Source organism: Roseococcus sp. GW821-FHT12F05 (genome assembly GCF_058806835.1).
On sequence record NZ_JBXAQB010000003.1, the window covers coordinates 338266 to 393239 of the forward strand.

Sequence of the window (54974 nt, forward strand, 5' to 3'; positions counted from 1 at the left end):
CGCCCCGGACACGCCGGCCCAGCCGCTGATCGACCGCCTCTATGCCGTCTGGCGCGCCTTGGGCGCGGGCGACCCCGCGGCGGCGGCCGCGTCGCTGCCGGTGACGCTGATCCCACCGGGCGGGCAGGGGGCGCTCGCCAAGCTGGCCGCGCTGCCGCCTCTGCCGCAGACGGCGCAGGCCGCCAGCGCCGCCGCCCGCGTCCAGTCCGAGGGCAACCTGCCCCTGGGCCGTCGCCGGCTGTGAAGGCGCGGCTCCTCGCCGGCCTGCTCACACTGTCCGCCTGTGCGGAGTTGACGCGCCCCCTGCCGCCGGAACCGCCGACCGAGCTCTCGGGCGGGCTGGTGGCGCAGCCGCTCTTCGCGATCCTGGATCGCGCCACGGCCGATTTCGACCGGGGTGGCATGGCGCTCGAGGGCCATCCCGCCCGGACCGCGCTGGCCGTCGCGCGGCTGGAATGGCTGGGCGGCGAGGCCCGGCCGGGCGGCCGGCTCTCGACCCTGCCGGATTCCTACCTCTTCGGCCTGCAGCGCGCCGTGCAGGAGGGGCGGCTGGCCCTGGCCATTGCCCCGGATGCGACGCCCGCGACCACCGTGCCGGCGCTGCTCGCCGCCTCCCGCGCGCTGGCGCGCAACGACACGGCCGCAGCCCGGGCGGACCTGACTGGTCCGGATTTCCGCGAAACGGACCGGCCGGTGCTCAACCGCCTGCGCGAGCCGGGGCCTTTCCCCGACGCGGCCCTCGCGCTGCCGGTCCTCCGCGACGAGGTCTCGCGCCTGCAGGCCGAGGGTCGGACCAGCCGGCGCGTCGCCTCCGAGTTCATCGATGCCGCCATCACCACCCCCAGCCTGGGCGGCGGGGCGGGCCGTCAGGACCGCTGAAGGGGCCGATCGGCCCCTTCAGTCCATCTCAGTCCATCGCCATCACGCGGACATAGCTGCCGGGCGCGTCCTCGATCGGCGTGAGCTTGCCGTCGCCGGGCTGGCGGGCGGGCACCTCGGCCTTATCGATGGCGCAGACCCAGCGGTGCCAGTCGGGCCACCAGCTCCCGGCCAGCTCGGTCGCGCCGGCGAACCAGTCGTCCGGGTTCGGCGGCAGCTCCGCGTTGATCCAGTGGCTGTATTTCCCGGAGTCCGGCGGGTTCACGACGCCGGCGATATGGCCGGAGGCCGCCAGCACGAAGCGCACCGGGCCTGAGAAGATCTGCGTCGCGCGATAGGTGCTCTTCCAGGGCGCGATATGGTCCTCGCGCGTCGAGATCATGTAGCTCGGCACCTTGATCTTCCGAAGGTCGATCTTGGTGCCCAGCAGCTCGATCCCGCCGGGCTTCACCAGGTCGTTCTCCTGGTACATCCGGCGCAGGTAGAAGCTGTGCATCTTCGCGGGCATGCGGGTGCTGTCGTCGTTCCAGTAGAGCAGGTCGAAGGGGAAGGGGTCCTGCCCCAGCAGGTAGTTGTTCACCACGAAGGACCAGATGAGGTCGTTGGCGCGCAGCATGTTGAAGGTCGTCGCCATCTCGCGGCCGTCGAGGTAACCGTGCTTGCTCATCCGCTCCTCGAGCGACTTGAGCTGCTCCTCGTCGATGAAGACGCCGAGCTCCCCGGCCTCCTCGAAGTCGGTCATGGTCACGAAATAGGTGGCCGACTTGATGCGGGTGTCGCGCCTGGCGGCCATGTAGGCCAGCGTGGTCGCGAGCAGGGTGCCGCCCAGGCAGTAGCCGATCGCGTTCACCTGGCGCTCGCCGGTCGCGGCCTCGATGGCGTCGAGGGCGGCCAGCACGCCCTCCTTCATGTAGTCGTCGAAGCCCTTCTCCGCGAGTGTCTCGTCCGGGTTGACCCAGGAGGCGACGAAGACCGTGTGGCCCTGGTCCACCGCCCAGCGGATGAAGCTGTTCTTCGGCCGGAGGTCGAGGATGTAGAACTTGTTGATCCAGGGCGGGAAGATCACCAGCGGGCGCTTCAGCACCTTGGCCGTGGTCGGATTGTACTGGATGAGCTGCATCAGCGGCGTCTGGAAGATCACCTTGCCAGGGGTGACCGCGATGTTCTCGCCGACCTTGAACTTGCTGTCGTCCGTCATGCGGATGCGCAGCTTGCCCTTCCCCCGCTCCAGGTCGGACAGCAGGTTCGACAGTCCCTTGAGGAGATTCGTTCCACCGGTCTCCGCGGTCCGGCGCAGGACCTCGGGGTTGGTCATCACGAAGTTCGCGGGGCTCATCGCGTCCACGAACTGCCGCGTGTAGAAATCGACCTTCTGGGCCGTCTTGGCGTCGAGCCCGTCGGCTGAGTTCACAGCGTTCGTGAAGTAGCGGGCCGAGAGCAGGTAGGACTGGCGGATGAAGTCGAAGACCTCATTCTCCCGCCAAAGATCGTCCTTGAAGCGCCTGTCTCCCTTGGCTTCCTCGATCACGGCGTCGACATGCGGCTCGCCCAGCATGCGCCGCGCGGTGTTCGACCAGAGGGTGAGATAGTCCTGCCAGAAGCCGAGCTGCACCTGCACCAGCCCGGCCGGATTGGCCATGAGCTTCGTCGTCATCTCCAGGAAGGCGGCGCCGATGTTGAGGGGATCGGGATTCCCGTCCGCATCCACCTGGCGCTTCAGGAAATCCTGCACGATGCGCTGCCCGCGCTCGGCCACCTCCGCCATGGTGCGCGAGACCAGCGCCGGGTCGGGCAGGTGGAACTCCGGCGGCGGCTTGCCGCCCGGTGCCCCGGTCATGGAAACTGGCTCATTCTGCTGCGTCCCGCCCTTCGACGACCATACTCTCTTCGCGCTCACGTCTGGCGGGGTTATCAATCACCGACGCCTCGAGGACGCCGCGTGACGCTTCACACCAGGGAAATGGCCCGAACCGTTCGGGGCGAGGGTAGAGACCGCCCCGCTGCGGATCAAGCGCGGCCGCGGGCGTTCGCCTGGTGCCTCCTGCTCGCCCTGCCCTTGGGGGCCTGCGCGGTTCCCGGCCAGATCGACCCCCGGGCCCTGGGGCGCGACATCTCCGGCGCCTCGGTGGATGCGCGGCTGCCGCCGCCGGGCCTGGACAAGCCCACGCCGAACCTCGCCTCCGTGCCGCCCATTCCCGAGCGCCCCGATTCCGCGACGCGCGAGGCGCTGACCCGTCGGCTGGAGGCGGAGCGGGACGCCTCGACCACGGAGGTCCCGGTCCGCCGGGCGGCCGACCCGCTGACGGAGCCCGACGCGCCGGGCCAGCCGCCGATCCCCGCGCGCCCGCCGGCCCCGCCCGTGCTGGCCCGGGCGCCGGCGATCCCCTGGAGCGCGGCGCCGCGCCCTGCGCAGCCGGCTCCGGCCGCGGCCGGCTCGACCGCGCGCCCGCCGGATCTTCTGGCGCCCGAGCACATCGCCCCCGGCGCGGTGCCGGCGCTGCCGACGCCCGATCTGCTCGCGCCGGCCGCGCCGCCGCGCAGCCCCTCCGTCGAGCAGCTCGCGCCCTCGGAGGTGCCGGCGCTACCTTCGCCGGACCTGCTGGCTCCCGCGCCGCCGCGTTAGGCGCAGCCCTGGCTGACCCGCGCCGCCGCGCTTTGCGCGGCCATGGCTGATCTGCGCAGCCGCGCTTTGCGCGGCCACGACGAAGTGATCTACAACGCCGGACTTTCGTTTCGTCCCGGGAGGGCCATCATGGCCGAAGAGTTCCACCGCATCCGTCGCCTGCCGCCCTATGTCTTCGCCGAGGTGAACACGGCCAAGGCCAAGGCGCGCGCGAATGCGGAGGACATCGTGGACCTGGGCATGGGCAATCCCGACAGCCCCACGCCGCCGCATATCGTCGCCAAGATGATCGAGGCCGTGCAGGATCCGCGCACGCACCGGTATTCGATGTCCAAGGGCATTCCCGGCCTGCGCCGCGCGCTCGCCGGCTACTATGCCAACCGCTTCGGCGTGAAGCTCGACCCGGAGACCGAGGTGGTCGCGACCCTGGGTTCCAAGGAGGGGTTGGCGAACCTCGCCCAGGCGATCAGCAGCCCCGGCGACACCATCCTGGTGCCCAACCCGTCCTATCCGATCCACCAGTTCGGCTTCATCATCGCCGGCGCCTCGGCGCGCTTCATCCCCTACACGCCCGACGACGCCATGCTCGAGGCGATCGTGCGAGCGGTGAAGCATTCGGTGCCCAAGCCTACGGCGCTCATCGTCAACTTCCCGTCCAACCCGACGGCGCTGCTGGCGAGCCGCGAGTTCTATAAGGAACTGGTGAAGATCGCGCTCCAGCACGAGCTCATGATCCTCAGCGACCTCGCCTATGCGGAGTTGTATTTCGGCACGATCCCGCCGCCCTCCGTGCTGGAGATTCCCGGCGCGATGGACTGCACGGTCGAGTTCACCAGCCTGTCCAAGACCTACAACATGCCCGGTTGGCGCATGGGCTTCGCGGCCGGCAACCCGCGGATGATCTCGGCGCTCGCTCGGGTGAAGTCCTACCTCGACTACGGCGCCTTCACGCCCATCCAGGTGGCCGCCGCCGCCGCGCTCAACGGCCCGCAGGACTGCGTGGCCGAGATGCGCGAGCTCTACCGCGACCGCCGCGAGGTCCTGGTGAAGGGCCTGCAGCAGGCCGGCTGGGATGTGCCGTCTCCGGAGGCCTCGATGTTCCTCTGGGCGCCGATCCCCGAGAAGTTCCGCCATCTCGGCTCGGTCGGCTTCTCCAAGCTGCTGCTGGAGAAGGCCAAGGTCGCGGTCGCGCCGGGCATCGGCTTCGGCGAGCACGGCGACGGCCATGTCCGCATCGCCATGGTCGAGAACAACCACCGCATCCGCCAGGCGCTGCGGGGGATCCGCACCTTCCTGCAGGGCGACAACGTGGCGCCGGTCGAGGAAGTCCATTCCGCATGAAAGAGCCTCTCAAGCTGGGCGTGGCCGGCCTTGGCACGGTCGGAGCCGGACTGCTGACCCTGTTGCGCGACAATGCCGCGCTCATCGCCGCCCGTGCGGGACGCCCCATCGAGGTGGTCGCCGTCTCGGCGCGCGACCGAAAGCGCGACCGCGGCCTCGCCCTCTCCGGCCTCACCTGGCACGACGACGCGGTGGCGCTGGCCGCCGATCCGAATGTCGGCATCGTGGTCGAGCTCATGGGCGGCTCCGAAGGGCCGGCCCGCGCGCTGGTCGAGGCGGCGCTGTCAGCCGGCAAGCCGGTCGTCACCGCCAACAAGGCGCTGCTGGCCACCCATGGCGGGGCGCTGGCTAAGCTCGCCGAGGCCAAGGGCGTCGCGCTCTCCTACGAAGCGGCGGTGGCCGGCGGCATCCCCGCCATCAAGGCGCTGCGCGAGGGGCTGGCGGGCAACCGCATCGGCCGCGTCGCCGGCATCCTGAACGGCACCTGCAACTACATCCTCACGGAGATGCGGCTGAAGGGCCTGCCCTTCGCCGAGGTGCTCGCGGAGGCGCAGCGCCTCGGCTACGCCGAGGCCGACCCCGCCTTCGACATCGACGGCGTGGACGCGGCCCACAAGCTGGCCATCCTGGCCGCGCTCGCCTTTGGCCATGAGGTGGATCTGGGCGCGCTGCACATCGAGGGCATCCGCAACGTCTCCGCGCTCGACATCGCCCTGGCCGGCGAGCTCGGCTACCGGATCAAGCTGCTGGGCATCGCGAGCCGGGAGGAGGGGGGCGTCGCCGCCCGCGTCCATCCCTGCATGGTGCCGGTGAGCAACCCGATCGCCAATGTGGATGGCGTCTTCAACGCGGTGCTGGCCGAGGGCGACGCGGTGGGCCGCGTCGTCCTCCAGGGCCGAGGCGCCGGCGCGGGGCCGACGGCCAGCGCCGTGGTAGCCGACCTGATCGACATCGCCCGCGGTTGCCATTCCCCGGTCTGGGGCGTGGGCACGGCGGCGCTCGACCGCGCGCCCGGCCTGCCGATGGAGCGGCATCGCGGCGCCTACTACCTGCGGCTCATGGTGCTGGACCAGCCGGGCGTCATCGCCGATGTCACGGGCGTGCTGCGCGACATGGAGATCAGCCTCGAGTCCATGCTCCAGCGCGGCCGCGCCCCGGGCGAGGCGGTGCCGGTCGTGCTCGTCACCCATGAGTGCGAGGAGGCGCAGATGCAGTCGGCCCTGGCCCGCATCGCCGCCCTGCCGAGCGTGGTCGAGAAGCCCGCGATGATCCGCATCGAGCTTCTCTGAGCTATACAGATCCCCACCCGACTCCAGAGGAAGCCCGACCGATGAGCGAGACCGAGAACAGGCCCCGCAACGTGGACCGCAACCTGGCCCTGGAGCTGGTGCGCGTGACCGAGGCCGCGGCCCTCGCCGCGAGCTCCTGGGTCGGCAAGGGCGACAAGAACGCGGCCGACGGCGCCGCCGTCGAGGCCATGCGCCGCGCCTTCGACTCGGTCGCCATCCACGGCACCGTCGTCATCGGCGAGGGCGAGATGGACGAGGCGCCGATGCTCTACATCGGCGAGAAGGTCGGCCTCTACGCCAAGACCGGCGGTGGCCTGCTGGCCGACATCGCCGTGGACCCGCTGGAGGGCACGACGCTCACGGCCAAGGGCGGCCCCAACGCCATGGCCGTGGTGGCGCTCGCCAGCCGCGGCGGATTTCTCCACGCGCCCGACTGCTACATGGACAAGATCGCGATCGGGCCGGGCCATGCGCCGGGGATCGTGGATCTCGACCGCTCGCCCGCGGAGAACCTCGCGGCGCTGGCCAAGTCCAAGGGTGTCTCGATCGGCGAGCTGACCGTCTGCGTGCTCGACCGCGATCGCCACAAGGACATCATCAAGGGCTGCCGGGCCGCCGGCGCGCGCCTCATGCTCATCCCGGACGGCGACGTCTTCGGCGTGGTGGCCTGCGCCCAGCCCGAGACCGGCGTGGACATGTATCTCGGCTGGGGCGGCGCGCCCGAGGGCGTGCTGGCGGCGGCGGCGCTGCGCTGCACCGGCGGCCAGATGCAGGGCCGGCTCGTCTTCGAGGAGGACGCGCAGCTCGTGCGCGCCAAGGAGATGGGCATCGACGATCCCCAGAAGAAATACGAGATGGAGGACCTGGCCTCGGGCGACGTGATGTTCGCCGCCACCGGCGTCACCACCGGCCCCATGCTGCGCGGCGTCCGTCTGATCCCGGGCGGGGCGATCACGCATTCCATCGTGATGCGCAGCAAGTCGGGCACGGTCCGCTACGTCGAGGCCCACCACAACTTCCAGGTGAAGCCCATCTGATGGAAACTGCGCTCGGCGTCGAGCGCAGCCTGACGGGGCGCCGCTGGGTCTGGCGCCAGGCAGACCCGCGCCGGGCGGCAGCGCTGTCGCAGCAGCTTGGCCTGCCGGAGCTGGTGGGGCGGCTGCTGGCGGCCCGGGGCGTGGAGGTGGACGCCGCCGCGCAGTTCCTCGAGCCCACCTTGCGCGCCCTGCTGCCCGACCCCTCGCTGCTGCTGGACATGGACGGCGCGGCGTCGCGGCTGGCCGATGCCGTGCAGCGCGCCGAGACGGTCGCGGTCTTCGCCGATTACGACGTGGACGGCGCCTGCTCCGGCGCGCTCATGGTCCAGGCGCTGCAGGCGCTGGGCTGCCGCGCCATCCCCTACGTGCCGGACCGGCTGGCCGAGGGCTACGGGCCGAACGGGCCGGCGATCACCGGGCTGATCGGGCAGGGGGCCACGCTCGTCGTCTGCGTGGATTGCGGGATCGCGGCGCATGACGCGCTGGCCGTGGCCGCCGGCCTCGCCGACATCGTTGTGCTGGACCACCACAAGGCCGAGGGGCCGCCGCCGCGCATCGTGGCCGCGGTGAACCCCAACCGGCTGGACTGCACCTCCGGCCTGCGCCAGCTCTGCGCGGCGGGGGTGGCCTTCCTGGCCGCCATCGCCATGCAGCGCGAGCTGCGTCGCCGCGGGTATTTTGCCTCCCGGCCCGAGCCGGACCTGCGGGAGCTGCTGGACATCGTCGCGCTGGCCACGGTCTGCGACGTGGTGCCGCTGATCGGCGTGAACCGGGCGCTGGTGACGAACGGGCTGCGCGTGATGGCGCGGCGGGGACGGGCGGGGCTGGCGGCGCTGATGGAGCTCTCCGCCGTGCGCGACGAGCCCTCGGCCCACACGCTGGGCTTCGTGCTGGGACCGCGGATCAATGCGGGCGGGCGGATCGCGGCGCCGGACCTCGGGCTGCGGCTGCTGCTGGAGACGGATCCGGTCGAGGCGCGGGCCATGGCCGAGCGGCTCGACGCCGTGAACCGCAAGCGGCAGGAGGTGGAGGCGGGCGTGCTCGCCTCCGCCATGCGCCAGGCCGAGGCGCAGATCGAGCAGGGCCATGCCGTGCTGCTGCTGCAGGACGAGGGCTGGCACCCGGGCGTGGTCGGCATCGTGGCGGGGCGCGTGCGCGAGCGCTTCAACCGCCCGGCCTGCGTGGCCGGCTTCGAGGCGGGGCTGGGCAAGGGCTCGGGCCGCTCCGTGCCTGGGCTGGACCTGGGGGCCGCGATCATCGCGGCGCGGCAGTCGGGACTGCTGATCGCTGGCGGCGGGCACGCCATGGCGGCGGGCTTCACCATCGAGGCGGCGCGGCTGCCCGAGCTGCACGCGCATCTCGACGAGCGCCTGGCCGCCGCGCGCGAACTGCCGGGCGCGGCGGAGCTGGTGGTCGAGGGCGCGCTCACCGTGCGCGGTGCGACCACGGAGCTGGCGCAGGGCGTGGCCCGGCTCGCGCCCTTCGGCGCCGGCAACGAGGAGCCCTGCTTCGCGATCTCGCGGGCCCGCGTGGTGAAGTCGGGGCGGGTGGGGAAGGAGGGCGCCACCATCCGCGCCTTCCTGGAGGGCGAGGACGGTGGCCGGCTCAAGGCCATCTGCTTCCGCGCCAAGGAAGGCCCGCTCGCCGAGGCGCTGCTCGCCCAGGGCGGAGCGCCGATGTTGCTGAGCGGCCATCTGCGCGCGGAGGTCTGGAACGAGCAGACCAGCGCAGGCTTCTTCGTGACGGACGCGGCGCGACTGTAGGGGCAGGCCTCTGGCCGACGTCTAATTTTTAAGTCGAAATGAACAGAATCTATGCTTCTCCATCGGCGAGATGGCAGGAGCGATTAGGATTTCGATAACCTATGCACAGCATTCCTTCCCATTCCCTCCCGAGATCCGGGCTGTCCTGGGACGTTAATCTTCCATATGACATGAGGAATATGCCATATTTTGTTCAAAAATAAGGAAAAATCTGCACCTACCCCCATGGGCAATATATGAAATTCCTAGAAGTTCAAGTGAAATCGGAGAAAAAGCCTATTAACGCTTGCTCTCTCGGAAGGTTGCGTCATTATTCCCTCATAGGTTGTGTTTCTTCCCAGGAGGACTGGTCATGGTTGCAAATTCAGGGCGCTCGCTCGGCGCTCAGCTGGATCAGCTCGTGCGGCGCACCCTCGGCCAATGGCCGCAGCGTCCTCCCGGTCTCGAGCCCTCCGCGAAGCAGCCGGGCACCTGGCTGCGCGCGCGGCCGGACCCGGAGCGCAAGGTGACCCAGCCCTACCTCAAGATCCCCGGCGCGCATCGCCTCCGGACGCTGCCGGACGGGCTCTACCTGCATTTCAGCACCCGCGCCGAGGAGCCCTATGTGGACGTCCTCTGCATCGAGGCCTGCAGCACCTATCAGAACCTGCTGGACAAGCGCTCCCGCTTCGCGCCCAGCACTGGCTCTCTGCTCGCCGTCTGTCCCGTGGAGTGGCTGCTGGAGCCCGGCATCCCCGGCAACAACATCCCGCGCTGGCGCCTCATCCGGATGGTGAAGAAGGAGCCGAAGGCGCCGCTGATCCTTCCCGTCCGGGATGCGCGCGTGCTCTTCGCCCTGCAGGACCGGCACTATCGCGGCTTCATGTCGAGCCAGACCGCCCAGGCGCACGAGTTCTTCTGCCCGATGGATGTCCTCACGGACATGGAGGGGGCGAAGAACCCGGCCCTGCGCGCGCTGATCGCCCGCGCCGCGGCCGCCTCGAACTTCATGGACATGCCGGAGACGCCGGCGGGGCTGCGCTAGGAACCTCGCGTCGGACGCGAGGATTGCCGCATATCCCTCAGGCCAACAAGGAATAAAACATCCGGATGCTGGTGATGGCGAGGAACACCGCGAAGGCCTTCTTCAGCAGCTCCGGCCGGATGCTGTGCGCCAGCGCGACGCCCCAGGGGGTGGCGATGATCGAGCCCGGCACGATCAGCGCGAAGCCCACGAGGTTCACCCAGCCGAGCGAGTAGGGCGGCAGCCCCTCGGCGCCGATCCCGGCCCAGATCAGCCCGATCGTCGCGGGGATGGAGATCACGATGCCGAAGGTCGAGGCCGTCGCCACCGCGGAGCGGATCGGCGTGCCGAACATGCCCAGCACCGGCACGCCCACCGTGCCGCCGCCGATCCCCATGATGGCGCTGATCACGCCGATGCCGCCGCCGATGACCTGCCGGGCCCAGCCCAGCGGCATGCTGTCGCGCAGCCGGAAGGCCACGCCCGTGAAGCCCATGTTGGCGGCCACCAGCAGCGCCACGCAGGCGAAGACGAAGGTCATTCCCGGGCCCTTCAGCACCGCCGTCAGGTAGGTGCCGACCAGCACGCCAACGAACATCGCGGGCGTCAGGCTCCTCAGCAGCGGCATGTCGATCGCCCCCTTCGCCCAGTGCTTGCGCGCCGAGACGATCGAGGTCGGGATGATCGTGGCCAGCGAGGTCGCGACCGCGACCTTCATCTGCGTCGCCGCCGGCACGTCGAAGAGCGGCAGGATATAGAAGAGCACCGGCACGATCACGATGCCGCCGCCCACGCCGAAGAGGCCCGCCAGCAGGCCGGAGAACAGGCCGGTCGCGCCCATCGCCAGGGCCAGCAGCCCGAGCCACACCCAATGATCCATCAGAATTCAGGCCTTCCAGACGATTCGGACGGCCTCGGATGGTGGTCGTTCCGCTTGCAGTGCCATAGCTTCGCAACTGCGAACTGTCATCCCCGCGAGGCGACTTGCTCATCACCGATCCCTGGTTCTACGCGCTGGCCATTCCGGCCTTCCTCCTCACGGGCATCAGCAAGGGCGGCTTCGCCTCGGGGGCGGGCAACACGGGCGTGCCGATGATGTCGCTGGTGATGCCGGCCTCGCAGGCCGCGGGCATCGCCCTGCCGGTGCTCTGCGCGATGGACATCGCGGCGCTCCGCGCCTGGTGGGGCCGGTGGGACAGGGCGCAGCTGCGCATCATGCTGCCCGGCGCGATCATCGGGATCGTCCTCGGCACCTTCGTCTTCGGTGCGCTCTCGGATGCCGTCGTGAAGATCTTCATCGGCACGATCACGCTCGTCTTCCTGGCGCGCAGCCTCTGGCTGGAGCGCGGCAACCGCGTGGTCCCCGCCGCGGCGCCATCGAGGATCAAGGGCGGCTTCTGGGCCGCCTGCGCCGGCTTCACGAGCTTCCTGGCCCATGCGGGCGGCCCGCCGGCGGCGGTCTACCTCTACCCGCTGAAGCTGGACCGGGCGCGGCTCACCGCCACCACCGTCGCCCTCTTCTCGACGGTGAACTACCTGAAGCTGATCCCCTACTTCTTCCTGGGCGCGCTTTCGGTGCAGAACCTGCTGACGAGCCTCGTCCTGCTGCCGCTGGCACCCATCGGCGTCCGGATGGGAGTCTGGCTGCAGGGCCGCATGAGCGACCGGGTCTTCTACCGCATCATCTACGTGCTCCTGGCCGCGACCGGCTTCGAGCTCGTCTACGAAGGTCTCTTCCGATGAGGATGCTGGGTGTCCTGGGCGGCATGGGGCCGCTCGCCTCCGCGGAGTTCATGCGCCAGCTCACCCTGCTGACGCCGGCCGAGCGCGACCAGGATCACATCCCCACGGTCCTCTGGTCCGACCCGCGCGTGCCCGACCGCACCGAGGCCCGCGTGCATGGCGGCGAGGACCCGCTGCCCGCGCTGGTGAACGGCATCCGCGGGCTGGAGGCGGCCGGCTGCGGCGCCATCGTGATCCCCTGCAACACCGCCCATGGCTGGTTCGACGGCATGCGCGGCGCCACGACGCTGCCCATCCTGCACATCGTGGACGCCGCGGCGGACGAGCTGCGCCGCCAGGGCGTGACCGAAGGCCCGATCGGGCTGATGGGCACCACCGGCACGCTGGCCATGCGCCTCTACCAGGACCGGCTCGGCATCGAGTGCCTGACCCCGGAGCCGGAGGTGCAGGAGGCGCTGGTGATGCCGGCCGTCGGCCTGGTGAAGGCGAACCGTGTCGAGGAGGCCTATGCGCCGCTCGCGCTGGTCGCGCGCGGGCTGCGCGCCCGCGGCGCCACGGCCGTGGTGCTCGGCTGCACCGAGATCCCGCTCGGCATCGCCGCCGGCCCGGCGCTCGAATTTCCCGTGATCGACACGATCGCGGCCCTCGCCCGCGCCGCAATCGGCTGGGCGAAGGGCTGAATTCCCGTTAGGATCGCCGCAACAGGGGAGGCGCTGGTGAGCCAGGCCGAGGAATTCCACAACATCCACGACGAGAGTCGTGGCCTCGCGCGCGAGCTCGGGCCGGGCGTTACGACGCGCATCTTCCCGGGCGAGCAGGCCATGCTCTCCGTCGTCACCATCGCGCCGCACGGCGCCGGCACGATGCACAGCCATCCCGAGGAGCAATGGGGCATGCTGCTCGAGGGCAGCGCGGTCCGCATCCAGGGCGGCGAGGAGATCGCCGTCAGCCAGGGCGATTTCTGGCGCACGCCCGGCGGCATCGAGCACACGATGCGGGCCGGCCCGGAGGGCTGCAAGGTCCTCGATATCTTTGCCCCGCCGCGCGAGGCCTACCGCAAGGCCGGAAAGGGCTTCGCCTCCGCCACCTGATTCCGAGAGGAACCGTCCGATGCCGCCTTCGCTCACACGTCGTGCCGCATTGCTGGCGGGAGCCGGCGGCCTATCGGCCTGCGCCCTCCCGGTCCGGGAGCCTGCCGTGCCGCGCGGCCAGGCCTCGCGCGCCACCGTCCTGGGCGTGCCCAACGAGCGGTTCTTCACCGGCGAGGGTTATGCCGCCATCACCCGGGAATACCTTGCCGCGGCGGAGCGCCGGCGCGTCTTCCTGGGTCTCCCTCCGGGCGCTCAGCTCCCGGCCATGGACCTGCTGGCCGTTTCGGGTGGCGGCGAGGACGGGGCCTTCGGCGCGGGGCTGCTGAACGGCTGGACGCTGGAGGGCTCGCGCCCGGTCTTCAGCCTCGTGACCGGCGTCAGCACGGGCGCGCTGACCGCGCCCTTCGCCTTCATCGGCCCCATGGCGGATGCCCCGCTGAAGAACGTCTACACCGGGGTCACGCTGGCCGATATCGCGACGGCGCGCGGCATGATGGCCGCCCTCTTCGACGATGCCATGTCCGACACGACGCCGCTCTTCGGCACCATCTCGCGCGAGCTGGACGACAGGCTGCTGGCCGCCATCGCGCAAGGCTACCGCGAGGGACGCCTGCTGCTGATCGGCACGACGGACCTGGACACCCAGCTTCCCGTCGTCTGGAACATCGGCGCCATCGCCAACAGCGGCGATCCGCGCGCGCCCACCGTCATCCGGCGCATCCTGCTGGCCTCGGCGGCGATCCCCGGCGTCTTCCCGCCGGTGCTCTTCGACGTGGAGGTGGACGGCCGCAAGTACCAGGAGCTGCACGTGGACGGCGGCGCGGTGGCCCAGGCCTTCCTCTATCCGACGGCGGTCGCCGCGCAGCGCCGCGCGAATCTCCAGGCCCGCCGGCCGGTGCCGGTCATCCGGGCCTGGATGATCCGCAACGCCAGGATGGACGCCAACTGGGCTTCCACCAATCGCCGGACGCTGAGCATCGCCCAGCGCGCCGTCGCCACGATGACGGCCGCGAGCGGCTACAACGACGCGGTGCGGATCTGGCTGAACGCGGAGCGCGACGGAGTCCAGTTCCGGATGGCCTATATCGGGCCGGACTTCGCGGTGGCCTACGACCAGCCCTTCGATCAGACCTACATGACGCCGCTCTTCAACTACGGCTTCGAGAAGGCCCGCGCGGGATATCCCTGGTCCCGCCAGCCGCCCTTCACCTCTTAGGCTCCGGTCAGGGAGCGCTTCGCCACGCCGGCCAGCCAGCCCGAGGCCACAGGCAGGATGGCGTCGTTGAAGTCGTAACCGGGGTTGTGCAGCTCGCGGCCGGGCTCGGCTGGGCCATTGCCGATCCAGGCCATCGCGCCCGGCACCCGCTCCAGCATCGCCGCGAAATCCTCGCCGCCGGCCGTCGGCGGGATGTCGCGCCGCACCGCGTAGCCCGCCGCCTCGGCCGCCGCGACGCCGAGCTCCGTCTCCGCCCTGGCATTCACCGTCACCGATCCGCCCACGCCCGCCTCCAGCGTCACCGTCGCGCCGAAGGCCGCGCCGATGCCGTCGCAGATGCGCTGGATGTCCGCGATGATCTCCGCCCGCTGGCCCGGCCGGAAGGACCGCACCGTGCCCTGCATCACCACGGATTCCGGGATCTGGTTGCTCACCGAGCCGCCATGGATCGAGCCGATCGTCAGCACCGCCGGCTCGATCGGGTCCACGTTGCGCGACACCACGGTCTGCAGCGCCGTGATCAGCGCCGCCGCCGCCACGATCGGGTCGCGCGCCAGGTTCGGCTTCGCGGCATGCCCCGCATGGCCCTTCACGGTGATGGAGATGCCGCCGCCCTGCGCCATGATCGGCCCCTCGCGCAGCGCGACCGTCCCGGCCTCCAGCCCGGGCCAGTTGTGGTAGGCGAAGACCTGGTCCATCGGGAACCGCTCGAAGAGCCCGTCGGCGATCATCGCCCGCGCGCCGGCGCTCCGCTCCTCCGCCGGCTGGAAGATGAGCTGCACCGTGCCCGTCCAGGACTTGTCCTCCAGCAGCAGCGCCGCCGCGCCGAGCAGCGAGACCGTGTGCCCGTCATGCCCGCAGGCGTGCATCACGCCCGGATTCCGCGAGGCGTAGGGCAGGCCGGTCGTCTCCTCGATCGGCAGCGCGTCCATGTCCGCGCGCAGGCCCACGCTGCGGTTGGAGCCGCCGCGCTGCAGCGTCGCGACGATCCCGTGCCCGCCCACGCCGGCGACGAAGGGGATACCAAGTTCGGAAAGCTTCTCCTGCACGAAGCTCGCCGTCTCCGCCTCCTGCTGCGAGAGCTCCGGATGCATGTGCAGGTGGCGGCGCCACGCGGTCAGCCTCTCGGCGAGGTCCTGGTCCATGATCGAATCTCCGTTCCGGTGGCGACTCCATCGCGTCCGCTGCCGGATGAAAAGGCCCGCTGTCCCGATCGGGCGATTTCGATAAGCTCGCCCCTCCGCTGCACGGAGAGCCCCATGGACAATCCCCTGATGACGCCGCAGGCCGCGAGCCCCGGAGTGGCCTGGAGCGGCGGCACCTTCATCCCGGCCGGCGAGGCCAGCATCTCGCCCTTCGACCTCGGCTTCACCCGCAGCGACGTCACCTACGACGTGGTGCATGTCTGGGACGGCGCCTTCTTCCGGCTGGAGCATCACCTCGACCGCTTCCTCGCCTCGGTCGCCGCCCTGCGGATGAAGCTCCCGGTGGACCGAGACGGGCTGCGGGACATCCTGATGGGCTGCGTCGCTCGATCCGGCCTGCGCGACGCCTATGTCGGCATGGTCTGCACGCGCGGCCGCCCGCCGCAGGGAAGCCGCGACCTGCGGCTCTGCGAGAACCGGCTGCTGGCCTATGCGCTGCCCTTCGGCTGGATCGTGGAGCCCGCGGCGCAGATGAAGGGCACGCACGCCATCATCAGCTCCATCCCGCGGATTCCGCCGGAATGCGTGGACCCGACGGTGAAGAACTACCATTGGCTCGACATGGAGCGCAGCCTCTTCGAGGCGTATGACCGCAACGCGGAGACCGTGATCCTGCTGGGGCTGGACGGCAACGTCACGGAGGGGCCGGGTTTCAACGTCTTCGCGGTCGTGGACGGCACGGTGGTGACGCCCGATCGCGGCGTGCTGGAGGGGATCACGCGGCAGACGGTGATCGATATCTGCCGCGAGCGCGGCACGCCCATCGAGGTGCGTCCCGTCTCGCGCGAAGAGTTTCTGGAGGCCGACGAGATCTTCCTCAGCAGCACGGCAGGCGGGTTGATGCCGGTGACGCGGCTCGAGGATCGCATCCTTGGCAACGGCGCGCCGGGCGCGGTGACGATGGCGCTGCGCGCGGCCTATTGGGCGCGGCACCGCGATATCAGGGACTGCACGCCAGTGAGCTATGGCGAGGAGGAGATGCCGTCCAACGCGCTCGCCCGCCAGAAGGAGCTCATCCCGGCAGGCTGAACGAAAAAGGGCGGCCCGAAGGCCGCCCTCTCATATCGAACGAGCCGTGAGGCTGGTTCAGCCGGCCTTGAGGTTGACCGCGGACGTCTTGCCGCGCTCTTCCGTCAGGTCGAAGGAGACCTGCTGGCCGTCATTGAGGCCCTGCAGGCCCGCAGCCTGGACGGCCGTGATGTGCACGAACACATCGGAGCCGCCGCCGGCGGGGGAAATGAAGCCGTAACCCTTGGTGGCGTTGAACCACTTAACCGTACCTGAAGCCATCTTAGTTCTCCTTGATCGCACACCGCGGGAATTTCCGCGGCATGGCCAACACACGCCGGACAATCGGTACGCATCCAGCTGGTCTTTGGAGAGCTTCTGGGATCGGCACGGCCAGACGAGGCAAGGAGCAAAGGCGCAGATCGGAGCCCACAAGTCAAACGCCATCGGCCGCGCGTGCGAAATGGTCACATCGCACGCCGCGAACCATCCGATCGTTCCGTGCGCTGCCCCGGCCGGGACCTATTCCTTCAGCGCCAGCCCAGCGCCGGCGCGACCTGCGTCAGGATTCCCTCGACGACATGGGCGCAGTAGTCGACGCCCAGCTGGTTCGGGATGGTAAGCAGCAGCGTGTCCGCTTCGGCGATGCCCTCGTCGGCGCGGAGCTGCCCGATGAGCGCCTCCGGCTCGGCCGCGTAGCCGCGGCCGAAGATGGCGCGGGTCTTCTCGTCGATGAAGCCGACCGAGTCCTGCTCCTTGCCGCCCTGGCCGAAATAGGCGCGGTCGCGGTCGTCGAGCAGGGGGAAGATGCTGCGGCTGACCGAGACCCGCGGCGTTCGGGCATGGCCGGCCTCCTTCCAGGCCTCGCGATAGGCGCGGATCTGGCGGGCCTGCTGGATGTGGAAAGGCTCGCCGGTCTCATCGTCCTTCAGCGTGGAGCTCTGCAGGTTCATCCCCTGCTTCGCCGCCCAAACAGCCGTCGCGTTGGAGCCGGAGCCCCACCAGATGCGCTCGCGCAGCCCCTCCGAATGCGGCTCCAGCCGCAGCAGGCCGGGCGGGTTGGGGAACATCGGGCGCGGGTTGGGCTGGGCGAAGCCCTGGCCCTTCAGCACCTCGAGAAAGACCTCGGCGTGGCGGCGGCCCATCTCGGCATCGGTCTCGCCCTCGGCCGGGCCGTAGCCGAAATGACGCCAGCCATCGATCACCTGCTCGGGCGAGCCGCGGCTGAGGCCGAGCTGGAGACGGCCGCCGCTGATGAGGTCGGCGGCGCCGGCATCCTCGGCCATGTAGAGCGGGTTCTCGTAGCGCATGTCGATGACGGCGGTGCCGAGCTCGATCGTCTTCGTCTTCGCGCCCATGGCGGCGAGCAGCGGGAAGGGCGAGGCGAGCTGGCGCGCGAAATGGTGCACGCGGATATAGGCGCCGTCCGCGCCCAGCTCCTCCGCCGCGACGGCGAGGTCGATGGACTGGAGGAGGGCATCGGCCGCGGAGCGCGTGGCGGATTGCGGCGAGGGCGTCCAATGGCCGAAGGAGAGGAAGCCGATCTTTTTCATGGAGGTCTGGTCCGGATGGGCGGAGCTGGGCCCGCCGTGGATGGGGTCTTGCCGGCGAATATGGGAGGTGGGGCGCATCCGGTCCCATCACCGCGGTCGATGATGGTCATGGATGACAAGCGGCATCGCCGGCCCCGCCATTCCCGGCATGCGCGCCACCGGAGGTTTACGACCGGCCTGCCGATCCGGTGGCTCAGCCCCTCTCAAGATGATCGAGATAGGCGCAGAACATGTCCGCCATGGCTTCGGCATAGGCCTCGATCTCCGATGGAGTCCGGGGAGCCTCCGAGAAGCGCTTGCCCAGCAGACTTAGTGTCGCCGTGATCAGGTCGCTGGCGATGGCACGGGTCGCCTCGGCCGTCCGGGGCAGGGCCTCGCACAGGAAGCGATGGATGATCCGGTCCCCCGACGCCCTAGCCTCCCGTGCCTCGGGCGCATCGCGATAGAGCGGCGCGGCGTCGCTGAGGGCCACGCGCACAGCAGCCTCCTCGCATTCCGAGCGGAGAAAGGCGTGGACCAGCCGGCGCAGCCGCTCCGCCGGCGGCCGCGGCTGATCCTCCAGGATGTCGCGTAGCAAGGCCGTCGTTTCCCGCCATTCGTCGGCCTGCAGCCGAAAGAGGATCGCCGCCTTGTTCGGAAAGTACTGGTACAGCGAGCCGACGCTGACGCCGGCCTTCTCGGCCACCCGTGCCGTGGTGAAGCGATGCGCGCCCTCCTTCGCCAGAACCTGAGCGGCGGCGGTCAGGACCGCGGCCACAAGGTCGGCGGAGCGGGCCTGCTTCGGCTGCTTTCGCGAGGAAATCCGGGCGTTTCGGCGATCGGTCATGGGGCGGCGCGGCAATGCGAATAGGAAACCTGACGAATTATTCGTATTTTCAATCCGACACAAGAACGCCCTACGGACTGGATCCCATGACCATGACCATGACCACGACCCTGACCACCGCCCCGCTGGCGCCGCTGCTCGACCGCCTGTTCACGGAGGCCGAGGCGGCAACGAGCCCTGCCATGTCTGGCCTTCCGCAGGAGGAGCGCGAGCGGCTGATGCGCAGCAAGACCGAGTATCTCGATTTCTACGGCCGCCTGAAGGATCTCTGGCTTCCCGTCTCGCGCGAGACCGGCACGCTGCTCTACATGCTCGCGCGTACCTCGTGCGCGCGGAGCATCGTCGAGTTCGGCATGTCCTTCGGCATCTCGACGCTGCACCTCGCCGCGGCCCTGCGGGACAATGGCGGCGGCCGGCTGATCACGAGCGAGTTCGAGCCCTCCAAGGTCGCGCGCGCCCGCCGGCACCTGACGGAGGCCGGCCTCATCGACCTCGTGGAGATCCGCGAGGGCGACGCCCTGCGGACGCTCGGCGCCGATCTCCCCGAGAGCATCGACCTGCTCCTGCTGGACGGCGCGAAGGGCCTCTATCCCGAGGTGCTGGCCCTGGTGGAGAGCCGCCTGCGCCCCGGCGCGCTGATCGTCGCGGACAATGCCGATGAGAGCCCCGAATACCTCGCGCGCATGCGCGCCACAGGCGGCGGCTACATGTCGATGCCCTTCGACGAGGACGTCGAGCTCTCCCTCCGGGTGGGCTAGGCGGCCCGGCTCCGCCTGGCGCGCGCCAGGTGGAGCCGCCTCACCGCCGCTTCAGCGCCAGCCGCTTCGGCGCCTCCGATGTCGCGGCCGCGGCGAACTTCGCCAGCACGTCCTCCGGCCAGGGCGTCACCTTCCGCTTCGTCAGGTCCACGCAGAGGTACAGCACCTCGTGCTCCGAGGCCGTCCAGCCCTCGGAGAAATGGAACATCCGGTGGCGGCAGAGCAGCCGCTTCTCGTCGAAGGAGAGCACCATGCTGGAGCTGCCGATGGGCATGCCCTCCAGCATCTCGCGCTGGTAGTCGAGCCAGGCCTCGGCGGCGAAGGTGCCGAGGCCGGCGTCGCGCAACGGGCGCCCCAGGCCGATCTCCGGCCAGAGGCGGTCCGTCTGCAGGTCATAGGCGACGAGGTAGTTGCCCATGTTCATGTGGCGGTAGTGGTCCACCCATTCCGGGCGGACGGTGGTCAGGGGCTGGTCCCAATGGAACCAGCCCACCTCATGGCGAACGGCCACGCGTCAGTGGATGTCGGCGGACTTGGCCAGCGCCTCGCGCAGCTTGGCGATGTCGAAATCGGGGCGCTTCGCCATCTCCAGGATCACGGCCTCCTTGCGCGTCAGCAGGTCGATCGCGGCGGGGACGCCCTTCACCGCATCGGCCGGGATCACCACCGCGCCGTGGCGGTCGGCATGGATCACGTCGTCATGGTTCACGGCCATGCCGTGCACCGTCACCGGACGGCCCCAGTCCACCACATGCACGTAGGCGTGGCTCGGGTTGATGATGCCGAGCAGCTGGAACTCCGGCGCCACCATGTCGAGGTCGCGGATCGAGCCGTTGGTCACGCAGCCCAGCGACTTGAGGCCCTTGTGGACGTTGGTGTTCACCTCGCCCCAGAAGGCGCCGGTGCCGGGTACGTCGTCGAGGTCCTGCAGCACGACCACGGTCGGCATGTCGGTGTTGGCGACGTATTCGTACCAGCCGATGCGCGAGGCGCGGTCGGCCTCGGCCGTGCGGCCGTGCGGATGCGCGGCGCGGATCGTGCCGACGCGGGCCGGGCCGCAGATCGGCTTCATCGTGGGATGCGCGCAGTCGAAGGTGCGGACGGTGAAGCCGTAGCCGCGGCGCGCCGGCACCACGACCTCGAGCGCGTTGCAGATGGTGGGCGTGTCCCACTCGCACAGGGCGTCGAGATCGGCTTGGGTATAGGGGCGCTGAGTCATGATTTCCTCCGGATGGAGGCCGCAGCTTCATGGCATGCGGGCCCCGCGTCAAACCGGCGCGTCAAACCTGGCGGGCGGCCGCGCGTTCCGGTCCTGCTCCCGCGCCGTGAAGGATTTGTGTCGTGCTTGCCGTTTCTCTTTGGGCAGTCTAGCGGGCGAACATGCGCTTCCTCGCGATCCTGACCGCACTCCTGTTGCCCGGCCTCGCAGCGGCGCAGACCGGCCGCTACGGCTCGGTCGGCACGCCGAACATCGGCCCGCCCGAGGACGCGCTGATCCCCTCGCTCGCCGCCAAGCAGGACCGGTTGGAGGAGCAGGGCTGGATGATCCGCGGCCAGGCCACCTTCATCCTGCAGGGGCAGGCCGGCTTCCGTTCGCCCTATCGCGGCGAGGCGAGCCTCCAGCCCGCGGCCCAGGCGCGCAACACCTTCTCGACCGACCTCATCCTGGGACGGCGGCTGTGGCAGGGCGCCGACTTCATCGTGGATGCCTCGGTGACGCGTGGCTTCGGCCTCTCGAATTCCGTCGGCGTCGCGGCCTATCCGAACGGCGAGGCCTTTCGCCTCGGCACGACGGACCCGACCTTCTTCGTCCCCCGCGTCTTCTTCCGCCAGACCATCGGCCTCTCCGGCGACATGGTGCCGAGCGACGACGACCCGCTGCGCTTCAGCGAGCCCATGGCGCGCGAGCGCATCACCATCACGGTGGGCCAATTCGCGGTCTGGGACATCTTCGACGACAACCGCTACGCGCATGACGGGCGCACGCAGTTCATGAACTGGGCGCTCATCGGCGGCGCCGCCTTCGACTACGCGGCGGATGCGCGCGGCTTCACCCAGGGCGCCGCGGTGGAGTGGGAGAACGGCAGCTGGGCCGTGCGCGGCGGCGTCTTCCGCGTGGCGCGGCGGGCCAACGGGCTGTTTCTCGACCCCTCGGTCACGCGCGGCTTCCAGGCGCTGGCCTCGGTCGAGCGCTTCTGGCGGATCGGCGAGCGCGAGGGCGCGGTGCGCGTGATCTACGGCGCCTCGCGCACGCGGCAGTCGCGCTGGGTCGACATCGACCCGATGGATCCCGTCACCTTCGAGCTGAGCCCGAACCGCTACACGCTCAAGCACAACGTCACGATCTCGGCCGACCAGCAGATCACCGAGGATTTCGGCGTCTTCGGCCGCCTCTCCTGGAACGACGGCCAGACGCAGAACTGGATGTTCACCGAGATGGACCGCGCGGTGAGCTTCGGCGGGGTGCTCACGGGCCAGCGCTGGAACCGGCCGAGTGACACGGTGGGGCTCGGCACCAATGTCGGCTGGATCAGCCCGGGCCGGCAGCGCTATCTGGAGGCGGGCGGCATCGGCTTCATCGTGGGCGACGGGCGGCTCAACTACCGGCCGGAATGGATCACCGAGCTCTACTACGATGCGCGCGTGGCGCCGGGCGTGAATGCGGCGCTCGGCTACCAGCTGGTGGTGAACCCGGCCTACAATGCGGATCGTGGCCCCGTCAGCATCTTCTCCTTCCGCCTCCGCACAGCGTTCTGACCTGCCGGCTTCCGAGCGCGAGCAGCTCTTCGCGGCCGAGCCGCGCTTCGCCGGCATCGAGGAGCGGGCGGGGCCGCTGCCCTGGCGCACGCGGCCGCGCGGCTTTCCGGGCATCCTGCGCACCATCTGCGGGCAGCAGATCAGCAACCAGGCCGCGGGCGCGATCTGGCGGCGGCTGTCGGCCATCCCCGGCGCGCTGACGCCCGAGGGGCTGCTGGAGCTGGACGATGCGACGCTTTGCGGGGTCGCGGGGCTCTCGCGGCCCAAGGCGGCGCATGCGCGCTCGCTGGCCGCGGCCTGCCTGGACGGGCGGCTCGACTTCGACCGGCTCTCGACGCTGCCGGATGCCGAGGCGGTCGCCGTCCTGAGCGCGGTGAAGGGGCTGGGCCCCTGGACCTCGGAGGTTCACCTGCTCTTCGCGGAGAAGCGGACGGACATCTTTCCAAGCGGCGACATCGCGCTGGCCAATTCGGCGCATCACCTGTTCCAGCTGAACGAGCGGCCGAAGCCGCTGACGCTCGCCCGGATGGCCCTGGCCTGGTCGCCGCAGCGGTCGCTGGCGGCGCGGCTGCTCTGGCACCACTGGCGCCACCAGACCGGGCGGACGCTGATCGAGGATCCCTGAGTAGAGGCAATTCCACCTCTCGCGTTCATGGTCATAGATGCGAGCGGATTAGGGACTTCTACGTATGCTTCTGATAATTGCTAATCAGATAACTTCAGCCATGGCAAATAGCAGGATGGTCGGCTGCGATGCCGATCACAGGGTTCGGGAGAAACGAGGTGCCAACAATATTGGCGGGTTTAGATAGGCTTATTCGCGACGGTGACCTTACCATCGTGGAAGAGGTCAATTTGCCGGCGCGCGCCGAACGTCGGTTACCGCTGCCGGAAGAATTCCAAACCGGTCGCGTCGGAAGGTGGTTGAAATCAGGACCAGGGGCGGACGGGGCGCTCTGGCGCCACCAGTCCATGGCTTTGCACGCCGCCGCCAATGGCCGGAGCATCGTTGTGGCGACAGGCACAGCTTCTGGTAAATCCTTGATATTCCAGGCTGCCGCGTTGCGTATCTTGGAAGACGATCCCGATGCTCGCATCCTCGTCTTTTACCCATTGAAGGCACTGGCGACCGACCAACTCATGAGCTGGAAAGAGGCCGTGAAAGCGACGGGATTCGAACCCGACGTGGTCGCTGAAGTCCACGGATCGGTGCTGATGGATGAAAGGCTGAAGGCCATCCGTACAGCCCGCATCTTGGTGATGACGCCCGATGTGTGCCAAGCGTGGCTCATGCGGAACGTCAGTATGCCAGATGTCCGGCGATTTCTCGCCGGGCTCCGCTTGCTCGTGCTGGATGAAGCGCATGTATTAGAGGCGGTGTTTGGAAGCCATGTCGCCTTCTTGCTGCGGCGCCTCCAGGCGGCTCGCAGCTTGGCACGGCGGACAGGCGAGGCAACACAGCAACTCAAAATCATAGCGGCGAGCGCCACTATTGCTAACGCTGCGGAACACCTAGAGGCCTTGACCGGAATCCGCTGCGACGTCGTGGGTGAGGAAGACGACGGTTCCCCCCGTTATCCTCGTCGTCTTCTCCACGCCGCAACCGGCGGCGACAGCCAGGGGACTGCGGCCCAGATCCTTCGCGATCTGCTAGAGCGGTCTGATCAAGATAGCTTCATCGCATTTGCTGACTCGCGCCAAGGCGTGGAGCGGATCGCTCATAGCCTAGCTCATGATGGAGTGCGACCTTACCGCTCAGGATACGAAGCAGCAGATCGCCGCGCCATTGAGACCGCGCTTCGTGCGGCAGAACTGCGTGGAGTCGTGAGCACGTCAGCGCTCGAACTCGGCATTAACATTCCCCATTTTGTGTTTGGGTTGAACCTGGAGGTGCCTTCATCCCGGAAGGCCTTTCGCCAGCGTGTTGGCCGGGTTGGCCGTGCTCAGTCCGGCGCTTTCGCCGTGCTTGCAGACCCCCTGGCATTTCGTCGCCTCGGGAGCACTTTCAATGAGTATTGGGACGGTTCAGTGGAACCATCCCACCTCTATCTGGGCAACCGCTTTATGCAGTTCGCCCATGCAAGATGCTTGGCGGAGGAACTCGAGAGTTTGGGGATCGCGCGCCCCGTACCTCCCGCTAACGTTGCGTGGCCTACAGGCTTCTCGGAGGTCTTTGCTTTTGCACGCACTGGGGGAGCCCGTCCGCAGGAATTCGATCCGATTCACCAGATCGGTGGCGACGAGCCTCACATAAATTATCCTCTGAGGAATGTTGGGGAGCCGAGCTTCACGATAACACCAAGCAGTGGGGCCGATCGCATCGGAACAGTGAGCTTGCAGCAGGCTATCCGAGAAGCTTATCCGGGCGCTGTCTACTTACATATGGCTCGCGGCTATCGCGTTTTCGAGTGGCGGAACACAGCCTTCGATAGAACGATCAAGGTCGGTCCGACGTCTGCGCCGGGCATCACAAAGCCTATCATCAGGACGTTTGTGAACGCTGCTGTCGACCGCGGTGGGGTCGTGGCCGGACACCACCGCGCAAGCGACGACGGCTTTCTGGCGGAGTGTCAACTGCAGATTACGGAGCGGGTGGAGGGCTACGAGGAACGGGGCCAGAAAAAACTTTACAAGGATCTCCGACAAGAGAATCCTGCGATGACAACCAAGATGCGGGATTTCCGGACGACGGGGGTAATCCTTCGTGTGACAGCGGATTGGCTCAAGGCGGCTGGCGTGAAACAGCAGCTTGCCGCGGCTCTAAAGAGTTTGATTTTTCGAGAATATTCGATTGCCCCGCAGGATGTAGGCGTCGTGGCGACCAACATTGCTCTTATCAATGGGGGGCAGCGTGTAGCGGTACATGATGCAGTTGTCGTATTCGACGCAACTTACGGAAGTCTTCGCCTGACTGAACCTGTGTTCACGGATCTGTCCGAATTACTGGACCGATTATCGCGGGCTGCTGAGCTGGTTGGCGAACAGGAAGACGCACCTGTGCCGATCGAAGTTCTCGATCGGCTGCGTGAGTGGCTGGCGAAGCTCTCATCCTTGTCGACGCCAAGCGAGCACGCCGTTGTAATTCCTGAAGATGGCTGGCTGCGTGTTCTTAAGCCGGGAAGCCGGGTTGCGTTGAGGGGCCGGGCCGGTGCTCTCAGCGACATTGAGATTATGGGTCCGATTATCATGAGCGCCCTTGAGGATGAGCCGGCCACACTCCACTACCAGCATCGTCCGGCTGATGCTCCAACCGGCCTAGTTGGAGCCCGCTTCGCGCCCGAAACCAAAATTGAGCGTATTGGCGACGATTGGTCGGAAACGCTTTGGAATCCCACTACAGGGGAATACCGAGAGGAGGAGGGCGAGGAACTTGCAGCCTGATGCGGCGACATTTCACGTCATTGTTATAGAGCTTCTGACTGAACTTGCTCTCCGTTCCGGATACCGGTCCGGCTCATGTCCGATCCCGCTTCGCACCCGTCATGCCCGGCGCGCCGAGCTCATAGGGGCTGCTAATGCTGGACGACGTGACGCCCTGCGGTGGCGCAGGGCTCTCACGGCCCGAGGCGGCGACTTGTTCGCCGCTGCGCTCGCTGGCGGCACCAGACCGAGCAGACGCTGATCGAGAATCCCCGAGGGCCCTCGGCGCTGCTCACTCCCGCTCGGGAACAGGGACGTTGAAGCCGTTGAGCGTCGTCGCCACCATGCAATAGAGGCCGATCAGGAAGATCAGCTCGTTGGTTCCTTCCTGTCCGAAGGTCCGGACGGCCAGGCGATAGGCCGGCTCCGGCAGGACGCCGCCATTGACCAGGGCGAAGGTGACGTCATTGGCGACGGCCTCCTCGGCGGTGAGATCGGCCGGGCGCGAGCCGGTGATCAGCGTCGCGAGGCGCGCCTCGCTCTGGCCCTGCCGCTCGGCGACGGCGATATGCGCATAGATCTCGTAGGCGGCGTCGAAATGCGCGCCGGTCACGAGGATCGCGATCTCGCGCACCTTGGGCGGCAGGGTCGCGCCCATCGACATGGCCTTGGTGAGCTCCCAGATCGGGCCGCCGAGCCGCGGCGTCTGGAGCCAGGGGTTCCAGGGACCCATCAGCGCGCCGGGTTTGGGGTCGCCCTCCGGCGCGATGGCGATGAAGGCGTTGAAGTTGGACGAGATGCCCTTCTTCATGTCCTCGTAGAGCGGCTTCTGCTCGGCGGTGAGTTCGGATGGGGCGATCAGGGGAACGCGCATGTGGCTCGGGCCTCCGGCTTCGCATCGGAGGTGATGCTGCCGGATCGGATGTGCTCGGCCCGAGCGGCCCTGCAACCCCGGGCAAAGTTAAAGTGCCGGAAGGACAACCTCCGCGATCTCCGCCATCGCCTCCTCGGGCGGGCGGCCGTCGGGCGTGAGGTTCAGCATGACATGGTGCACGCCACTGTCGCGCATCTCCTCGATCACCGCGCGCAGGCCGAGCACGCCCGTGCGGTAGCCGAGCTCCAGTGGCTCGGCCGGCGCGGCTCGGTCGCGCGCGAGGTCCACGCGCAGCGAGGAGCTGAAGCTGCGGAACTCGCCCGGCACCGTGCGCTCCACCGCGCGGCGCCAGAGCGCGTAGCGGTCGTGCTGCACCTCGGGTGGACGGTGATAGGTCGCCCATCCCATGGAATGCCGCGCGATCCACTCCAGCGACTGGCCGCCGGAGCCGACGGCCAGCAGCGGGACGGGGGCCCGGGCCGCAGGCCGCAGCTCGAAGCTGTCGCCGGGGATGTCCGGGATTATCAGCGGCGGGATTTCCAGCGCCGCGGCGAGGCGTTCCCAGTGGTCGCGGAAAAGGTCGCGGCGATCGCCGGTGGATTGGCCGAAGGCGGCAAACTCCTCGCGCCGGTCGCCCGAGCCGAGGCCGAGGACGAAGCGTCGGCCGGAGAGGATGTCGAGCGAGACCGCCGCCTTCGCGATGTGCAGCGGGTGCCGCAGGGTCAGCACCGTCGCCGCGGTGCCGAGCGCGATGCGCGAGGTCCGCGCCGCGATGGCCGACAGCATCACCATCGGGTCGAGATGGCCGAATTCCTCCGGATACCAGGGGCCGTTCAGCGGCACGTCGCGCACCCAGATCGCGGCGAAGCCCAGTTGCTCGGCGAGGGCCGCCAGCTCGATCTGCTGCGCGAAATCCACCTCGGGTCCGGCCTGCGCGCGCAGCGGCAGGACGAAGCCGAGGGACAGCCGCCCCTCGCGGAACACGGGTTCGGGAAGGGGCATGGGGTCTCCGAGGTGTGGCCCTCCTATTGTGAGGCCGGCCCGCCCGCTTCCAAGGCTTGGGCCGCGATGCCAGTTTGCCTGTCATGCCCCGCTTCGCACCGACCATTCTCGACACCGCCGAGCCCGCCATCCCCGCCGCCCGCGCCTGGGCCTCGCGCTACCGGGGCCAGCACGGGCCGGCGCTGGACCTGACCCAGGCGGTGCCGGGCTATCCGCCGCATCCGGAGCTGCTGGCGCGGCTCGCCGAGGCGGCCGGCTCGCGCGCCGCGGCCGGCTATGGCCCCATCGCCGGCGACCCGGCGCTGCGCGAGGCGCTGGCCGAGGACGCCGCGCTCTTCTACGGTGCGGACATCGCGGCGACGCAGGTCTCCATCACCGCCGGCTGCAACCTGGCCTTCGCGATGGTGATGAAGGTGGTCGCTTCGCCCGGCGACAACCTGCTCGTCCCCACGCCCTGGTACTTCAACCACCAGATGGCGCTGAGCATGTCCGGCATCGAGGCGCGGCCGCTGCCTTGCCGCGCGGAAGACAGCTTCGTGCCGGACCCGGCGCGCGCCGCCGCGCTCATCGACGATCGCACGCGGGCCATCCTGCTGGTGACGCCGAACAACCCGACGGGCGCGGTCTATCCGCCGGAGGTCATCCACGCCTTCGCCGGGCTGGCGCGGCGGCACGGCATCTGGCTCATCCTCGACGAGACCTATCGCGACTTCCTCACCGAGGCGGAAAGCCCGCCCCATCGGTTGTTCCGCGATCCCGAATGGCCGGACGGGCTGGTGCATCTCTACAGCTTCTCCAAGGCCTACTGCATCCCGGGGCACCGGCTGGGCGCCGTCATCGCGGGAGAGGCGTTTCAGCGGCAGCTCGCCAAGGCGATCGACACCCTGCAGATCTGCCCGCCGCGAACGGGCCAGCAGGCGGTGACCTGGGCGATCCCGGCGCTGCGCGACTGGCGGGCCGGCAACCGTGCCATCATGGCGGCCCGCGCCGCTGCCTGCCGGGCCGCGCTGAACGAGGGCTGGATCGACGCGATGGGCAGCTACTTCGCCTATCTGCGCCTGCCCGACGGCGCGCCGGACGCGATGCAGGCGGCGGCGTTCCTGGCGGCGGAGAAGGGCCTGCTCTGCCTGCCGGGCCCCTTCTTCGGGCCGGGGCAGGAGCGGCACCTGCGGCTGGCCTTCGCCAATGCCGAGGCCGAGCGGCTGGCGGAACTGCCCGCGCGGCTGGCAGGCTTGGGCTGACACGTCCAACCCCGGAGGAAGCGGATCATGATCCTGGCCAGAAGCCTGCTCGTCGCCGGAGCCCTGGCCGTCTCGTCGGGGGCGGAGGCCCAGAACATCCGGCAGGAGCGCGTGCGCTTCGCGCCGGGCGCGAGCAGTACCACGATCAGCGGCAATCTCGCGGGCTACAGGATGGTGGACTACGCGCTGGGCGTCCGCGCCGGCCAGACGTTGTCGGTGACCATGCGCAGCGACAACGGGACCAGCGCTTTCAACGTGACGGCGCCCGGCGCGCGCCAGGCGCTCTTCGCCGGCGCATCCTCCGGGTCGAGCTTCCGGCGGACGTTGTCCACCGGCGGAACCTATGTGATCCGGGTTTTCCAGATGCGGCAGGCCGCGCGGCGGCACACGGAGACGGCCTACACGCTCGAGATCAGCCTGGAAGGAGCGGGGCGATAGGGGCCCCGCGCGACGCGGTCAGTCGCAGTCGCAGCCCGGGGTCGGCGCCATGCTCTCGCGCATCACGTGATGGTCCACCCACTCGGCGACGAGGCGGCGCGCCTCGGTGACCGAGGATTCCGGGTGGTGCACGCGATACAGCGTCGTGCAGGCCTGGAAGGCGGCCAGGTCCGGCGTCCCCACGTCGCGCAGCTCGCGATAGGCGGTGACGACGGCCCGCTCGCAGCGGCGGGCGATATGGCTGAAGTCTCGACCCATCAATCTCTCCAATTGCGAATCATTCGCAATGTCATACCACCTTAGCCATATCTGAACGGCTGTTCAAGTATCGCCCGGCCGTTCCCCCGCGAAAAGCTTCGTCCTGTGACTATCGCGCAGAGGCGCCGAGCCGGCGCATCGAAGCGAGCCATGCCTCCGCGCGGCGCGCCGAAAGCCCGCCGACGCCGCCGATCACCGTCTCGCGCACGGGGCCCATTCCCACGAAATTCAGGATGTTCCAGCGCAGGGCCCGCAGGCTGGCCGAGAGGAACCAGCTGCGGAAGACGAAGCCCGGCATGCCCATCGTGACCACGATCCGCGCTGACCGGCCCTTCAGCAACCCCGCCGAGAGGCCGGCGCCCTCCTTGAAGGCGAAGCCCGGCCGCAGCGTCTGCTCGAAGAAGCCCTTGAGCAGAGCGGGCATGTCGCCGAGCCAGAGCGGATAGACCACCACCCAGTGCTCCGCCTCGCGCAGGACCTGCTGGAGGGCGGCGATCGCGGGCGGGGTGGGGCCGCTCTGGAACTCCTCCGGCGTCATCCGGGACGGCAGGGCGAGGTCGGCGACGGTGAGGCGCGTGACCCGATGCCCGGCGGCCTCCGCGCCCTCCGCATAGGCCTTCACCAGGGCGACACAGAGGCGGGAGGGCAGGGGATCGGGGTGGCCCTGGAGGATCAGGATGCGGCGCATGCTGCCGGAACATGCGCCGCCGGTCGCGTCCCCTGCGCTGATCCAGCGCAGGGATATCAGCGCTTACGCGGCCGCGACGGCTTCCGCGATCGCCTTGCCCACATCCACCGTGCCGGCCTGGCCGCCCAGGTCGCGCGTGCGCGGGCCGCCATCGGCCAGCAGCTTCTCGATGGCCGTGGTGATGGCCTTGGCCGCCTCGGGCTCGCCGAGATGGTCGAGCATCATCGCGCCCGACCAGATCTGCCCGATCGGGTTCGCGATGAACCGCCCCGCGATATCCGGCGCCGAGCCGTGCACCGGCTCGAACATCGAGGGAAATTCCTTCTCGGGGTTGATGTTGGCGCTAGCCGCCACGCCGATGGAGCCGGCCACGGCGGGCCCGAGGTCCGAGAGGATGTCGCCGAACAGGTTCGAGCCGACCACCACGTCGAACCAGTCCGGATGCTGCACGAAATGCGCGCACAGGATGTCGATGTGGAACTGGTCCGTCTTCACCTCGGGGTAGCTCTTGGCCATCTCGGCGAAGCGCTCGTCCCAATAGGGCATGGTGAAGGTGATGCCGTTGGACTTGGTGGCTGATGTCACCTTCTTGCGCGGGCGCTTCATCGCGAGCTCGAAGGCATACTTGATGATGCGGTCGGTGCCGGTGCGGGTCAGGATGCTCTGCTGCGAGACGAACTCGCGGTCCGTGCCCGGGAACATCCGGCCGCCGACGGAGGAGTACTCGCCCTCGGTGTTCTCGCGGACGACGTAGAAGTCGATCTCGGCCGGCGTGCGGTTGGCGAGCGGGGTGGAGACGCCCGGCAGCAGCTTGCAGGGGCGCAGCGAGACATACTGGTCGAAGCCGCGGCGGATCGGGATCAGCAGGCCCCAGAGCGAGGTGTGGTCCGGCACGCCCGGCCAGCCCACGGCGCCGAGGAAGACGCTGTCGCTGTCTTTCAGCTGGTCGAGCCCGTCATCGGGCATCATCTTGCCGGTCTTGGTGTAGGTCTCGCAGGACCAGTCGTAATGCGTGAGCTTCAGGTCGAAGCCGAAGCGGCGGGCGGCGGCGTCGAGCACGCGCAGGCCCTCGGGCGTGGTTTCCTTGCCGATTCCATCGCCCGGAATGACGGCGATGCGGTGCGTGCGTGCCATGACGTGTCCCATCCTCGAAGGTTTTCGGGTTACGCCCGGCGCAGCCTTTGGACAAGCTGCCAGGCCGCGGTTAGCAGGACGAAGCCCGCCATGCCGATGGCGGCCCAGGCGGCCGGCCGCGGCCCGAAGGTGAGGTCGAAATTGGCGGCTGCGACGCGGCTGGCGGGCAGGTTCGTGGCCAGCGCGTACCAGGCGTATTCGGTGGCGACGCTGGCCAGGAAGGCCAGGACCGTGAGCGCGGCGAGGGCCAGCAGGTTGGACTGGTACCGCGCCGGGATCAGCCGCCAGAGCAGCAGCCAGAGGAGGATGCCGGTCAGCAGGCTCTCCTGGCTCACGTCGGACTTGGCCTGGATGAAGGCGTGCAGCATTCCCAGGATCACGATCGGGAAGATCAGCCGGTGCAGCCGCTTCCAGCCGCGGCCGAGCCGGCGCATCCAGCCGTCGGTGGAGGTCCAGCCCAGCACGCACAGCCCTGTTATCGCGACGAAGCCGATGGTCAGATAGAAGCGCTTCACGATCTCGGCGATGGCGGTCGTGATGATCCAGTTCTGGTCGGCGAGATAGAGCACGAGGTGCAGCAGCACCCAGGCCAGCGCGCCGAGCCCCACCATGCGGCGGATCTGGTAGAGCCGCGGCCAGGCCAGGATGCGGCCCGCCGGCGTGACGGCGAGGCTCGCGATCAGGAAGCGGATGGACCAGCGGCCGGTCTCGTGCATGGCGGCGTTCAGCGGCTCGGGGCCGAGATTGTCCTGCCACCAGTCCGCCAGGATGAAGAAGGTGGGCAGGATCAGGAGCGTCAGCGCGACGATGCGCAGGGGCGAAAGCTTGCCGTTGCGCTCGCGCCAGAGCACCCAGTTCGGGACCTGCTTCACGGGCGCCCGCTCGGCGCGCGGCGGCCTCATGGGATCAACCCTTGGGGAACCAGCCCCCGCGCGCGGATCTCGGCCACGATGCGGCTCGTCTCGTCCAGCGCCCGATGGGGCGGGGGCAGGGCGCTGCCCAGCCGGGCGGCCATGCCCGTCCGCACCAACTCCTCGGTCAGGGTGCGGTGGCGGGCGCCGAGCCCGCCGGGATCGGCGATGAGGAGGGGGGCGGTCGTCATCAGGACCTCGGAGAGCATGGTGGTGGAGTCGCCGGTGACAACCAGAATGTCCGCCAGGGCCAGCATCGCCCGGTAGGGGTTGGGACCGGACGTCCCCCAGCGATGGAGGTGATGGGGCACGTCCGACAGCGCATTCGCCACGGCCTCGGCCGCGGTTACGCCCGTGCGGCGGGAGGTGGTGGCCATCACGCTGGCGCCCAGGCAGGCGGCTTCCCTGGCGATGCGGGCCGCGACCTCCGGCGCCATGTTCTCCGACCGCACCGGCCCGCCCAGCACCAGCGCCACGCGGGGCGAGGGCAGGGCGGCCAGCTCCGGGAAATCGGCGGGAGCGGCGGCGAGCGCCTCGGGCGTCAGCCGATGGGCGGAGCCCTGGATGACCATCACATTCGCTGCCGGCGCGGGCGAATCGAGCGAGCCGATCACCAGCAGGTCGAAATCGCCGGCGCCGAAGCCCGGCCGCATGGTGTGGACCGTCCGGGCCCCGCGCGCCCGCAGCCAGCGCGACACCGGCGCCGCGCGGCGGCCGGAGGAGATCACCAGCTCCGGCCAGGGCGGCGCGAATTCCGACCGGTCGGCCAGCCCGGCCAGGGTCGGCCAGGGCCAGAGCACCCTCGCCCAGGGGCCGAAGCGCAGCGGGATCCGCCGGAAGGGCACCCCCAGCCGCTCCGCGATGCCCAGCGACTGGGCGGCAGTCCCCGCACGCGGGTCTTCCAGGACCCAGACGCTCATGGACGGGAAAGGCGCCGGGCGTTACGAGACGCCGTTTGAGCCGGAGCAGAAGAATGAGTGGCCATCACGCCTCGGATTGGGATCAGGATGCGGCCCTGACCACCGCGCGTATCCTCCTGGAGATCAAGGCGGTCAATTTCCGCCCCGAGGAACCCTATACCCTGACCTCCGGCTGGAAGAGCCCCGTCTACATCGATTGCCGCAAGATCATCTCCTACCCGCGCGCCCGCACCCGGATCAGCGACCTCGGCGTGGAGAAGATCAACCGCGCGGTGGGCTTCGAGACGATCGAGAGCATCGCCGGCGGTGAGACGGCGGGCATCCCCTTCGCCGCCTGGATCGCCGACCGCATGAACCTGCCCATGGCCTATGTGCGCAAGAAGCCCAAGGGCTTCGGCCGCAACGCGCTCATCGAGGGCGACGTGCCCGTGGGCAAGGAGACGCTGCTCGTCGAGGACCTCACCACCGACGGCGCCAGCAAGATCCGCTTCGCCGAGGCGCTGCGCGAGGCAGGGGCGAAGTGCGGGCACACTTTCGTGGTCTTCTACTACGGCGTCTTCCCCGGCAGCTTCGAGCAGATGAAGGCGATGGACCTCCAGCTGCACCACCTGGCGACCTGGTGGGACGTGCTCGAGGTCTGCCGCGAGAAGGCCTATTTCCCGGAATCCTCGCTGACGGGCGTGAGAAAGTTCCTGGAGGATCCGGTGGGCTGGAGCCGCTCGCATGGCGGCGTCGGCAGTCTGGAAGAGGCACTGGCCCACAAGGTCAAGGCCGGCTGATCGCGGGGGCGGCAGGCGGAGCCGCGAGGCGCCGCCTGCCCGCACGCCGCGGCCGAAGAGCCTAGCGCGCGGCGCCCTGGGCGGCCTGGACGATCACCTCGGCCACGGCCTTCGGCTGGGTCAGGAAGACGACATGGCTGCCCTCCACCTCCCGGGTGACCGCGCCGATGCGTTGCGCGGTCCGGCGGAGGAGCCGCGGGTCGATCGCCTTGTCCTGCGTCGCCACCACCGCCCAGCTCGGCCGGCTGCGCCAGGCGGCCTGGGTGAGCTTGGTGCCGAAGATCGCCATGTTGATGGGCACCTGCGAGTCGCGCAGGAAGGCGGCATCCGCGTCGCTGGTGTCTCCGGCGAAGCCGATCTTGAACTTCTCCAGGTTCACGAAGCCGAAGCCGTCGGGCCCCGGCTCGATGACGAATTCCGGCGGGGCCGGGATCTCGGCGAACTGCTCGCCGGTGGACTCGCCGGCATCCGGCGCCAGCGCGGAGACATAGACCAGGCCGGCGACCTTCGGGTCCGTCCCCGCCTCGGTGATGACGGTGCCGCCATAGGAGTGGCCGACGAGGATGGCCGGGCCGTTCTGGCGGGCGAGGACGCGGCGCGTCGCCGCGACGTCGTCGGCCAGGGAGGTGAGCGGGTTCTGCACGATGCTGACCCGGTATCCGCGCGCGGTCAGCTCGTCATAGACGCCGCGCCAGCCGGAGCCGTCGGCGAAGGCGCCATGCACCAGCACCACGTTCCGGATGGGGCGGGGCGGGGTGGGCTGGGCCTGGGCGGCGCCCGCCGCGGCGAGGGTCGCGGCGGAGGCCAGGATGAGGTCACGACGGGGGGTGGACATGGCGATGGTTCCTTTCTGAGGGGGAGGGTCAGGCGGCCAGCGACAGGCGCACGTCGAGGCCGTTGCGGGTGAGGTGGGAGTAGGGGCAGACGACATGCGCCTGATCGACGAGCTCCTGCGCGAGGGCCGGCTCGACGCCGGGGAGCGCGATGGTCAGCGCGACGTCGAGGCCGAAGCCCTGGCCGTCGTCGCGCCGGCCGATGCCGACGGCGGCCGTGACGCTGCTGTCCTCGGCGATCTTCACCTTGCGCTGGCCGGCGACGAACTTCAGGGCGCCGAGGAAGCAGGCGGCATAGCCGGAGGCGAAGAGCTGCTCGGGGTTGGTGCCGGGGCCGCCGGCGCCGCCCAGCTCCTTCGGCGTGGCCAGCGTGGCGCTGAACGCGCCATCGGCGGTGGAAGCCTGGCCGGTGCGGCCGCCCGTGGCGGTGGCTTCGGTGCGGTAGAGGATGTTCATGAGGCCATTCCCTGACATGTCGCGATATTTGTTATCGCGATATGTTTCGTTTAGCGGCGACCATCAGCCTTGTCCAGGAAAATTTTTATCGCGATATTATTTTTCGTGATGATACGCCGTTCGGCGCGGAGGATGTCGCTGCCGACCAATGAGGCGGAAGGCCCGTGGCGCTGAATCCGGTGAGGCTACGAGCCGCCCGTCGCCGGCGCCGCTCCGCCGTCCGGACCCGCGACCATCCTGCGCTTCGCGTGTTGATGCCGGAGAACAGGACGCGACGGAGGGCCCATGAAGTCGAAGATGATCGCCACCGCGGGCGGGCAGAAGACCTTTCTCCTGGTGCTCGATCCGGGAGAGGAAGCCTTTGCCGCCATCACGGATTTCGCGAAGGCGGAGGGCATCGGCGCCGCCTCGCTGACCGCGCTGGGCGCGTTCGAGCGTGCGACGGTCGCCTGGTTCGACATCGCGACGAAGGAGTACGTGAAGATTCCCGTTGCCGGGCAGGTCGAGGTGCTGAGCCTGGTCGGCGACATCGCGGTGGATGACGAGGGTGCGCCGAGCCTGCATGCGCATGTGGTGCTCGGCCTACGCGATGGGTCGGTGCGGGGCGGGCATCTGTTCGAGGCGATCGTGCGGCCCACCCTGGAGGTGACAGTCACCGAGGCGCCGGCCCATCTGCGGCGCAAGAAGCGGCCGGAGCTCGGGATCGCGCTGATCGATCCGGGCGCGTGACCTTTCGCCGCACGGCGGTTGCCCCTGAGTGCCGGGCCGGGCCACCATGGTCGGCCCTGGCCCGGAGTTCTGGATGGTCGCCCGTTTCCTGTTCCTCATCCTGGTCTGGGCGATCCCCGCCGCTGCCCAGACGCGCGACAACAGCGCGCGCGACACGCTGACCATCGGCATCACGCAGTACCCGTCCACGCTGCATCCGAACATCGAGAGCATGGTGGCGAAGTCCTACACGCTGGGCTTCGTCCGCCGCCCGGTCACGGCCTACGACGCCGACTGGAAGCTGGTCTGCCTGCTCTGCGAGACTCTGCCCACGCTGGAGAACGGCCTCGCGCGGCTGGAGACCACGCCGGACGGCAAGCCCGGGATCCGCGTCACTTGGCGCCTGCGCGAGGGCCTGCGCTGGGGCGACGGCACGCCCATCACCACCGATGACCTCCGCTTCGCCTACGAGGCCGGCCGCGAGCCCGCCACCGGCATCGGTCCGGCCGAATTCTACCGCTCCGCCTACGAGTTCATCGCCGACGACATCAGGACCTTCACGCTGCGCTTCGACCGCGTGACCTTCGAATTCGCAAGCCTCGGCGACTTCGCGCCGCTCCCCGCCCATCTGGAGCGTGAGCGCTGGCGGTCCGATCCGCGCAGCTACCGCACCCGCACCCTCTACGACACGGAGCCCACGACGCCCGGTCTCTGGAACGGCCCTTACCGCGTCGTGCAGGTGCAGCCGGGCTCCGCCATCACGCTGGAGCGCAACGCGCAATGGGACGGCGCCGCGCCCGCCTTCCGCCGCATCGTGATCCGCGCCGTGGAGAGCACACCGGCCCTGGAGGCCCAGCTCCTCGCGGGACAGGTGGACATGATCGCCGGCGAGCTCGGCCTGCCGGTCGAGCAGGCCAGCGCCCTGGCCCGCCGCACCGGCGCGCGCTTCCGCGTGGAGTTCCGGCCCGGCCTGATCTACGAGCACATGGACCTCAACCTCGACATGCCCCTCTTCGCCGACCGCCGCGTGCGGCAGGCGCTGCTGCTGGGGCTGGACCGCGCGCAGATCGTGGCGCGGCTCTTCGAGGGGCGGCAGACCGTCGCCAACAGCAACGTGAACCCGCTCGACTGGCCGAGCGACCCGAATGTCCAGAGCTGGCCTTATGACGCACGCCGCGCGGCGGCGCTGCTCGACGAGGCCGGCTGGCGCCCCGGCCCCGACGGCATCCGCCGCAACGCCGCCGGCGAGCGCCTCTCCTTCGAGCTCATGACCACCGCCGGCAACCGCTCGCGCGAGGCGGTGCAGCAGGTGGTCCAGGCGCAATGGCGCCAGATCGGCGTGGAGGCGCGCATCCGCAACGAGCCGCCGCGCGTCTTCTTCGGCGAGACCATGTCGCGCCGGCGCTTCCAGGGCGCGGCGCTCTATGCCTGGGTCTCCTCGCCTGAGGGCGTGCCGCGCACCACGCTTCATTCCGAGGAGATCCCGACCGCCGCGCGCAACTGGTCCGGCCAGAACTATCCCGGATTCCGCAACGCGGAGATGGACGCGCTGCTGGAGGCGCTGCCCATCGAGCTGGACCGCGAGAAGCGCCGCGCGCTCTGGCATCGCCTGCAGGCCATCTATGCCGAGGAGCTGCCCTCGCTGCCGCTCTGGTTCCGGCAGGACGCGCATGTCTGGCCGGCCTGGCTGGACGGCGTGCGGCCCACGGGCCACCTGAACTTCTCGAGCCTCTGGGCCGAGGAGTGGCGGGTGCGCTGATGCTGGACCACGTCTCCATCACCGTGAACGCGCTGGAGCCCGCGCTGCGCTTCTATGATGCGGTCATGGGGGCGATCGGCGTGCCGCGGGTCTGGGTGACGGAGGAGGGCATCGGCTACGGCATCCGCAGCACGCCCGAGGACGACGCGCACAGCTACCTCGCCGTCCATGTGCGCCCCGGCGTGGCGGCCGACCGTCGGCACTGGTGCTTCCGGGCGCCCAACCGCGCCGCCGTCCGCGCCTTTCACGCCACCGGCCTCGCCCATGGCGGCCGCGACGACGGGCCGCCCGGCCCTCGCCCCGAATATCACGACCAGTACTATGCCGCCTTCCTGCTCGACCCCGACGGCAATCGCGTCGAGGCCGCCTGCCACCGGGCGGAGGCGTGACCCGCCTCATCCTCTGGCGCCTCGCGCAGATCGCGGTGACGGCCGCGATCCTCTCGTTCTGCGCCTTCCTGCTGATCGCGCTGATGCCGGGCGATCCCATCGACCTCGCCATCGCCGGCGATCCGCGGCTGACCTCGGAGGATGCGGCGCGGCTGCGCGCGCTGCACGGGCTCGATCAGCCGCTGATGGCGCGCTACCTCGCCTGGGCCGGGGCGGTGCTGCAGGGGAATTTCGGGCACTCGCGGCTTTTCGCGCAGCCGGTGGCGCAGCTTCTGGGGCCGGCCTTGTGGAGCTCGCTGCAGCTGCTGGGCGTCGCCCTGGTCATCGCCATCGGGGTCGGCGTCGGCCTCGGCGCGCTGGCGGCGCTGAAGCCGCGGCTGGCGCCGGCCGTGCAGGGGCTGGCGCTCTTCGCCCAGGCGGTGCCCTCCTTCTGGCTCGGGCTGCTGCTGATCATCCTCTTCGCGGTGCAACTCGGCTGGCTGCCGGCGGGCGGCGAGGGGGGAGGGCGCTTCCTGATCCTTCCCGTCGCGACGCTCGCCTTCGCACATCTGGCGAGCTACGCGCGCCACGCCGCTTCCGCTTTGGCCACGGCGATGGCCGAGCCGCACATCCGCACGGCCCGCGCCCAGGGCGCCGGCGAAGCCCGCATCCTATGGCGGCATGCCCTGCCCAATGCCGGCGTGCCGCTGCTGACCATAGCGGCGCTGGATGCGGGATCGCTGGTCTCGGGCGCGCTCATCACGGAGACGATCTTCGCGCGGCCCGGCATGGGGAAGCTCATCTACGACGCGGTGATGGGCAACGACTTCAACCTCGCGCTGCTCGCGCTGCTGGTGGTGGCGATCGTGACGATGCTGGCGACGCTGGCGGCCGACTTGGCCCAGCGCTGGCTGGACCCGAGGATCGCGTGAGGACTGGCCTCATCCTTCTCGCTGCCCTGGTCCTGGCCGCCATCGCCGCGCCGCTGGCCGCGACCTGGCTCGGCCACGATCCCTTCCTGCCGGATCTCTTCAGCCGCTTCGAGCCGCCCTCTTCCATCCATCCGCTGGGCACGGACGATCTCGGCCGCGACATCCTCCTGCGGCTGCTCTACGGCGCCCGGGTCTCGCTGATCGTGGGCCTGATGGCCGCCCTGGCCGCCACGCTGATCGGCACGATCGTGGGCCTCCTCGCGGCCTGGCGCGGCGGCTGGCTGGACGCCGCCCTCATGCGCCTCGCCGACGGGCTGCTCGCACTTCCGGCGCTGCCGCTGCTGGTGATCCTGGCCGCGCTCGACCCGTCCGTCGTCGGCCTGCCGCGCGGCGAGGCGGCGGCCGACATCCTCCGGATCGCGGCACTGCTCGCGGCCTTCGGCTGGGTCGGCGTGGCGCGGCTGGTGCGGGCGACGGCGCTCTCCGTGCTGGCGCGCGACTTCGTGCGCGCGGCCCGGGCGCTGGGCGTCGGCGAGGCGCGCGTTCTGTGGCGCCACGTGCTGCCGCAGCTCGCGGCGCCCATCGCCATCGCGACGGCGCTGGCCGTGGGCGGCGCCGTGCTGTCGGAGAGTGTGCTGAGCTTCCTCGGCCTCGGCATCGCGCCGCCCGCGCCCTCCTGGGGCAACATGCTGGCCAATGCGCAGGAACTGGTCTTCCAGGCGCCGCTGGCCGCGCTCTGGCCGGGGCTGGCGATCCTGCTCACCGTGCTCGGCTGCAACCTCGTCGCCGACGGGGTGGCCCGCCGGCGCTAGCGGCTAACGCCAGCCGTAATGACGGTAGGGCCGGTGATGGTAGCCATGGTGATACGGCCGGTGATGATGGTGCCAGTGCGGGCGCGGCGGCGGCGCATAGTAGGGCCGGTGATGGTGATGGTGATGGTGCGGCCGGTGGTAGTGCGGCCGTTGGTACCCATGGTGCCGGTGCTGCACCGTCATCACCGGATCCGCCACGACCACGGGCGCCGCGCTGATGGCGGGCGCGGCGCCGGCAGTGCCGGAGATCAGCCCCAGGCCGAGGGCCGCCGCCATGAGAATCCGATGCATGATGTCCTCCATGGAAATGTCCAGGGAGTCATTCAGGGTCCATGTCCGGGCACCATCCGGGCCGAATTGTCACCGTTCCAAGGCATGTTGTTCCGGTGAGGAATCGTTCAGCCGGACAAGCTGCCCAGATGCCGCTGGAAGCCCGCGCGCACCGTGGCCGCATGCGCCGCCATCACCTCGCGCAGCTCGGCGAGGTCGTGCACCTCCTGATGCACCAGCGTCCCGGCGCCGAGCCGCAGCGCCTCCTCCACCGTCACCGGCAGGCCCGGCTCCTTCCACTTGCCGACGGTCAGCCGCATCAGCCCGAGCAGGGCGCGCCAGAGCCGCTCCGCCTGGATGAGCGTCGCGGCCTCGCGCTCGTCGATCAGCCCCTGGCGGCCAAGCTCGCCCAGCACCAGCCGCGTCGTCCGCCGCAGCAGGCGTGGGTGCTCCGCCGCATGGGCCACGGTCATGGCCTGGGCGATGAACTCCACCTCCACCAGGCCGCCGGGCATGGCCTTGAGGTCCCAGGGACCGTCCGCCGGGAGTTCCCGCAGCATGCGGGCCCGCATCGAGGCCGCGTCGGCCAGGACCTTCGCCGCATCCCGCGGCGCGGTGAGCGCGGCGTCGACCGCCGCCGCGATCTGCCGGGACAGCCCTGCGGGCCCCGCCACCACGCGCGCCCGGGTGAGGGCCATGCGCTCCCAGGTCCAGGCCTCCCCCATGTGGTAGCGCTCGAAGGAGGAGAGCCGCGTGGCCACCGGGCCCTTGTTGCCCGAGGGCCGCAGCCGCATATCCACCTCGAAGGCGCTGCCGTGGCGGCCCGGCGTGGTCAGCGCCGCCACCACCTGGTGCGACAGCCGGATGAAGTATTCCGAGGGCGCCAGCGACCGCGCGCCGCCCTCGCTCGCCTCGGCCTCGGGCTCGTGGTCGTAGATGAAGATGAGGTCGAGGTCCGAGCCCGGCAGCATCTCCCGCCCGCCGAGCTTTCCCAGCGCCAGCACCGCGAGGCCCCCGCCGGGCACGCGGCCGAAGCGGCGGGCGAAATCGTTCTGCACGGCCGGCAGCAGGGCGGAGATGGCGGCGTCGGCGATCGCGCTGCGCTGCTCGCCCGAGGAATCTGCGTCCAGCCGGCCTTCCAGCTCCGCCGCGTCCACCTCGACCATGTGCTCGGTGACGAGGCGGCGGGTGGCGTCCAGCGCTTCCTCCAGGTCGCGCGCCTCCCGCATCAGGGCGGGCAGGGCGGCCAGGGGCTTCTCGCCGGGCGCCGCGTAGCTGCCGGCCAGCAGCCCCTCCAGCGCCGCCGGCCGCCGCGCGATGTGGTCGGCGAGCTGCGGCGCCGCGCCCAGCAGCCCGGCGAGCCGGACCAGCAGCCGCGGGTTGCGGTGCAGCAGCGAGAGCCACTGCACCCCCGCGGCCAGCCGCTGCAGCAGCATGTCGAAGCGCGCCAGCGCCGCATCCGGCTCGCGCTGGCGGGCGAAGGCGGCGAGCAGGGCCGGCATCAGCTCCGTCAGCAGCTCGCGCGCCCGCTCGCTGCGCATGGCGCGCGGGCGGCCGTGGTGCCAGCTCCGCACCATGGCCGCGACCGAGGCCGGATCGCGGAAGCCCATGCCGCGGAGGGTCGCCATGGTCTCGGGGTCGTCGTCCACCCCGGTGAAGACGAGGTTCCCCGAGTCGTCGGAGGAGCTGAGCTGCGGCGCGGCCTCGAAGAGCTTGGCGTAGTGCCCCTGCACCCGCCGCTGATGCGCGGTCAGCGCCTCGGCGAAGGCCTCGATGCTCGCATAGCCCATGAAGCTGGCGATGCGGGCCAGCTCCCCTGGGTCCTCGGGCAGCCGGTGGGTCTGCCGGTCGGCGACCATCTGCAGCCGGTGCTCGGTGGTGCGCAGGAAGACATAGGCGTCGGCGAGATCGGCCGCCGCCCGCCGGTCCAGCTTGCCCGCCGCGGCCAGGGCGGCCAGGGCGCCCAGCGTGGTCGGGTCGCGCAGCGCCGGGTCGCGCCCGCCCCAGATGAGCTCCAGCACCTGCACGGTGAACTCGATCTCGCGGATGCCGCCCGCGCCGAGCTTCACGTCGTGCCCGGCGACGCCGATCTCGCTGCCCGCGCCCCGCTCGGCCTTGTGGCGGTTGATCTGCCGCTTGATGGAGTGGATGTCGGCCACGGCCGCGAAATCCAGGTGCCGGCGCCAGACGAAGGGGCGCAGCTCGCGGAGGAAGGCCTCGCCGGCCGCGCGGTCGCCGGCCACCGGCCGAGCCTTGATCATGGCGGCCCTCTCCCAGTTCTGGCCCAGGCTCTCGTAATAGGAGAGCGCCATGGGCACGCTGACGCAGAGGGGCGTCGCCGCCGGGTCGGGCCGCAGCCGGAGGTCGGTCCGGAAGACGTAACCCTCGGCCGTGCGTTCCTCCATCAGCCGGACCAGGTCCCGGGCGAGGCGGACATAGGGAGCCGCGCCGTGTTCTTCGTGATAGGAAGGCGAATCAGGATCATGAAGAAGCATCAGATCGACATCCGAGGAGTAGTTCAGCTCCCGCCCGCCGAGTTTCCCCATGCCCAGCACGATGAGGCCGGAGCCCTTCGTGATCTGCCTGGGCTCACCCTTGGCGCGGGCCAGCCGGAGCTGGCCGCGCCTGTTGGCATCGAGCAGCAGATGGGCGCAGGCGAAGTCGATCGAGAGATCGGCGAGGTCGCTCAGCGCCTGGGTCACCCGGTCCAGCGCCCAGGCGCCGGACAGGTCGGCCGCGGCCGCCACCAGGGCGCCCTGGCGCTTGGCCCGGCGCAGCAGGCTCGCGACCGCGTCGCGCGCGGCCGTCGGGTCGGCCTTGGTCAGCGGCTCGAGCGCGCATTGCAGCGCCTCCTCCGGCCCGCGGTCGAGCAGGCGGGTCAGCGTCGGGGACTCGGCCCAGCAGAGGTCGGCCAGGAAGGGGCTGTGCGCGGCCATCACGTCGAGGAGCGGCGCCGAATCGGCGCGCGCGCCGAGGGCCTGCTGCGCGGCGCTGCCGGCGGCGAGCCGGTCGTGCAGGCGCTGGACGGCTTCGGGATCGTAGAGCGGGACCATGCCGCACAGGAGAACCCCGGGTGAGCCAGGGTCAACCCCCGTCCCCTCCGTTGGCCCCTCCCTCGGGGCCCCCCTTGCGCCGGCGCCGCCACCTGCCGCGCATCGCCGGCTGGTGCTGCGGCCTCGTGCTGGCGATCCCGCTGCTGGGCGGGCTGGCGCTCGGCGCGCTCGTCGTGCGGCTCGCGCAGGGGCCGATCGAATCGAGCTTCATCGCCCGGCAGATCGAGCGCGCGACGAACCGGCCGAACAGCGCCATGCGCATCGGCATCGAGCACGCCGCCGTTGCCTGGGAGGGATGGCACGGCAACGGTGCGCCGCTGGACATCCGCCTGACCGGGGTCACGCTGCGCGACATGGCGGGCCGGGCCCAGGTCACCCTGCCCGAGGCGGCGATCACGCTCTCCTTCGCCTCGCTGCTCCAGGGCATGCTGGCGCCCGCCACGATCGAGCTGCGCCGGCCCAACCTGATCCTTCTGCGGGACGAGGAGGGCGGCCTCTCGCTGGATTTCGGCAGCGCCGGGACCCCGGCGGCCGATGCGGCCGCCGAGCCCGAGGGCGAGCCGGTGGAGCACATCCTCGCCGACCTGATGGCGCCCGCCGAGGACCGCGCCATGCACACCTCGCTGCGCCGTATTCGCATCCTGGGCGGCACGGTCACCGTGCGCGACCGCCATCTCGGCCGCGACTGGTTCCTGAACGACACGCAGATCGAGCTGCAGCGGCTGGCCGAGGGCGGCATCGAGGGCGACGGCGAGGCGGTGATGCGCATGGGCGAGGTGGACCTGCCGGTCCATCTGCGCGGCCGCGCCCAGGGCGATCCCATCCGCTTCTCCGTCCGGCTCGACCTGCCGGTGCTGCGCCCCGCCGAGATCGCGACGGTCATCCCGCCGCTGGCGCCGCTTGCCATCCTCGACGCACCCGTCGCCATCCAGGCGCGGGCCGAGTTCGACCAGGCCGGGCGGCCGCTGCGCGGCGGGCTCGACATCCAGGCCCCCGAGGGCGGCAGCCTGAAGCTGGACGGTGAGACGGCGCTGCCCTTCGCGCGCCTCTCCGCGAGCCTCGACGCCAACCGGCGGCGGGTCTCGCTGGACCAGGCGCGGCTGGAGCTGCCGGGGCAGGGGCACACCACGCTGGAGCTCTCGGGCCGGGTCGCGCTCGGCGATGCCGGATGGGCGGGCGAGCTGCGCGCGGGCCTCTCGCGGCTGGACCTCGCGGAGCTGCCGGACCTCTGGCCGGAAGGCCTGGCGCCCGAGGCACGGACCGCGCTGCGCCGCGCCGCGCCGCGCGGGTCCGTGCGCGACGCCACGCTGCGGGTGGATGTCGCCGCCGACGCGGCCCTCACGCAATGGCGCCTGCCCGGCGCGCGGATCGAGGCGGTGCTGGCCGACGCGCTGCTGGTGGCGCCAGGCGGGCCGCAGCTCGCCGTGGACACGATCGAGCTGGCCGCGGAGCTGCGGCCGGATTCGCTGCGCGTGGAGAACCTGTCGCTGCGGCTGCCCACGCCGCCGGGCGAGGGCGGCTTCGCCCCCACGCTGAAGGCCCAGGGCCAGGCGGCGCTGCGCGACGGGCGCTGGCGCGGCGAGATGAGCCTGGAGCTCGACCGCGCCCGCTTCGCCGACCTGCCGGCGCTCTGGCCGGAAGGGCTCGGGCCCGGGGCCCGGCACTGGATGACCGAGAACATCACGGCGGGCGAGGCCAGCGCCGGGCGCTGGCAGGTCACCGCCGAGGCGGGCGAGGATTATTCCGGCTTCCGGCTGACCGGGCTCACGGGCCGCATCGAGGTGCAGGGGGCCACGGTGCACTGGCTCCGCCCGGTCCCGCCGGTCCGCAACGCGACGGGGTCTGCGAGCTTCGGCCTCGACGCCATCGACGTGCAGGTGACCTCGGCGCGGCAGGACAATGCGGGCGGCCAGCCCAGCGGGCTCGAGATCCGCGACGCGGCGCTGCGCTTCCTCTTCCCCGAGACCGGGCCGGAACGCACCGAGATGACCTACAACATGGCCGGGCCGCTCGCGGATCTCGTGGCCGTGCTGCGCCATCCACGGCTGCACCTCTTCGACCGGCAGCCCTTCCCGGCGACCGTCGCGGCAGGCGCCTTCGAGGGACGGCTCACCATCGGCTTCCCGATGGTCGCGGCACTGAACATGGACCAGGTGCGGCTGCGGGCCGAGGCCAAGGCGACCAACGCCCGCCTCACGCGCCTGCTCTTCGACCGCGACCTGGAGGCGGCCAACCTCGACCTCGTGACCGATACCGAGCAGCTGCGCCTCAGCGGGACGGCGAGCCTGGTCGGGATCCCGCTCCGCCTCGGGGTCGAGATGGATTTCCGGCCCGGCCCCGCGACCCAGATCGTCAGCCGCGAGAGCGTGACGGCGCGCGGCGACGCGGAGCGGCTGGCGCAGCTCGGCTTCGACACGGGCGCGCTGCTGCGCGGGCCCGTCGCGCTCGAGGTCCGCACCGAGCGGCGGCGCAACGGGCAGGGCGTCGTCAACCTGCAGGGCGACCTGCGCGACGCGGTGCTCGCCTTCCCGCCGCTGGGCTGGGTCAAGGCCGCGGGCAGCCCGGGCAGCGCGGAAGCCGTGTTCCGCATGCAGGGCGAGCGGCTCACCGGCATCGACAACATCCGCATCGAGGCGCTGGAGCTGTCGCTGCGGGCCCGCGCGACGACGCGGGCCGGGCGCATCGACCGCGTCGAGCTGCAGGAGACGAGCTTCGGCGCGAGCCGCCTCATGGGCGACGCGCGCGCGCCCTCGGCGGCGGGCCAGCCCTGGAACGTCACGCTGCGCGGGCCGGTGCTGGACCTGCGCTCGCTCTTCGGCACGGAGACCCAGGTCTCGGGCGGCGCCGCGCGGGACCGCAACGCGCCCACCGAGGTGCCGGAGGGGAACCAGACGCCGCTGGCGCTGGACCTGCGTTTCGACCAGGTGATGCTGGGGCCCGAGCGCGACCTCTACGCCACACAGTCGCGCGGGCGCATCGATTCCGCCGGCGTGCTGCGCGAGGCGAACCTGCGCGGCCGGAGCTCGCGCAATTCCGGGAACTTCGAGCTGGTCATGACGCCGCGCGGCCAGGCGCGCCACCTGCGCGGCACGGCCGAGGACGGCGGGGGGCTGCTGCGCGCCTTCGGCATCGTCGAGACCATCCAGGGCGGGCGGCTCACGCTGAACGCCCAGTACGAGCGGGCCGGGCCGGGGGCGCCGCTCACCGGCACGGCGGAGCTCGACAACTTCACCGTCCGCAACGCGCCGGTGCTGGGGAAGATCCTGCAGGCGATGACGCTGTTCGGCGTGGTGGAGGCGATGCAGCGGGGGCTGGTGTTCAGCCGTGCCGTGGTGCCCTTCACCCTGACGCCCGATGTGCTGCGCATCAACGACGCCCGGGCCTTCTCGGCCTCGCTGGGCCTGACGGCGCGCGGACGGATCCTGCGCGAGCGGACCATCCTGGACATCGAGGGCACCATCGTGCCGGCCTATGTCTTCAACACGCTGCTGGGGAACCTGCCTCTGGTGGGCCGGCTCTTCAGCCCCGAGCAGGGCGGCGGCGTCTTCGCGGCCACCTTCCGCGCGCAGGGGCCGCCGGACAATGCCGAGGTGAGCGTGAATCCGCTCGCGGCGCTCACGCCCGGCTTCCTGCGCGGGCTGTTCGGGCTGGCGGAGAGCAACCGTCCCGCCCGCGAGCCCGCGACCCGCTAGGCGCTTCGCCTCAGGCCGCCTAAACCTGTCACCGAGTTTCGGAGACGGGAATGTTCGGGCAATCCATCCGGCGCCTTGAGGACGAGCGTTTTCTGACCGGCCGCGGGCACTACGTGGATGACCGCGAGATGGCGCCGGGCACCCTGCAGGCCGTCTTCCTGCGCAGCCCGCACGCGCATGCGCGGATTCTCTCGATCGACACCGCGGCGGCGCGGGCGGTGCCCGGCGTGCACCTGATCCTGACCGGCGGGGACCTCGCGGCGGCGGGGATCGGCAATATCCCCTGCCATTCCGTGATCGCCTCGGAGAAGCCGCTCATCATCCCGCCGCGGCCCGGCCTCGCGACGGATGCCGTGCGGTTCGTGGGCCAGCCGGTGGCCTGCATCCTCGCCGAGACCCTGGAGCAGGGCCAGGACGCGGCCGAGCTGATCGAGGTGGACTACGACCCGCTGGATGCGGTGAGCTGCCCGCATGCGGCGCTGCGGCCGGAGGCGCCGCAGCTGCACGAGGAAGCGCCGGGCAACCTGGCCTTCCGCTGGCAGAAGGGCGATGCCGAGGCGGTGAAGTCCGCCTTCGATGCCGCCGCGACGGTGGTAACAGCGACCATCCCCAACCCGCGCGTGACCTGCGCGCCGATCGAGACGCGGGCGGCGCTGGCGCTGGTGGAGGAGGGGCTGCTCACCCTCCACTGCAACGGCCAGAACCTGCATGCGATCCGCAGCCAGATCTGCGCCGCCATGGGCATCGCCCCCGAGACGCTGCGGCTGGTGGCGCCCGATGTCGGCGGCGGCTTCGGCGTGAAGAACGTCTCCTTTCCCGAGCATCTCTCGCTGCTGCACGCGACGCGCGTCCTGGGCCGTCCGATCCGCTGGATGGCCGCCATGACCGAGGATTTCTCCGCCGCCGCGCATGGCCGCGGCCTGCACGCCGAGGCGGCGCTGGCGCTGGATGCGGATGGCCGGTTCCTGGCGCTGAAGGTGGAGGCCGTGGCCGAGCTTGGCGCCTATCTCTCCGGCAGCGGGCCGGCCTGCCCGACCAATGCTGCCTCCACGGCCATGGGCGGCTGCTACGCCATCCCGGCGATCCACTATGCCGTGCGCGGGGCCTTCAGCAACACCGCGCCCATGGAGGCGTATCGCGGGGCCGGCAAGCCGGAATCCAACTTCATCATCGAGACGATGATCGAGATGGCGGCGAAGCAGATCGGCATGGACGCCCAGGCGATGCGCGCGAAGAACCTGATCGCGGCGCTGCCCTATCGCACGGCGCTCGGCATGGAGATCCGCGACGGCGATTTTTCGGCGCGGCTGGACGAATGCGCCCGCCTCGCCGATCGCGCGGGCTTCGCCGCCCGCCGGGCCGAGAGCGCCGCCCGTGGCCGTCGCCGTGGCTTCGGCCTCACCTGCTTCCTCGAGACCGCGCGCGGCGCGCCGGGCGAGTGGTCGCGGCTGCGCGTCGACGCGGAGGGCAGGGTCGAGCTCGCCATCGGCACGCAGTCGAACGGGCAGGGGCACGAGACTAGCTTCCCGCAATACATCGCCCACCTGCTCGACATCCCCATGGACACCATCCGCTACGTCCAGGCCGACACCGGCCTGATCCCGCGCGGCAACGGCCATGGCGGCGCGCGCAGCCTGCACATGGGCGGCGAGGCGATGCGGCTGGCGGCCGGCGCGCTGCTCGCCCAGGCCCGCAGCGTCGCCGCGCGGCTGCTCCAGGCCACGCCCGAGGCGCTGCACTATGCCGAAGGGCGCTTCGGCCTCGCCGACGGGCGCGGCCTGACGCTGGCGCAACTCGCCGCCGAGGAGGGCGGGCTGGAGGGCGAGGCGGCGCATGCGCTCGACCTCGTGACCTTCCCCAACGGCGCCCATGCCGCCGAGGTGGAGCTCGACCCCGAGACCGGCGAGACCCGGCTGCTCTCCTACATCGCCGTGGACGACTACGGCCGGCTGCTGAACCCCATGCTGGCGCGCAGCCAGGTGCAGGGCGGCGTGGTGCAGGGGATCGGCCAGGCGCTGATGGAGCGCATCGCCTACGACCCTGAAAGCGCGCAGCTCCTGTCCGCGGGCTTCATGGACTACGCGATGCCGCGCGCCTCCGACCTGCCGGATATCGACATCCACCTGCGCGAGGACACCCCGACCGAGGCGAACGGGCTCGGCGTGAAGGGGACGGGGCAGGCGGGCTGCATCGCCGCGCCGCAGGCCATCATGGCGGCGCTGAGGGATGCGGTCGGGGGGGATATCACCATGCCGGCGACGCCGGAGAAGATCTGGCGGGCGCTGCAGTAGCGAGAGGGGCTCCGCCCCTCTCGCGCTCTCCCCGCCAGGGGCCATTGAGCCCCTGGACCCCAGCACATCAGCGCGCGGGCGGGGCGCCCGGGCCGGGGCCGAGCTCGCGCGACATCAGCACGGTGTCGAGCCATTGCTCGTGCTTCCAGCCGATGGCCGGGATGATGCCGACATGCTTGAAGCCGGCCGCCGCGTGCAAGCCGATCGAGGGGGCATTCGCGCTGTCGCCGATCACGGCCACCATCAGGCGGAAGTCGCGCGCGGCGCATTGCTCGATCAGCGCATCCAGCAGGGCCTTGCCGGCGCCGCGCCGCACGCCGCCGGGACGGACATAGACGCTGTTCTCCACCGTGAAGCGATAGGCCGGGCGCGGGCGATAGGCCGTCGCATAGGAATAGCCGAGGACCTCGCCCTCATGCTCGGCGACGAGATGCGGATAGCCGCCCTCCAGCACGGCCAGGCGGCGGCGGGCCATCTCCTCCTCCGTGGGCGGCGAGAGCTCGAAGCTGGCGCGGCCATGCGTCACCCAATGGGCGTAGATGGCGGTGATGGCGGGGATGTCGGACTCGACGCTGTCTCTGATCTGCATGACCTGCGGATAGCGCGGAATTTCCGGTTCGGACATCCGGATGAGTGACGGCTTTGTCCTTGCGCTCGCATGGAAAATCACGCTTTGACAGTTGGTTAAGGATTGCTACCTATGCGAGCAAAGGCGCTGGGGATTTCGCGTGGACTGGTTCAGGAAGCTCGGGCGGCGGGAAAATTCCGTTTCGGAGCCGCAGCAGGTGGCGCCCCGCTATGGGGTGCAGGGGTTTGCCGAAAGCGCGGCGCCGTTCCAGGCGCCGTCCCGGCCTGTGCGGCCGCCGCCCATCGCCGACGAGGTCGAGACGGAGGCCGAACCCGAGCGGCGGCCCTTCGCCTCCATCGGTCCCCAGGGCCATCGCGGCCGCATGCGGGAGAAGCTGCTGGAGCGCGGCCCGGACGCGCTCGCCGATTACGAGCTGCTGGAGATGCTGCTCTTCTTCGCCTTCAAGAACGGCGACACCAAGCCGCTGGCCAAGCGCCTCATCAACGAGCATGGCAGCTTCGCCCGGGTGATGGCCGCGCCGGCGGCGAAGCTGCTGGAGAGCCAGGGGCTCGGGCCGCACAGCGTCGCCGCGCTGAAGCTGGTCCAGGCGGCGGCGCTGCGGATGATGCAGGCCGAGGTCGCCGAGCAGCCGGTGCTGAACAACTGGGACCGGCTGATCGGCTATCTCAACGCGGCGCTGGCGCGCGAGAAGGTGGAGCAGTTCCGAGTGCTGTTCCTCGATCCCAAGAACCGGCTGATCGCGGACGAGGCGCAGGCGCGCGGCACGGTGAACCACACGCCGGTCTATCCGCGCGAGGTGGTGAAGCGCGCGCTGGAGCTGCATGCGACGGCGCTGATCCTGGTCCATAACCATCCTTCGGGGGATCCGACGCCCAGCCGCGCGGATCTGGAGATGACGCGGCAGATCCAGGATGCGGCGGCGGTGCTGGAGATCGTGGTGCACGACCACCTGATCCTGGGCAACGGCCGCCATACGAGCTTCCGGCGCGAGGGCCTGTTATAGGGTCCAGGGACTTGTAGTCCCTGGCGGGGGGAGTGCGAGGGGGGCGGAGCCCCTCTCGCTACGCGCTGGCCAGCAGGATCACGCCTGCGGCGATGAGTCCGATGGCCGCGATCTTCTGTGTTCCCAAGGCCTCGCCGAAGAACCACCATCCGATCGCGGCGATGACGACGTAGCTCGCCGCGGTGCAGGGCAGTGCCACGCTCATCGGGATTTTCCGCAGCGCCGCGATGTAGAGCATCGCGCCGCTCCCGTAGAAGCACAGCCCGAGCAGTGTCTGCCATCGCAGCATCTGCTCGATGAAGCCGGCGCCGTTCAGGGTGGTGGCGCCGGCCTTCAGGAAGACCTGCCCCACCAGCGAGGAGCAGATGGCGGCGGCGAGCGCGATCCAGTGGATCATCATTCGTGCGTCGCCGTCTCGCGCGGGCGGACCACTTCGCGCACCACGCCCTGGGGCTTGCCGTTGGCCGAGAGGAAGGCGCGGCCGACATACTCGCCCATCACCCCGAGGATCAGGAACTGCACGCCGGCGATGAGCAGCATCAGCGTCATGCTGGAGGCCCAGCCGGAGGGCGTGTCGCGGAGGAAGGCCTCGACGATGACGAAGATCGCGAGGATGAAGCCCAGCGCGCCCATGCCGGCGCCGGCGAAGATCGCGAGGCGCAGCGGCAGCACGGAGAAGTTGGTCGCGAGGTTCAGCCAGAGCCGGATCAGGCGGCGCATCGTGTAGTTCGACTTGCCCTCCTCGCGCGCGTAGTGCGCGACCTCGATGGAGGCGATGCGCTGCGTCACCTGCATGATGAGGCCGTCGATATAGGGATAGGGGCCGGAATACTTCGTGACCTCCTTCACCACCAGCGCGCTCATGCAGCGGAAGGAGGAGAGGTAGAGGCCCTTGGGCTTGTCCATGAGCTGGTCGGCGACCCAGTTGGCGAAGCGGGAGCCCAGGTTGCGCCAGCCCTCGTGCTCCTTCTTGGCGTAGCGCGTGTAGACCACGTCCCAGCCGCCGAGGCGGGCGTGGTCGTAGAGGCGGATGACCTCCTCGGGCGGGTTCTGCAGGTCGTCGTCCATGTTGATGACATAGGCGCCGCGGGCCTGGCGCAGGCCGGTCATCACGGCGTTGTGCTCGCCGAAGTTGCGGGCGTGCTCGATGTAGGTGAGGGGGACCGTGGCGGTCTCGGCCAGGCGGCGGCAGACGTCGCCGCTGTCGTCCGGGCTGCCGTCGTTCACCAGGATGATCTCGATGCCGCCGGCCGGACGCAGGACGGAGAGCGCCTCGACGAGGCGGCCGACCGTGGAGGCGCCGCGATAGACGGGCACGACGATGGTCAGGCCGACGGGATAGTCTTCGGGGTTCATGGGCGGCTTTCGGAACGGATGGCGGTGGTGATGAGCGAGCCGCCGGCGGGGAAGCGGAGGCCGGCGCGCAGCAGCCCTGCCTCCAGCCGGCAGATGGCGAGGAGGCTGGCGTCCAGCCAGGCGGGGTAGGGCGTCACGTCGGAGGCCGCCTCGTCGTGGCTGGCCAGGACCTTGCGCTGCAGGACCATGAGCGGCAGCAGCAGGCTGTTCCAGTGGCGCGGGTCGGGCGCCGTGAAGCCGGCGGATTCCAGCAGGGACCGGGTGCCGGACCGCTCGAAGCGGCGGGCGTTGTGCACCCGGACGTCGTGCGCGGATTTCAGCCATTCATGGCCGGGCAGGTTCAGCACCAGCAGGCCGCCGGGGCGCAGCACGCGGTGGAACTCGGCGAGGGCCTCGGAGGGCTCGACGCCGGCATGGCAGATGACGTCGAGGCTGGTGACCGCGTCGAAGCAGGCTTCCGGAAACGGGAGGGCGTTCACCGTGCCGCAGGCGATGTGCACGCCGGCCTTGGCGGCGGCACGGGCGGCGGCGCCTTCGGCGTATTCCAGGCCGTAGAGCCCGGCCGCCGGCCGTGCCCCGCGCAGGCGCGCGAGAAATCCGCCGGTGCCGCAGCCGGCATCGAGCACGCGCGCATCCGCCGGCAGGGGTTCCAGCGCGCGCAGGGCATGGCCATGCATGGCGCGGTACCACCACATCCGGTCCTCGACCGCGTCCATCAGGGCGTATTCGGCAGCGTCCACGGAGGTGTTCTCGACTCCCGAAGCGGCGGCTGCAAGTCATCCTTGCGTCGGAAGCGGGGCAGATCGCCCGGAAAGCGCCGCAATGGCATTGCAAGGAGGGGAGGAAGGCGGCACCACCGCCCGCCAACCACCCGACAGAGCGATGCCGCCGCCAGATCACAGCCCGGCCAATGTGCCGGCCGCATCGCTCGCGCGGGCGGTACTTCCGCCTTCGCAGGGCCGGTGGCTGTTGTGGTCGCTGGCGGCGCTGCCCGGCGTCCTCTTCCTCGCGATCGTGCTCTCGCCGCCGATGAACCACGATGTGGCGGCGGTCCTCGACTTCTCGATGCGCTGGCGGAACGGCGAAATGCTGTTCCGCGACCTCATCGACATGAACCCGCCGCTGATCTTCCTGCTCACCCGCGGCGCCGTGGCGGCGGGGAGCGCGGTCGGGGCCGGGCCGATCCCCTCCGTCCTGGCGGGGGCCCTGGCCGTCTGCGCGCTGGGCGCCGGGCTGGCCCTGTGGCTGCGGCGCGGCCTTGCGGCGGCGCCGATCGAGGCGGCCTGCCTCACCGTCGGCCTGCCGCTCATCCTGCTGACGGCGGGCTACGACTTCGCCCAGCGCGAGCACCTCATGCTCGCGGCCTCGCTGCCTTACCTCGTGCTGGCGGCCCGCCGCGCCGAGGGTGTGCCCACGTCGCTGGTCCTGTCCCTGGCCGCGGCGCTGCTGGCGGCGGTCTTCCTCGCGCTCAAGCCGCATTTCCTGGCCATACCGGCGCTGGTCGAGCTCTACGTGCTTCTGCGCGTGGGTCTGCGCGCGGCCCTGCGCGACCCGGTGCCCTGGGCCATGGCCGCACTCTGGCTGGCCTATCTCGCCCTGATCCGCTGGGGCTTTCCCGACTATCTGGACTTCGCGCTGCCGCTGGCGCTGGCCTACTACCACAGCCCGGCCAGCCTCTCGGAGATCCTGCTGAACGAGCGCATGGCGCCGGCGCTGCTGCTCATCCTGCCGGCCGCCTTCCTCGCCCTCCGCCATCCGCGGGGGCTGGCGCCCACGCTCGCGCTCGCGGGCCTCGGCGCGGTGGCGGCGGCGCTCGAGCAGGGGCGCGGCTGGTCCTACCACGTCATGCCCTTCAAGCTGCTGGGAGGGCTGCTGGCGGTTCTGCTCGTCGCGCGCTGGCTGGACGCGAACCTGCGGGACGGCCGCCGTCAGGCTCCCGCCATCGCCGCCCTCGCGGCCGGCTTCCTGGCGCTCCAGGGGCTGCTGAACCCCGAGACCTGGCGCGCCGCGGGCTTCGAGCGTTCCTGGCCCGGCGCGATCACCGCCGAGGTCCGCCGCATCGCCGAGGGCGGGCGCGTCCTCGTCCTCTCGCCGGACATCCACCCCGTTTTCCCCGCGCTCAACTACGCGCACGCGCTCTCGACCCTCCCGACCATGAACGAATGGCTCGTCCAGGCCGCCAACCAGCAGTGCCCGCCCAACGGCGCCCGCTACCGCGAGCCGGCCGAGATGGGGCCGGGCGAGCGCCTGGTCTGGGACCGGGTGACGCGCGACTTCGTGCAGCACCCGCCGGAGGCGCTGATGGTCGCCCGCCACACGGCCATCCCCTATTGCGGCGGCGACTTCGACAATCTCGAATATTTCGGCCGCGATCCCGGCTTCGCGGCCACCCTCCGGCGCTATCGCCAGACCGCTGACTTCGCCGGCTACCGCTTCTTCCGACGCGAGGACCCATGACCCACCAGGACTATGTCGGCCGCACCGAGACCTACGAGGATCGCCTCGACCCGCGCCTCGTCGAGGGCCTGGCCGCCACGCTCGACCGTGACGTGCCCCAGGACGAGATCCCGCCGCTCTGGCACTGGATGCTCTTCCAGGACTGGCGCCGGCCCGAGGGCATCGGCCCCGACGGCCATCCGAAGCGCGGCGGCTTCCTGCCGCCCGTGCATGACCTGCCGCGCCGCATGTGGGCCGGCGGACGGCTCGAGTTCACCTCCAACGGCCTGCGCGCCGACGATGTGGTGCGCCGGCGCTCCACCATCACGGCGGTGTCCGAGAAATCCGGCGGCTCCGGCCGGCTCGTCTTCGTGACGGTGAAGCACGAGATCAGCGGCCCGGCCGGCCCCGTGCTGCACGAGGAGCAGGACATCGTCTATCGCGGCGCCGAGGGCGCGGCGGTGCGCGCCGGCGAGGCCGCGCCGGACTTCGCCGCCGATGCGCAGCTCGATCTGGTGCCGGACGCCCTGATGCTGTTCCGCTACTCCGCCCTCACCGGTAACGGCCATCGCATCCATTACGACTTCCCCTACGTCACGCAGGAGGAGGGCTATCCCGGCCTCGTCGTCCATGGCCCGCTGCAGGCGACCTTCCTCGCGCAGACCATCCTGGACGCCGCGCCCGGCCTGCGGCTGGTCCGCTTCGCCTTCCGCGGCCGC

The 54974-nt window shown here is 70.4% G+C and carries 53 protein-coding genes (2 of these 53 only partly in view); 30 read left to right on the forward strand and 23 right to left on the reverse strand.

The features are described 5' to 3' along the window. A protein-coding gene (locus AC1ROY_RS10025; RefSeq protein WP_493148658.1) for a hypothetical protein crosses the window boundary here: on the forward strand, positions 1 to 244 show its final stretch. The gene continues 323 nt to the left of window position 1, outside the view; only the last 244 of its 567 coding nucleotides appear in the window; the start codon falls outside the window, past its left edge; it ends in the stop codon at positions 242 to 244. Positions 245 to 291: 47 nt separating this feature from the next. Further along, positions 292 to 879, forward strand: a complete 588-nt coding sequence (locus AC1ROY_RS10030) for a hypothetical protein (protein WP_493148659.1) — start codon at positions 292 to 294, stop codon at positions 877 to 879. Positions 880 to 907: 28 nt separating this feature from the next. On the opposite strand, the gene AC1ROY_RS10035 is transcribed toward AC1ROY_RS10030, so the two are convergent. Continuing rightward, entirely contained in the window at positions 908 to 2716 is a 1809-nt protein-coding gene (locus AC1ROY_RS10035; protein ID WP_493148660.1) for a PHA/PHB synthase family protein, read from the reverse strand. A gap of 219 nt (positions 2717 to 2935) precedes the next feature. On the opposite strand from AC1ROY_RS10035, the gene AC1ROY_RS10040 reads away from it, so the two are divergent. From AC1ROY_RS10040 to AC1ROY_RS10065, 6 genes are all read left to right on the forward strand, one after another. Further along, entirely contained in the window at positions 2936 to 3502 is a 567-nt protein-coding gene (locus AC1ROY_RS10040; RefSeq protein ID WP_493148661.1) for a hypothetical protein, read from the forward strand. A gap of 129 nt (positions 3503 to 3631) precedes the next feature. Further along, positions 3632 to 4843, forward strand: a complete 1212-nt coding sequence (locus AC1ROY_RS10045) for an LL-diaminopimelate aminotransferase (protein ID WP_493148662.1) — start codon at positions 3632 to 3634, stop codon at positions 4841 to 4843. Then, positions 4840 to 6132, forward strand: coding sequence for a homoserine dehydrogenase (locus tag AC1ROY_RS10050; RefSeq protein ID WP_493148663.1), 1293 nt, complete (start codon positions 4840 to 4842; stop codon positions 6130 to 6132). The genes AC1ROY_RS10045 and AC1ROY_RS10050 overlap by 4 nt, the downstream gene beginning before the upstream one ends. Positions 6133 to 6173: 41 nt before the next feature. Continuing rightward, positions 6174 to 7169, forward strand: coding sequence for a class II fructose-bisphosphatase (gene glpX, locus AC1ROY_RS10055; protein ID WP_493148664.1), 996 nt, complete (start codon positions 6174 to 6176; stop codon positions 7167 to 7169). Continuing rightward, the gene (gene recJ / locus AC1ROY_RS10060) at positions 7169 to 8932 is read left to right on the forward strand and encodes a single-stranded-DNA-specific exonuclease RecJ (RefSeq protein WP_493148665.1); all 1764 of its coding nucleotides are present in this window, start codon (positions 7169 to 7171) and stop codon (positions 8930 to 8932) included. Before glpX ends, recJ begins: the two co-directional genes overlap by 1 nt. 352 nt (positions 8933 to 9284) lie before the next feature. Further along, complete coding sequence (locus tag AC1ROY_RS10065) at positions 9285 to 9956, forward strand: hypothetical protein (RefSeq protein WP_493148666.1); 672 nt, start codon at positions 9285 to 9287, stop codon at positions 9954 to 9956. Positions 9957 to 9993: 37 nt separating this feature from the next. On the opposite strand, the gene AC1ROY_RS10070 is transcribed toward AC1ROY_RS10065, so the two are convergent. Beyond that, positions 9994 to 10815 carry a sulfite exporter TauE/SafE family protein gene (locus AC1ROY_RS10070; protein ID WP_493148667.1) on the reverse strand — a complete coding sequence of 274 codons (822 nt, stop codon included), beginning with the start codon at positions 10813 to 10815 and terminating at the stop codon, positions 9994 to 9996. A 104-nt stretch (positions 10816 to 10919) separates the two neighbouring features. Here AC1ROY_RS10070 and AC1ROY_RS10075 point away from each other — a divergent pair, with 104 nt between their 5' ends. The 4 genes from AC1ROY_RS10075 to AC1ROY_RS10090 all read left to right on the forward strand — a co-directional run bounded on the left by AC1ROY_RS10075 (position 10920) and on the right by AC1ROY_RS10090 (position 13985). Then, on the forward strand, positions 10920 to 11678 hold the full coding sequence (locus AC1ROY_RS10075) for a sulfite exporter TauE/SafE family protein (RefSeq protein WP_493148668.1): 759 nt from the start codon (positions 10920 to 10922) through the stop codon (positions 11676 to 11678). Then, positions 11675 to 12358, forward strand: coding sequence for a cysteate racemase (cuyB, locus tag AC1ROY_RS10080; protein WP_493148669.1), 684 nt, complete (start codon positions 11675 to 11677; stop codon positions 12356 to 12358). The genes AC1ROY_RS10075 and cuyB overlap by 4 nt, the downstream gene beginning before the upstream one ends. 36 nt (positions 12359 to 12394) lie before the next feature. After that, entirely contained in the window at positions 12395 to 12769 is a 375-nt protein-coding gene (locus AC1ROY_RS10085) for a cupin domain-containing protein (RefSeq protein ID WP_493148670.1), read from the forward strand. A gap of 106 nt (positions 12770 to 12875) precedes the next feature. After that, positions 12876 to 13985, forward strand: coding sequence for a patatin-like phospholipase family protein (locus AC1ROY_RS10090; protein WP_493148671.1), 1110 nt, complete (start codon positions 12876 to 12878; stop codon positions 13983 to 13985). Here AC1ROY_RS10090 and AC1ROY_RS10095 read toward each other — a convergent pair. After that, positions 13982 to 15130 (reverse strand): amidohydrolase, encoded by a 1149-nt coding sequence (locus AC1ROY_RS10095; protein ID WP_493148672.1) that lies wholly within the window; start codon positions 15128 to 15130, stop codon positions 13982 to 13984. The genes AC1ROY_RS10090 and AC1ROY_RS10095 overlap by 4 nt on opposite strands. Before the next feature lie 114 nt (positions 15131 to 15244). Between AC1ROY_RS10095 and AC1ROY_RS10100 the strand changes: the two genes are divergently transcribed. Next, on the forward strand, positions 15245 to 16219 hold the full coding sequence (locus tag AC1ROY_RS10100; RefSeq protein WP_493148673.1) for an aminotransferase class IV: 975 nt from the start codon (positions 15245 to 15247) through the stop codon (positions 16217 to 16219). 57 nt (positions 16220 to 16276) lie between these two features. Here AC1ROY_RS10100 and AC1ROY_RS10105 read toward each other — a convergent pair whose 3' ends face one another. The 3 genes from AC1ROY_RS10105 to AC1ROY_RS10115 all read right to left on the reverse strand — a co-directional run bounded on the left by AC1ROY_RS10105 (position 16277) and on the right by AC1ROY_RS10115 (position 18577). Beyond that, complete coding sequence (locus tag AC1ROY_RS10105; RefSeq protein WP_131547397.1) at positions 16277 to 16480, reverse strand: cold-shock protein; 204 nt, start codon at positions 16478 to 16480, stop codon at positions 16277 to 16279. A 248-nt stretch (positions 16481 to 16728) separates the two neighbouring features. After that, on the reverse strand, positions 16729 to 17751 hold the full coding sequence (locus AC1ROY_RS10110; RefSeq protein WP_493148674.1) for an LLM class flavin-dependent oxidoreductase: 1023 nt from the start codon (positions 17749 to 17751) through the stop codon (positions 16729 to 16731). Positions 17752 to 17944: 193 nt separating this feature from the next. Beyond that, entirely contained in the window at positions 17945 to 18577 is a 633-nt protein-coding gene (locus AC1ROY_RS10115) for a TetR/AcrR family transcriptional regulator (RefSeq protein ID WP_493148675.1), read from the reverse strand. A gap of 86 nt (positions 18578 to 18663) precedes the next feature. On the opposite strand from AC1ROY_RS10115, the gene AC1ROY_RS10120 reads away from it, so the two are divergent. Further along, positions 18664 to 19335, forward strand: coding sequence for an O-methyltransferase (locus AC1ROY_RS10120; RefSeq protein WP_493148676.1), 672 nt, complete (start codon positions 18664 to 18666; stop codon positions 19333 to 19335). A gap of 40 nt (positions 19336 to 19375) precedes the next feature. Here AC1ROY_RS10120 and AC1ROY_RS10125 read toward each other — a convergent pair whose 3' ends face one another. Together AC1ROY_RS10125 and AC1ROY_RS10130 are read right to left on the reverse strand one after the other, a co-directional pair. Beyond that, a complete protein-coding gene (locus tag AC1ROY_RS10125) occupies positions 19376 to 19846 on the reverse strand; it encodes a thioesterase family protein (protein WP_493148677.1) in 471 nt (156 codons plus the stop codon). Between the two features lie 3 nt (positions 19847 to 19849). Next, positions 19850 to 20554 (reverse strand): RraA family protein, encoded by a 705-nt coding sequence (locus tag AC1ROY_RS10130; RefSeq protein ID WP_493148678.1) that lies wholly within the window; start codon positions 20552 to 20554, stop codon positions 19850 to 19852. A gap of 161 nt (positions 20555 to 20715) precedes the next feature. Here AC1ROY_RS10130 and AC1ROY_RS10135 point away from each other — a divergent pair, with 161 nt between their 5' ends. The 3 genes from AC1ROY_RS10135 to AC1ROY_RS10145 all read left to right on the forward strand — a co-directional run bounded on the left by AC1ROY_RS10135 (position 20716) and on the right by AC1ROY_RS10145 (position 25473). Beyond that, the gene (locus AC1ROY_RS10135) at positions 20716 to 22092 is read left to right on the forward strand and encodes a carbohydrate porin (protein WP_493148679.1); all 1377 of its coding nucleotides are present in this window, start codon (positions 20716 to 20718) and stop codon (positions 22090 to 22092) included. Continuing rightward, positions 22037 to 22717 carry a DNA-3-methyladenine glycosylase family protein gene (locus AC1ROY_RS10140; RefSeq protein ID WP_493148680.1) on the forward strand — a complete coding sequence of 227 codons (681 nt, stop codon included), beginning with the start codon at positions 22037 to 22039 and terminating at the stop codon, positions 22715 to 22717. Before AC1ROY_RS10135 ends, AC1ROY_RS10140 begins: the two co-directional genes overlap by 56 nt. Before the next feature lie 128 nt (positions 22718 to 22845). Continuing rightward, the gene (locus AC1ROY_RS10145; RefSeq protein ID WP_493148681.1) at positions 22846 to 25473 is read left to right on the forward strand and encodes a DEAD/DEAH box helicase; all 2628 of its coding nucleotides are present in this window, start codon (positions 22846 to 22848) and stop codon (positions 25471 to 25473) included. 271 nt (positions 25474 to 25744) lie between these two features. On the opposite strand, the gene AC1ROY_RS10150 is transcribed toward AC1ROY_RS10145, so the two are convergent. Together AC1ROY_RS10150 and AC1ROY_RS10155 are read right to left on the reverse strand one after the other, a co-directional pair. Next, positions 25745 to 26326 carry a carboxymuconolactone decarboxylase family protein gene (locus tag AC1ROY_RS10150; protein WP_493148682.1) on the reverse strand — a complete coding sequence of 194 codons (582 nt, stop codon included), beginning with the start codon at positions 26324 to 26326 and terminating at the stop codon, positions 25745 to 25747. An 87-nt stretch (positions 26327 to 26413) separates the two neighbouring features. Beyond that, positions 26414 to 27328 carry a TIGR03571 family LLM class oxidoreductase gene (locus AC1ROY_RS10155; RefSeq protein WP_493148683.1) on the reverse strand — a complete coding sequence of 305 codons (915 nt, stop codon included), beginning with the start codon at positions 27326 to 27328 and terminating at the stop codon, positions 26414 to 26416. 83 nt (positions 27329 to 27411) lie between these two features. Between AC1ROY_RS10155 and AC1ROY_RS10160 the strand changes: the two genes are divergently transcribed. Next, positions 27412 to 28569: an aminotransferase gene (locus AC1ROY_RS10160; protein WP_493148684.1), complete on the forward strand. Its 1158-nt coding sequence runs from the start codon at positions 27412 to 27414 to the stop codon at positions 28567 to 28569. 27 nt (positions 28570 to 28596) lie between these two features. Then, on the forward strand, positions 28597 to 29007 hold the full coding sequence (locus tag AC1ROY_RS10165; RefSeq protein WP_493148685.1) for a hypothetical protein: 411 nt from the start codon (positions 28597 to 28599) through the stop codon (positions 29005 to 29007). A gap of 18 nt (positions 29008 to 29025) precedes the next feature. Here AC1ROY_RS10165 and AC1ROY_RS10170 read toward each other — a convergent pair whose 3' ends face one another. The 5 genes from AC1ROY_RS10170 to AC1ROY_RS10190 all read right to left on the reverse strand — a co-directional run bounded on the left by AC1ROY_RS10170 (position 29026) and on the right by AC1ROY_RS10190 (position 32918). Beyond that, positions 29026 to 29265, reverse strand: a complete 240-nt coding sequence (locus AC1ROY_RS10170; protein WP_493148686.1) for a hypothetical protein — start codon at positions 29263 to 29265, stop codon at positions 29026 to 29028. A gap of 109 nt (positions 29266 to 29374) precedes the next feature. After that, positions 29375 to 29953 carry an NAD(P)H-dependent oxidoreductase gene (locus AC1ROY_RS10175; protein WP_493148687.1) on the reverse strand — a complete coding sequence of 193 codons (579 nt, stop codon included), beginning with the start codon at positions 29951 to 29953 and terminating at the stop codon, positions 29375 to 29377. 63 nt (positions 29954 to 30016) lie between these two features. Next, the gene (locus AC1ROY_RS10180) at positions 30017 to 31087 is read right to left on the reverse strand and encodes a tartrate dehydrogenase (RefSeq protein WP_493148688.1); all 1071 of its coding nucleotides are present in this window, start codon (positions 31085 to 31087) and stop codon (positions 30017 to 30019) included. A 29-nt stretch (positions 31088 to 31116) separates the two neighbouring features. Continuing rightward, positions 31117 to 31989 carry a protein-methionine-sulfoxide reductase heme-binding subunit MsrQ gene (locus AC1ROY_RS10185; protein ID WP_493148689.1) on the reverse strand — a complete coding sequence of 291 codons (873 nt, stop codon included), beginning with the start codon at positions 31987 to 31989 and terminating at the stop codon, positions 31117 to 31119. Beyond that, entirely contained in the window at positions 31986 to 32918 is a 933-nt protein-coding gene (locus AC1ROY_RS10190) for a mitochondrial fission ELM1 family protein (RefSeq protein WP_493148690.1), read from the reverse strand. The genes AC1ROY_RS10185 and AC1ROY_RS10190 overlap by 4 nt, the downstream gene beginning before the upstream one ends. A 53-nt stretch (positions 32919 to 32971) precedes the next feature. On the opposite strand from AC1ROY_RS10190, the gene AC1ROY_RS10195 reads away from it, so the two are divergent. Beyond that, positions 32972 to 33697 (forward strand): orotate phosphoribosyltransferase, encoded by a 726-nt coding sequence (locus AC1ROY_RS10195; RefSeq protein ID WP_493148691.1) that lies wholly within the window; start codon positions 32972 to 32974, stop codon positions 33695 to 33697. A 61-nt stretch (positions 33698 to 33758) separates the two neighbouring features. Here the strand turns inward: AC1ROY_RS10195 and AC1ROY_RS10200 are convergent, their stop codons facing one another. Further along, positions 33759 to 34532 (reverse strand): alpha/beta fold hydrolase, encoded by a 774-nt coding sequence (locus AC1ROY_RS10200; RefSeq protein WP_493148692.1) that lies wholly within the window; start codon positions 34530 to 34532, stop codon positions 33759 to 33761. A gap of 28 nt (positions 34533 to 34560) precedes the next feature. After that, complete coding sequence (locus AC1ROY_RS10205) at positions 34561 to 34986, reverse strand: organic hydroperoxide resistance protein (protein ID WP_493148693.1); 426 nt, start codon at positions 34984 to 34986, stop codon at positions 34561 to 34563. 285 nt (positions 34987 to 35271) lie between these two features. Here AC1ROY_RS10205 and AC1ROY_RS10210 point away from each other — a divergent pair, with 285 nt between their 5' ends. From AC1ROY_RS10210 to AC1ROY_RS10230, 5 genes are all read left to right on the forward strand, one after another. Further along, positions 35272 to 35715 carry a PPC domain-containing DNA-binding protein gene (locus tag AC1ROY_RS10210; RefSeq protein WP_493148694.1) on the forward strand — a complete coding sequence of 148 codons (444 nt, stop codon included), beginning with the start codon at positions 35272 to 35274 and terminating at the stop codon, positions 35713 to 35715. A 73-nt stretch (positions 35716 to 35788) separates the two neighbouring features. After that, positions 35789 to 37453, forward strand: coding sequence for a peptide ABC transporter substrate-binding protein (locus AC1ROY_RS10215; protein ID WP_493148695.1), 1665 nt, complete (start codon positions 35789 to 35791; stop codon positions 37451 to 37453). After that, positions 37453 to 37842, forward strand: a complete 390-nt coding sequence (locus AC1ROY_RS10220; RefSeq protein ID WP_493148696.1) for a VOC family protein — start codon at positions 37453 to 37455, stop codon at positions 37840 to 37842. Before AC1ROY_RS10215 ends, AC1ROY_RS10220 begins: the two co-directional genes overlap by 1 nt. After that, the gene (locus AC1ROY_RS10225) at positions 37839 to 38753 is read left to right on the forward strand and encodes an ABC transporter permease (protein ID WP_493148697.1); all 915 of its coding nucleotides are present in this window, start codon (positions 37839 to 37841) and stop codon (positions 38751 to 38753) included. Before AC1ROY_RS10220 ends, AC1ROY_RS10225 begins: the two co-directional genes overlap by 4 nt. After that, complete coding sequence (locus AC1ROY_RS10230; RefSeq protein ID WP_493148698.1) at positions 38750 to 39565, forward strand: ABC transporter permease; 816 nt, start codon at positions 38750 to 38752, stop codon at positions 39563 to 39565. Before AC1ROY_RS10225 ends, AC1ROY_RS10230 begins: the two co-directional genes overlap by 4 nt. A 3-nt stretch (positions 39566 to 39568) precedes the next feature. Here the strand turns inward: AC1ROY_RS10230 and AC1ROY_RS10235 are convergent, their stop codons facing one another. Next, positions 39569 to 39856: a hypothetical protein gene (locus tag AC1ROY_RS10235; RefSeq protein WP_493148699.1), complete on the reverse strand. Its 288-nt coding sequence runs from the start codon at positions 39854 to 39856 to the stop codon at positions 39569 to 39571. Between the two features lie 107 nt (positions 39857 to 39963). Next, positions 39964 to 42888: a bifunctional [glutamine synthetase] adenylyltransferase/[glutamine synthetase]-adenylyl-L-tyrosine phosphorylase gene (locus AC1ROY_RS10240; protein WP_493148700.1), complete on the reverse strand. Its 2925-nt coding sequence runs from the start codon at positions 42886 to 42888 to the stop codon at positions 39964 to 39966. Between the two features lie 74 nt (positions 42889 to 42962). On the opposite strand from AC1ROY_RS10240, the gene AC1ROY_RS10245 reads away from it, so the two are divergent. Together AC1ROY_RS10245 and AC1ROY_RS10250 are read left to right on the forward strand one after the other, a co-directional pair. Beyond that, positions 42963 to 46580, forward strand: coding sequence for a YhdP family protein (locus tag AC1ROY_RS10245; protein WP_493148701.1), 3618 nt, complete (start codon positions 42963 to 42965; stop codon positions 46578 to 46580). Between the two features lie 50 nt (positions 46581 to 46630). Then, positions 46631 to 48871: a xanthine dehydrogenase family protein molybdopterin-binding subunit gene (locus tag AC1ROY_RS10250; protein ID WP_493148702.1), complete on the forward strand. Its 2241-nt coding sequence runs from the start codon at positions 46631 to 46633 to the stop codon at positions 48869 to 48871. 67 nt (positions 48872 to 48938) lie between these two features. Here AC1ROY_RS10250 and AC1ROY_RS10255 read toward each other — a convergent pair whose 3' ends face one another. Beyond that, a complete protein-coding gene (locus AC1ROY_RS10255) occupies positions 48939 to 49496 on the reverse strand; it encodes a GNAT family N-acetyltransferase (protein WP_493148703.1) in 558 nt (185 codons plus the stop codon). A 244-nt stretch (positions 49497 to 49740) separates the two neighbouring features. Between AC1ROY_RS10255 and radC the strand changes: the two genes are divergently transcribed. After that, positions 49741 to 50463, forward strand: coding sequence for a RadC family protein (gene radC / locus AC1ROY_RS10260; protein WP_493149020.1), 723 nt, complete (start codon positions 49741 to 49743; stop codon positions 50461 to 50463). 58 nt (positions 50464 to 50521) lie between these two features. On the opposite strand, the gene AC1ROY_RS10265 is transcribed toward radC, so the two are convergent. Genes AC1ROY_RS10265 through AC1ROY_RS10275 form a run of 3 tightly spaced genes read right to left on the reverse strand, consistent with a single transcriptional unit; the run spans position 50522 to position 52559 of the window. Continuing rightward, the gene (locus AC1ROY_RS10265) at positions 50522 to 50863 is read right to left on the reverse strand and encodes a DMT family transporter (protein ID WP_493148704.1); all 342 of its coding nucleotides are present in this window, start codon (positions 50861 to 50863) and stop codon (positions 50522 to 50524) included. Continuing rightward, positions 50860 to 51819, reverse strand: a complete 960-nt coding sequence (locus AC1ROY_RS10270) for a glycosyltransferase family 2 protein (protein ID WP_493148705.1) — start codon at positions 51817 to 51819, stop codon at positions 50860 to 50862. The genes AC1ROY_RS10265 and AC1ROY_RS10270 overlap by 4 nt, the downstream gene beginning before the upstream one ends. Continuing rightward, positions 51816 to 52559 (reverse strand): class I SAM-dependent methyltransferase, encoded by a 744-nt coding sequence (locus AC1ROY_RS10275; protein ID WP_493148706.1) that lies wholly within the window; start codon positions 52557 to 52559, stop codon positions 51816 to 51818. Before AC1ROY_RS10275 ends, AC1ROY_RS10270 begins: the two co-directional genes overlap by 4 nt. Positions 52560 to 52701: 142 nt before the next feature. On the opposite strand from AC1ROY_RS10275, the gene AC1ROY_RS10280 reads away from it, so the two are divergent. Beyond that, positions 52702 to 54276, forward strand: coding sequence for a hypothetical protein (locus AC1ROY_RS10280; RefSeq protein WP_493148707.1), 1575 nt, complete (start codon positions 52702 to 52704; stop codon positions 54274 to 54276). Next, on the forward strand, positions 54273 to 54974 hold the 5' portion of the coding sequence (locus AC1ROY_RS10285; protein WP_493148708.1) for an HTD2 family dehydratase. Its footprint extends 123 nt past the window's final position; the window shows 702 of its 825 coding nt (coding positions 1–702); it begins with the start codon at positions 54273 to 54275; its stop codon lies off the right edge, out of view. Before AC1ROY_RS10280 ends, AC1ROY_RS10285 begins: the two co-directional genes overlap by 4 nt.

What these genes read in the sequence shown, in the direction of transcription:
- AC1ROY_RS10145 (WP_493148681.1), top strand. Translation starts at nt 22,846, where the DNA reads ATGCCGATCACAGGGTTCGGGAGAAACGAGGTGCCAACAATATTGGCG.
- AC1ROY_RS10095 (WP_493148672.1), bottom strand. Translation starts at nt 15,130, where the DNA reads ATGGACCAGGACCTCGCCGAGAGGCTGACCGCGTGGCGCCGCCACCTG.
- AC1ROY_RS10165 (WP_493148685.1), top strand. Translation starts at nt 28,597, where the DNA reads ATGATCCTGGCCAGAAGCCTGCTCGTCGCCGGAGCCCTGGCCGTCTCG.
- AC1ROY_RS10205 (WP_493148693.1), bottom strand. Translation starts at nt 34,986, where the DNA reads ATGAACATCCTCTACCGCACCGAAGCCACCGCCACGGGCGGCCGCACC.
- AC1ROY_RS10180 (WP_493148688.1), bottom strand. Translation starts at nt 31,087, where the DNA reads ATGGCACGCACGCACCGCATCGCCGTCATTCCGGGCGATGGAATCGGC.
- AC1ROY_RS10255 (WP_493148703.1), bottom strand. Translation starts at nt 49,496, where the DNA reads ATGTCCGAACCGGAAATTCCGCGCTATCCGCAGGTCATGCAGATCAGA.
- AC1ROY_RS10070 (WP_493148667.1), bottom strand. Translation starts at nt 10,815, where the DNA reads ATGGATCATTGGGTGTGGCTCGGGCTGCTGGCCCTGGCGATGGGCGCG.
- AC1ROY_RS10045 (WP_493148662.1), top strand. Translation starts at nt 3,632, where the DNA reads ATGGCCGAAGAGTTCCACCGCATCCGTCGCCTGCCGCCCTATGTCTTC.
- AC1ROY_RS10240 (WP_493148700.1), bottom strand. Translation starts at nt 42,888, where the DNA reads ATGGTCCCGCTCTACGATCCCGAAGCCGTCCAGCGCCTGCACGACCGG.
- AC1ROY_RS10280 (WP_493148707.1), top strand. Translation starts at nt 52,702, where the DNA reads ATGCCGCCGCCAGATCACAGCCCGGCCAATGTGCCGGCCGCATCGCTC.
- AC1ROY_RS10150 (WP_493148682.1), bottom strand. Translation starts at nt 26,326, where the DNA reads ATGCGCGTTCCCCTGATCGCCCCATCCGAACTCACCGCCGAGCAGAAG.
- AC1ROY_RS10100 (WP_493148673.1), top strand. Translation starts at nt 15,245, where the DNA reads ATGGACAATCCCCTGATGACGCCGCAGGCCGCGAGCCCCGGAGTGGCC.
- AC1ROY_RS10210 (WP_493148694.1), top strand. Translation starts at nt 35,272, where the DNA reads ATGAAGTCGAAGATGATCGCCACCGCGGGCGGGCAGAAGACCTTTCTC.
- AC1ROY_RS10195 (WP_493148691.1), top strand. Translation starts at nt 32,972, where the DNA reads ATGAGTGGCCATCACGCCTCGGATTGGGATCAGGATGCGGCCCTGACC.
- AC1ROY_RS10265 (WP_493148704.1), bottom strand. Translation starts at nt 50,863, where the DNA reads ATGATGATCCACTGGATCGCGCTCGCCGCCGCCATCTGCTCCTCGCTG.
- AC1ROY_RS10175 (WP_493148687.1), bottom strand. Translation starts at nt 29,953, where the DNA reads ATGCGCCGCATCCTGATCCTCCAGGGCCACCCCGATCCCCTGCCCTCC.
- AC1ROY_RS10065 (WP_493148666.1), top strand. Translation starts at nt 9,285, where the DNA reads ATGGTTGCAAATTCAGGGCGCTCGCTCGGCGCTCAGCTGGATCAGCTC.
- AC1ROY_RS10155 (WP_493148683.1), bottom strand. Translation starts at nt 27,328, where the DNA reads ATGCCCCTTCCCGAACCCGTGTTCCGCGAGGGGCGGCTGTCCCTCGGC.
- AC1ROY_RS10200 (WP_493148692.1), bottom strand. Translation starts at nt 34,532, where the DNA reads ATGTCCACCCCCCGTCGTGACCTCATCCTGGCCTCCGCCGCGACCCTC.
- AC1ROY_RS10130 (WP_493148678.1), bottom strand. Translation starts at nt 20,554, where the DNA reads ATGACTCAGCGCCCCTATACCCAAGCCGATCTCGACGCCCTGTGCGAG.
- recJ (WP_493148665.1), top strand. Translation starts at nt 7,169, where the DNA reads ATGGAAACTGCGCTCGGCGTCGAGCGCAGCCTGACGGGGCGCCGCTGG.
- AC1ROY_RS10135 (WP_493148679.1), top strand. Translation starts at nt 20,716, where the DNA reads ATGCGCTTCCTCGCGATCCTGACCGCACTCCTGTTGCCCGGCCTCGCA.
- glpX (WP_493148664.1), top strand. Translation starts at nt 6,174, where the DNA reads ATGAGCGAGACCGAGAACAGGCCCCGCAACGTGGACCGCAACCTGGCC.
- AC1ROY_RS10035 (WP_493148660.1), bottom strand. Translation starts at nt 2,716, where the DNA reads ATGACCGGGGCACCGGGCGGCAAGCCGCCGCCGGAGTTCCACCTGCCC.
- AC1ROY_RS10215 (WP_493148695.1), top strand. Translation starts at nt 35,789, where the DNA reads ATGGTCGCCCGTTTCCTGTTCCTCATCCTGGTCTGGGCGATCCCCGCC.
- AC1ROY_RS10250 (WP_493148702.1), top strand. Translation starts at nt 46,631, where the DNA reads ATGTTCGGGCAATCCATCCGGCGCCTTGAGGACGAGCGTTTTCTGACC.
- AC1ROY_RS10105 (WP_131547397.1), bottom strand. Translation starts at nt 16,480, where the DNA reads ATGGCTTCAGGTACGGTTAAGTGGTTCAACGCCACCAAGGGTTACGGC.
- AC1ROY_RS10185 (WP_493148689.1), bottom strand. Translation starts at nt 31,989, where the DNA reads ATGAGGCCGCCGCGCGCCGAGCGGGCGCCCGTGAAGCAGGTCCCGAAC.
- AC1ROY_RS10170 (WP_493148686.1), bottom strand. Translation starts at nt 29,265, where the DNA reads ATGGGTCGAGACTTCAGCCATATCGCCCGCCGCTGCGAGCGGGCCGTC.
- AC1ROY_RS10120 (WP_493148676.1), top strand. Translation starts at nt 18,664, where the DNA reads ATGACCATGACCATGACCACGACCCTGACCACCGCCCCGCTGGCGCCG.
- AC1ROY_RS10190 (WP_493148690.1), bottom strand. Translation starts at nt 32,918, where the DNA reads ATGAGCGTCTGGGTCCTGGAAGACCCGCGTGCGGGGACTGCCGCCCAG.
- AC1ROY_RS10050 (WP_493148663.1), top strand. Translation starts at nt 4,840, where the DNA reads ATGAAAGAGCCTCTCAAGCTGGGCGTGGCCGGCCTTGGCACGGTCGGA.
- AC1ROY_RS10115 (WP_493148675.1), bottom strand. Translation starts at nt 18,577, where the DNA reads ATGACCGATCGCCGAAACGCCCGGATTTCCTCGCGAAAGCAGCCGAAG.
- AC1ROY_RS10160 (WP_493148684.1), top strand. Translation starts at nt 27,412, where the DNA reads ATGCCCCGCTTCGCACCGACCATTCTCGACACCGCCGAGCCCGCCATC.
- AC1ROY_RS10110 (WP_493148674.1), bottom strand. Translation starts at nt 17,751, where the DNA reads ATGAAAAAGATCGGCTTCCTCTCCTTCGGCCATTGGACGCCCTCGCCG.
- cuyB (WP_493148669.1), top strand. Translation starts at nt 11,675, where the DNA reads ATGAGGATGCTGGGTGTCCTGGGCGGCATGGGGCCGCTCGCCTCCGCG.
- AC1ROY_RS10140 (WP_493148680.1), top strand. Translation starts at nt 22,037, where the DNA reads ATGCGGATCGTGGCCCCGTCAGCATCTTCTCCTTCCGCCTCCGCACAG.
- AC1ROY_RS10220 (WP_493148696.1), top strand. Translation starts at nt 37,453, where the DNA reads ATGCTGGACCACGTCTCCATCACCGTGAACGCGCTGGAGCCCGCGCTG.
- AC1ROY_RS10270 (WP_493148705.1), bottom strand. Translation starts at nt 51,819, where the DNA reads ATGAACCCCGAAGACTATCCCGTCGGCCTGACCATCGTCGTGCCCGTC.
- AC1ROY_RS10235 (WP_493148699.1), bottom strand. Translation starts at nt 39,856, where the DNA reads ATGCATCGGATTCTCATGGCGGCGGCCCTCGGCCTGGGGCTGATCTCC.